Here is a 57,671-nt window from a genome sequence, read left to right as displayed (position 1 = left end):
GAACACCTCGGCACCGGTGCGACGGATCAGATTGGCGGCCGCCAGCAGGGTACCGCCGGTGGCGATCAGGTCGTCGAAGATCAGTACCGAATCCCCCTCGCAGAGACTGTCGGCATGCACTTCGAGAAACGCTTCGCCGTACTCGGTCTGGTAAGCCTCCGATAGCACGTCGGCCGGCAGCTTGCCTTGCTTGCGGAACAGGATCAGTGGCTTGTTCAGCTGGTGGGCAATGATCGAGCCGATCAGAAAACCCCGGGCATCCATGGCACCAATGTGACTGAACTCGGCTTCGACATAACGCTCGATGAACTGGTCGGCCACATAGCGCAGCCCGCGCGGCGACTGGAACAGAGGGGTAATGTCGCGGAAGATCACGCCCGGCTTGGGAAAGTCCGGGACCGGGCGGATCAGGGCTTTGAGGTCGAAGGTATCGCTGTGCATGTGGCTTTCCTGGAAAACGGATGCGCCAGTATACCTTGCCGGTGCGGCTTCAGGCTTCTATCGCGCCGCCGGCCAGCGCGCACAGCTGGATCGGGTCGAGGATATGAACTTCCTTGCCCTCGGCCTTGATCAGGCCGTTCTGCTGGAAGCGGGTAAACACCCGGGACACGGTTTCCACCGCCAGGCCCAGATAGTTGCCGATTTCGTTGCGCGACATGCTTAGGCGGAACTGGTTGGCCGAATAGCCCCGGGCGCGGAAGCGGGCGGACAGGTTGACCAGGAAGGTGGCGATGCGTTCGTCAGCGGTCTTTTTCGACAGCAGCAGCATCATCTGCTGGTCATCGCGAATCTCCCGGCTCATGACCCGCATCAACTGGCGACGCAACTGGGGCAGCTGGACCGACAGCTCATCCAGCCGCTCGAAGGGGATCTCGCAGACCGAGGTGGTTTCCTGGGCTTGGGCCGACACCGGGTAGGTCTCGGTGTCCATCCCCGACAGCCCGACCAGTTCGCTCGGCAGATGGAAGCCGGTGATTTGCTCTTCGCCACCATCACTGAGGCTGAACGTTTTCAGGGCGCCGGAACGTACGGCGTAGACCGAGCCGAAATTGTCACCCTGGCGGAACAGGAACTCACCCTTTTTCAGGGGACGGCCACGCTTGACGATTTCATCCAGTGCATCCATGTCCTCCAGATTGAGTGACAGGGGCAGGCACAGGGGGGCCAGGCTGCAGTCCTTGCAATGGGCCTGGTTGTGTGGGCGCAGTTTGACTGGCTCGGACATTTCTATCGATCCTTGTGGGAAAGCACACATAAGCTGTAAGGGTAACTCACAGCATAGGCAGTAGGCCAGCGTGCGCTATTTTGGTGCGACCTGGCCGGGGCTTTGGCGGGAGTATGCCAAGGCCTGTTAACTGTCCATAGTGTGCCTGACAAGGCGTTCTGTCCATGCGGTTGATCGACTCGGTTTGTTTATATCACCCGAGAGAAGCGTTGCTGGTTGTGCATGGCCAAATAGGCGTCGAACACCATGCACACCGAACGTACCAGCAGTCGCCCGGCAGGCAGTACCCGAATACCCTTTGCATCCAGGCTGATCAGACCATCACGCTGCATGGCCTGCAATTGTGGCCATTGGTCCTTGAAGTAACCTCGAAAGTCGATGGTGAAAGCTTGCTCGATGCTGTCGAAGTCCAGCTCGAAATGGCAGATCAATTGCTGGATCACCGCGCGTCGCAGGCGGTCATCCGGGTTGCACAGCAGCCCGCGCTGGGTGGCCAGCTGGGCGCTGGAAAGGGTGTCTTGGTAGGTGGCCAGGTCGCTGCTGTTCTGGCAGTAGAGATCGCCGATCTGGCTGATGGCCGATACGCCCAGGCCAATCAGGTCGCAGTGGCCGTGGGTGGTATAGCCCTGGAAGTTGCGTTGCAGGGTGCCCTCTTCTTGGGCGATCGCCAGCTCGTCATCGGGCAAGGCGAAGTGGTCCATGCCGATGTAACGATAGCCGGCGCACGTCAATTGCTCGATGGTGCCCTGGAGCATTTCCAGCTTGGCCGAAGGCGTTGGCAGCTCAGCGCTGTCGATGCGTCGCTGGGGCATGAAGCGCTCGGGCAGGTGGGCATAGTTGAATACCGAAAGGCGGTCCGGCTGCAGGCGGATCACTTCCTCGACGGTGCGGGCGAAGCCTTCCGGGGTCTGGCGGGGCAGGCCATAGATCAGATCGAGGTTGACCGAGCGGAACTGCAAGGTGCGTGCGGCCTCGATCAAGGTGCGGGTCTGCTCCAGACTTTGCAGGCGGTTGATCGCGCGCTGCACGGCCGGGTCGAGATCCTGCACGCCCAGGCTGACGCGGTTGAAGCCCAGCTCGCGCAAAAGGCCCATGGTCGACCAGTCGGCTTCGCGTGGGTCGATCTCGATACCGTAGTCGCCGGAGTCGTCGTCCAGTAGGTGGAAGTGCTGGCGCAGGGTGGCCATCAATTGGCGCAGTTCGACATGGCTGAGGAAGGTGGGTGTGCCTCCACCGAAATGCAATTGCTCGACCCGCTGCTTGGCATCCAGATGGCAGGCGATCAGCTGGATCTCTTGCTCCAGGCGTTGCAAGTAAGGCTGGGCTCTGGCGCGATCCTTGGTGATGACCTTGTTGCAGGCGCAGTAGTAGCAGATGTTGGCGCAGAACGGCACGTGTACGTACAGCGACAGTGGGCGGACCGCGCGACGGCTCTCGCGCAGGGCGTGGAGCAGGTCGAACGAACCCACTTCGCCGTGCAGTTGCATGGCGGTCGGATAAGAGGTGTAGCGTGGGCCGGCCAGATCGTAGCGGCGGATCAGGTCGCAGTCCCAGCGTAGGTCGTCGAGCATGGTGGTCCCCGGAGAGAGCGGCAGTGTCCGGAGTCTAGGGCGGCCCGCTGGGGCTCGTCTTGATTTGCATCAACGGGGTCTGGATGGGAGCGCGTAGCTGGGGCTGAGGCGCTGTCAGTGTCCCATCAACCAGTGCTGGTGCGGCCCTGGCAGGGTCCACAGGCCGAACAGGACCACCAGCAGTCCCCCGGCCATGCGTACGCCGCGCCGCCGCAGCACCGCGCCGATGCGTTCGGCAGCCAGCCCCGTAGCCACCAGCACCGGCCAGGTCCCGATGCCGAACGCCAGCATCAAGGCCGCGCTATGAGCGGCATTGCCCTGGCTGGCAGCCCATAGCAGTGTGCTGTACACCAAGCCGCACGGCAGCCAGCCCCACAGGGCTCCGAGCAGCAGCGCCCGGGGCAGGCTGGAGACTGGCAGCAGGCGAGTGGCCAGGGGCTGGATGTGGCGCCACAAGCCGCGGCCCAGTGCTTCGATGCGGGTCAGGCCGCTCCACCACCCCGCCAGGTACAGGCCCATGGCGATCAACAGCAGTGCAGCGACCACGCGCAGGCCTTGGGCCAGTGGGCTGCTGGCCAGTGCCACGCCGGCCAGGCCGAGCAACAGGCCTGCGGTGGCATAGCTCAGTACGCGCCCTAAGTTATAGGCCAGCAGCAGGTGCAGGCGACGGCTGCGTTGCTCAGGAGGGATGGCCAGCGTCAGGGCGCCCATCAGGCCGCCGCACATGCCCAGGCAGTGCCCACCGCCGAGCAAGCCTAGGACCAGTGCCGAGCCGAGCAGGGGAAGCAGGTCAGGCACGGGTGGGCGGATCCTTGTCGTCTGGCTGGTTTTCGTCGGGTTTGACAGCGGCCTGGTGGCGTGGGTCCTGATCGTCGAACAGGATGCTGTGGGCAGGGCTGTCGAGGTCGTCGTATTGGCCGCTGTCCACTGCCCAGAAAAAGATGTAGACGGCCACGCCGACGATCAGCAGAGCCGCGGGGATCATGACGTAGAGGGCGGGCATAGCGGTTTCCTTTCGGTCGCGGGCGTCTGGCTCGCAAGCAGGCTCGCGCCTGTCGGCCGGGTCAGGCGCAGGGCATTGAGCACCACGATCAGCGAACTGACCGACATGCCGATGGCTGCCCAGACCGGGGTGATCCAGCCGAGGGCGGCGAACGGCAACATGAGGCCATTATACAAGGTCGCCCAAAGCAGGTTCTCGATGATATTGCGGCGAGTGCGTCGGGCCAGGTCGAAGGCTTGCACCAGAGCGTCCAGACGGTTGGACAACAGCACTGCGTCGGCGCAGGTCTTGGCAAGATCAGTGGCCGAACCCATGGCGATGCTTATGTCGGCGGCGGCCAGCACCGGCACGTCGTTGACCCCGTCTCCCAGCATCAGCACCTTGCGACCCTCGGCCTGCAGCGCCTTGAGGCGTTCCAGTTTGTCGTCCGGGCGCAGGCCGCCAATGGCCTGGTCAATGCCCAGTTGTGTGGCGACTTCAGCGACCATTGGCGAGTTGTCGCCCGATAGCAGCAGGGTGTGCCAGCCACGGGCTTTGCAGGCGGCCAGCAGGGCAGGTGCGTCATCACGCAGCCGATCATCCAGGCCGAACCAGGCCAGCGGACCTTGGCGATCACCCAGCAGCAACCATTGGCCACGCGCCTCTGGTACTGGCGGGATCTGGGCGCCACTCAACGCGCAAACGAACGTGGCCTGGCCGATGCGCAGTTGCTGCCCGTCGAAGCGCCCCTCCAGCCCCAGCCCGGGCACGGTCTGCACATCTTCTGCTGGCTCGGCGGTACGACCGAAGGCGCGAGCGATGGGGTGCTCGGAGCGGTTCTCCAAGGCGGCGGCCAGCGCCAGGCAACGATCGGCAGGCAGCGCCCCCAAGGGGAGGATACTGCGTAGCGCCAAGCGACCCTCGGTGAGGGTGCCGGTCTTGTCGAAGATTACCGTATCGACCTGGTTCAGCCCTTCCAACACATGGCCTCGCGTCACCAGCAGGCCCAGTTTATGCAGGGTGCCGGTGGCGGCGGTGAGGGCGGTCGGAGTGGCCAGGGACAGCGCGCAGGGACAGGTCGCTACCAACATGGCCAGGACGATCCAGAAGGCTCGCGTCGCATCGAGTTGCCACCACAGCAGGCCAATGGCTACGCTGGCCACCAGCGTGAACAGCAGGAACCATTGAGAGGCGCGGTCGGCAATCTCGGCCAGGCGCGGTTTTTCCGACTGGGCTCGCTCCAGCAGGCGCACGATGGCTGAGAGGCGCGAGTCCTGGCCAGTGGCTTCGACCGCCACGGTCAACGTGCTCTCGACGTTCAAGGTGCCGCCGGTGACCCGGTCACCGACCTGCCGTGCCAGAGGCAGGTATTCACCGGTGAGCAGCGATTCGTCCACGCTGGAGCGGCCATCGACAATACGCCCGTCGGCGGGGATCACCGAGCCAGGCAGCACCTGGACCCGATCACCCTGGTTGAGCTCGCCGAGCAGGATGCGCTCAGCGTTTCCGACGCTGTCCAGGCGCAGGCAGGAGGCGGGGAGCAGGTTGACCAGTTGGGCGGTGGCCGCTGCTGTGCGCTCCCGCGCACGGCGTTCCAGATAACGGCCGGTGAGCAGGAACAGCGCGAACATACCGACGGTGTCGAAGTACAGCTCGCCGCTGCCGGTGATGGCAGTCCAGATGCCGGCGCCATAAGCCAGGGCAATGGCCAGAGACACCGAGACGTCCATGGTCAGGTGGCGTGTGCGCACGTCGCGGGCGGCACCTTTGAAGAACGGTGCGCAGCTGTAGAACACGATTGGGGTAGTCAGAAACAGCGCGACCCAACGCAGGATAGTGTGCAGTTCCGGGCTCAGGTCGATGTTGAATTCCGGCCAGGTGGCCATGGTCGCCATCATCGCCTGGAACCACAGCAGGCCTGCCACGCCCAGGCGGCGCAGCGCACTGCGGTTCTCCTGGGCCAGGCGTTCGGCGGCTTGGTCCGGTTGATAGGGGTGGGCCGCGTAACCGATCTGGCGCAGTTCGGCCAGCAGCTGGGAAAGGGGCAATTGGCGGTCGTCCCAGGTCACCAGCAAGCGGTGATTGGACAGGTTCAGTCGTGCTTCGGCGACGCCGGCCACGTTACGCAGATGCTTTTCGATCAGCCAGCCGCAGGCGGCGCAACTGATGCCTTCGATCATCAGTGTGGCTTCGGACAGCTCGTCTTGGTGACGTACGAACGCCTGCTGCACATCGGCGCGATCGTAGAGCGCCAGTTCGTCCTGCAATTGCCGAGGCAGGGCTTCGGGGTTAGCGCTGGTGTCGCTGCGATGCTGATAGTAGTGCTCCAGGCCACCTGCGACGATGGACGCAGCCACTGCCTGGCAGCCCGGGCAGCAGAACTGACGCGGCTCGCCAAGGACTACCGCGGTGAAACGACTGCCGGCGGGGATGGGGAGGGCGCAGTGGTAGCAGGGGGTGGGTTGGGTCATGTGATGTCTTCTGGCTGCAGCGCAACCCTGTGGGGCGGGTTCACCGCGTAATGGCGCCGGACTGCCTGTCTCATCGCCAGGTCGGGCGCCATCGTGCGGTAAACCTGCTCTAACGGGGAATCGTTTACTCTTGGTGCTCGGCGCCCTGCAGGGCCTCGTCGCCCAGCGCCAGGGTCACGCCATGGGCAACTTTCTCCTCCTCGAACAGACGCCAGACGTGACCGTCTTCGCTGCCCAGCAGTTCGACGAAGCGCCGGCCTTCGACCCGGTCGTCGAGCTGGCCGAGGTAACGACCGGGTTCGCTGCGGGCTAGCTGTACCTTGCGGTCCTTGTCTGGCTGGGTGGGCGAGATCAGATTCAGCTCCAGCGTCTGAGGGGCGCTGTTGCCGGTCAGGCGTACATCGACTTCGCCGGTCAGTTCGTCCAGGTGCACACTGGCCTTGAGGTTGAGGGTCTGGGCCAGCAGTTCACGATCCAGGGAGCGATTGATGCCTTTGCCGGCCTCGTAGTAGTTGTCGTTCACCAAGTTGTCGGGGTTGTGCACGGCGATGCTGACCATGGTCAGGCTCAGGCATACCGAGGTGGCCAGGATACCGATGATGATCCACGGCCAAAGGTGTTTGTACCAGGGGCTGTCGGCGGTTGCGGCAGGCATTGTCGAATTCTCTCTCAGCGTATTTGCGGGCCGATGAAGCGGCTCTTGGCTTCAACCTGGGTGGCGCTTTGATCAGCGTCCTTGAGGATGAAGGTGATTTCGTTGGTGGTCGAGGGCAATTGCTCGGGCGCGACCGACAACTGCACTGGCAGGCTGACGATATCGCCGGCAGCGACGCGGATCTCGCGATGGCCTTCGAGCTGCAGGCCCGGCAGGCCGGTGGCGTCGAGCACGTAGACGTGGTCGCGCTGGTCCTTGTTCATGACCTTGAGGCTGTATACGTTCTCGATCCGTCCTTGGGCGTTTTCGCGATACAGCACTCGGTCCTTGCTGACATCGAAGCCCACCAGCGAGCGGGTGGCGAAGGCGGTGGCAAGCAGACCGATCATCACCAGTAGCACCACGGCGTAGCCGATCAGGCGTGGACGCAGCATGTGGGTCTTCTGCCCGGACAGGTTGTGCTCGGTGGTGTAGCTGATCAGTCCTTTGGGATAGTCCATTTTCTCCATGATGTTGTCGCAGGCGTCGATGCAGGCCGCGCAGCCGATGCACTCGATCTGCAGACCGTCGCGGATGTCGATGCCGGTGGGGCAGACCTGCACGCACATGGTGCAGTCGATGCAGTCGCCCAGGCCTTTGGCCTTGTAGTCGATGTCTTTCTTGCGCGGGCCTCGGGTCTCGCCGCGGCGTGGGTCATAGGAGACGATCAGGGTGTCTTTGTCGAACATTACGCTCTGGAAGCGGGCGTAAGGGCACATGTACACGCACACCTGCTCACGCAGCCAGCCGGCATTGCCGTAGGTGGCGAGGGTGAAGAACGCGACCCAGAAATAGGCCCAGCCATCGGCTTGGCCGGTAAAGAACTCGGTGACCAGTTCGCGAATGGGCGAGAAGTAGCCGACGAAGGTCATGCCAGTGACGAAGCCGATCAGCAGCCACAGACTGTGCTTGGCGGCCTTGCGCAAAAACTTGTTGGTGCTCATTGGCGCCTTGTCGAGTTTCATGCGCTGGTTGCGGTCACCCTCGGTGACCTTCTCGCACCACATGAAAATCCAGGTCCAGACGCTCTGCGGACAGGTATAACCGCACCACACACGCCCGGCGAACACCGTGATGAAGAACAAGCCGAAGGCCGCCACGATCAGCAGGCCCGAGAGCAGGATGAAGTCCTGCGGCCAGATGGTGGCGCCGAAGATGTAGAACTTACGCTCGGGCAGGTTCCACCACACAGCCTGATGCTCGCCCCAGTTCAGCCACACCGTGCCGAAGTAGAGCAGGAACAGGATGGCCCCGCCGACCATGCGCAGCCTGCGGAACACGCCGGTGAAGGCACGGGTGTAGATTTTTTCCCGTGAGGCGTAGAGGTCGACGGATTCCTTGCCTTTCTTGGCGGGCGGGGTGACGTCATGTACCGGAATTTGCTTGCTCATCATCATGTCCCACGGCAGTGGAAAAACGCTGCGGCCAGTGCATGCCGACCGCGTTTGTGACCCATCAGGTGTCCGTGCATGATACGCCCGTCATGGCACCTGGAGTGTGGCTGCGGCGTTAAGTCGCATTGGGTTGCATTTGATTATCGTGTATTGGGGCTCGCCTTGACGCAGGTCAATTGACAAGGCGTGCCCGCCGCAGGCAAGTGTCTATGCCCGATACAGCCTCAGGTGCCTCAGTGTTTCGGCCTGGGTCCAGTCATTGTTCCTCACGCGTTTGATGGCCAACCCTTGGGCATCGTCGTCCAGTTCGGCCAGCAGGTAGGTGCGCTGGGAGGCCGAACCACTCAGGAAGACCGGGACCGCGCCATATTGCCGGTTGGAGCGATACCAGCCTCCGGCTTCGGTGTGATAGTGGCCACCGAACACCGCGTTGACCTGGAAGTGGTTGATCATGTCCCTGAAATGCATCAGGTCCTCCTCGGTGCCGTCCCAATCGTCTGGCTGATGCAGGTTGAGCAGGACGATCTGGCCGTTCTCATAGGCTTCTTTCAATTGCCCCTCCAGCCAGCCCAGTGCGTCATTGATCCTGAACTTATCGCGGGGCTCGAAAGGCCATGCCCAGCCACTGTCGAAATCCACACGGTAGGTGGGCTCGTTGTTCAGCTGGATCAGACGAACCCTGCCGAAACTGATGCTGTATGCCAGGCTGCCGCTGTAGCTGGTCAGCCTGTAGCTGCTCGACGTCGCGACATCCATCGTGTCCACCACATCTCGGTGGTGATTGAGCAGATCCATCACGCTGTCCCGGGGCCCGCCGTTGTTGAATGAGCCTCCGAATTCATCGGTGATGTTGTTCTTGTAATCATGATTGCCCAGGCCAAAGTAGTAGTTCTTGTGCAGGTGGCGCTCGATGATCGGGTAGAGAACTTTGCGTTGCCAGCCGTGCCCGTATGCTCTCATGTCGCCATTGATCATCACCGGGACGCCCGTGCCACCCAAGCTGTTGCGGTAGCTCGCAATGCTGGCGTACTGCTCGTTGATCAGGGCTTTCGATTCTTTGTTGCGTTCAGCGTCGCTTTCATATTCGCCATAGTCGGAAGCGGGCGTCCATGGGTACTGTGGATCGGATGCGAACACGAACGCTCTGGGTGTCGGGCGGTTGCCATAGCGGCCAGGCTGTTTTGGGGGTAGGGCTACGGGATAGGTGGGGTAGGCCATTTCTTAAATCCTCTGGGTAAGTCAGGCTCGATGCCTGTCCACCAGAGAATTTCCTAGTGTCCTGTCCTTCGGAATCCGGTAGCGATTCCTCCTATCAATCCTGCCAGCCCAGAAAAAACGGCCCCGGTGGTGATCGCCGGGGCCGCTTGCTGTGGTTACTCTGCTTTCTGCTGCGCAGCGTCTTGATGCGACAGGCTGTAGACATAGGCCGCCAGCAGGTGGACCTTGTCGTTGCCCTGCATCTGCGCCTGAGCCGGCATCTGGCCTTGACGACCGTAGCGGATGGTCTGTTGCAGCTGAGCGAAGCTCGAGCCGTAGATGAACGCCTGCGGGTGGGTCAGGTTAGGCGCGCCCATCGCTGGAGTGCCTTTGCCTTCGGGGCCATGACAGGCCACGCAGTTAGCGGCGAAGAGCTTCTGGCCATTGGCCGGATCGGCTTTGGCGCCTTCGGGCAGTGTGCGGCCGTCAAGATTGGTCAGGACGAAGGCTGCGACATCGGCCACGCCTTGCTCGCCCAGCACTTCGGCCCAGGCCGGCATGACGCCGTGGCGACCATTCATGATGGTGGTCTTGATGGTCTCCGGCTCGCCGCCCCAACGCCAGTCGTTGTCGGTCAGGTTGGGGAAGCCGTAGGCGCCCTTGGCATCGGAGCCGTGGCACACTGAGCAGTTGGAGGCGAACAGGCGACCTCCCATCTTCAGCGCCTGCGGATCCTTGGCGACTTCCTCGACCGGCATGGCGGCGAATTTGGCGAAGATCGGCCCGAAGCGGGCATCGGCCTTGGCCATTTCCTTTTCCCATTCGTGCACGCCGGTCCAGCCGGCCTGGCCGTTGGAGAACTCGGTCTGCTTTTCGGTATCCAGGTACTGGTAGCCAGGCAGGACGCCTTTCCAGTTACCCAGGCCTGGGTACAGCACCAGATAGCCCAAGGCGAACACGATGGTGCCGACGAACAGCCAGAACCACCACTTGGGCAGCGGGTTGTCGTATTCCTCGATACCGTCAAAGGCATGGCCGACGGTCTCGTCGGTGATTTCCTCGCGCTGGCCCTTGCGGGTGGAGAGCAACAGCCAGGTCAGGGAAAAGATGGTGCCCAGGGTCAGGACGGTGACGTACAGACTCCAGAAGGTTGTCATTGTTCTTTGCTCCTAGAAGCTTTCGCTTGCGCTTGCTCGACGTGCCGGCTGGCTTCGGGATCATCGGCGAACGGCAACTGGGTTGCCTCGTCGAACTCTTTCTTGCGCCGTGGGTTGAACACCCACAGCGCCAGGCCTACGAAGGCGACCATCACCACGACGGTGCCCAGGCCACGAATCATCCCGATGTCCATCAGTGTCACCGCTTGCTCTTGATGATGGTGCCGAGGCCTTGCAGGTACGCCACGAGGGCGTCCATCTCGGTCTTGCCCTTGACCGCGTCGCGGGCGCCGGCAATGTCCTCGTCGGTGTAGGGCACGCCCAGGGTGCGCAGGACTTCCATTTTCTTCGGCGTGTCCTTGCCATCGAGCTTGTTTTCCACCAGCCAGGGGTAGGAGGGCATCTTCGACTCGGGCACGACGTTGCGCGGGTTGTACAGGTGCGCGCGGTGCCAGTCATCGGAGTAGCGACCGCCCACACGCGCCAGGTCCGGGCCGGTGCGCTTGGAGCCCCACAGGAACGGATGATCCCAGACACTCTCGCCGGCCACCGAGTAATGGCCGTAGCGCTCGGTCTCGGCGCGGAACGGACGGATCATCTGCGAGTGGCAGCCGACGCAGCCTTCGCGGATGTAGATGTCGCGACCCTCAAGCTCCAGCGCGGTACGCGGCTTCATGCCTTCGACGGGCTTGTTGGTGACGTCCTGGAAGAACAGCGGGACGATCTGGGTCAGGCCGCCGATGCTGACGGCGATGACCATGAAGAAGGCCAATAGGCCGATATTCTTCTCGACTGCTTCGTGCTTCATCAGTGAGCTCCCACGACGACGATCTTGGCGGCTTCCTCAGCCTCGGCCGGCTTCGCGGCGCGGACAGTGCGGTAGACGTTGTAGGCCATCAGCAGCATGCCGGAGGCGAAGAACGCACCGCCCAGGGCGCGGACGATATAACCCGGATGGCTGGCCTGGAGGGCTTCGACGAAGGAATAGGTGAGGGTGCCGTCGTCGTTGATGGCGCGCCACATCAGGCCCTGGGTGATGCCGTTGACCCACATCGAGGCGATGTACAGCACGGTACCGATGGTCGCCAGCCAGAAGTGGGCGTTGATCAGGCCGACACTGTGCATCTGCTGGCGACCGTAGAGGCGCGGGATCATGTGATACACGGCACCGATGGAGATCATCGCGACCCAACCGAGGGCGCCGGCGTGGACGTGGCCGATGGTCCAGTCGGTGTAGTGCGACAGCGAGTTGACGGTCTTGATGGCCATCATCGGGCCTTCGAAGGTGGACATGCCATAGAAGGCCAGCGAGACCACCAGGAACCGCAAGATCGGGTCGGTGCGCAGTTTGTGCCACGCACCGGAGAGGGTCATCATGCCGTTGATCATGCCGCCCCAGCTCGGGGCCAGGAGGATGATCGACATCACCATGCCCAGCGACTGCGCCCAGTCAGGCAGCGCGGTGTAGTGCAGATGGTGCGGGCCTGCCCAGATGTACAGGGTGATCAGTGCCCAGAAGTGGACGATCGACAGGCGATAGGAGTAGATCGGACGCTCGGCCTGCTTGGGCACGAAGTAGTACATCATCCCCAGGAAGCCCGTGGTCAGGAAGAAGCCCACAGCGTTGTGCCCGTACCACCACTGGATCATTGCATCGGTGGCGCCGGAGTAGGCCGAGTACGACTTGAACAGGCTGACCGGCAAGGACATGTGGTTGACGATGTGCAGCATCGCCGTGACAACGATGAACGCACCGTAGAACCAGTTGCCGACATAGATGTGCTTGGTCTTGCGCTTGACGATGGTGCCGAAGAACACCAGGCCGTAGGTGACCCAGACGATGGCCAGCAGAATCGCCAGCGGCCACTCGAGCTCGGCGTATTCCTTGGTGGTGGTGTAGCCCATCGGCAGGGTGACCAGCGCGCCGACGATCACTGCCTGCCAACCCCAGAAGGTGAACGCGGCCATGCTGTCGGAGATCAGCCGAGTCTGGCAGGTGCGCTGCACGACGTAGTAGGAAGTGGCGAACAGCGCGCAACCTCCGAAGGCGAAGATCACCAGGTTGGTGTGCAGCGGGCGAAGGCGGCCGAAGCTCGTCCATGGCAGGTCCAGGTTGAGCTGGGGCCATACCAGTTGCGAGGCAATGAAGACGCCGAGGCCCATGCCAAGGATCCCCCAGACCACCGTCATGATGGCGAACTGGCGGACGACCTTATAGTTATAAGCAGTCGGACTGATTGCAGTGCTCATTCTAAGGTTCCACGGTTTTGGGTGTTCTTGTTGGTCGAAAATCGGCGCCAGTATCGATAACCACCAGGGTTATGGCAACGCAAGGATCATGACGCCGACCCGTGTCCAGGCCCTTTCCACCACCGTCCCGCGGTTTAGGGGCTGGGTGATTGTACACAAATAAATGTTTGTAATGTGTACCGTTTTTCGCCTTTTTCTGATCGATCGGTCAAGCTTTTTCTGCAGGGCTCCGGTAAGAAGGGACGTCTACCGAAATCTGTTCGATCGACCCGCAAAAGCCGGTGCGCGGAGTCAGGCCATGCGCCGCGCCATGTGGGTTCGCTATAAGCGAGGCCACTGTGGCAACAAGCTTAGTTCTGTTCAGAGGGGGTGCAAGGAGGGATGAGGCGGGGAGGGCGGAGCGCAGCCCTTGGCGGACGTCGCTTGTCCTGGTGCTTGGGCGGGATATTCGCGGGTGAACCCGCTCCCACAAGGATCGGCGCTGTTCCTGTGGGGGCGGGTTTACCCGCGAAGGGTGTTACTTGGCAGTCACGGTTTCGGACGCGTCATCCTGCGACAGGCTGTACACATAGGCTGCCAGCAGATGCACCTTGTCGTTGCCCTGGATTTCGCGCTGGGCCGGCATCTGGCCCTGACGGCCGTAGCGGATGGTCTGCTGCAGCTGGGCGAAACTCGAGCCGTAGATGAACGCCTGCGGGTGGGTCAGGTTGGGCGCGCCCATCGCCGGGGTGCCCTTGCCCTCAGGACCGTGGCAGGCCACGCAGTTGGCCGCGAAGATCTCCTGACCTTTGACCGGGTCGGCCTTGGCGCCTTCAGGGAGGGTACGGCCATCGAGGTTAGTGAGCACGAAGGCAGCCACGTCGGCCACGCCCTGTTCACCGATCACTTCGGACCAGCCTGGCATCACGCCATGGCGACCGTCCATGATCGACGCCTTGATGGTTTCAGGCTCCCCGCCCCAGCGCCAGTCCTTGTCGGTCAGGTTGGGGAAGCCGTAGGCGCCCTTGGCGTCGGAGCCGTGGCACACCGAGCAGTTGGAGGCGAACAGGCGGCCACCCATTTTCAGTGCCTGCGGGTCCTTGGCCACTTCTTCGACCGGCATGGCGGCGAACTTGGCGAAGATCGGCCCGAACTTGGCGTCGGCCTTGTCCATTTCCTTTTGCCATTCATTGACCTGGGTCCAACCATTCTCGTAGCCCGGCAGGATGCCTTTCCAGTTACCCAGACCCGGATAGAGGATGAGGTAGCCCACCGCGAACACCAGGGTGCCGACGAACAGCCAGAACCACCACTTGGGCAGCGGGTTGTCATACTCCTCGATGCCATCGAAGCTGTGGCCCATGGTCTGGTCGGTGGTGTTGTTGCTCTGGCCCTTGCGGGTGCCGAGCAGCAGCCAGGTCAGGCCAATCAGGCTGCCGATGGTCAGTACACTGATGTAGGTACTCCAGAAGGTGGTCATTACCGATTATTCCTCATGGCAGGTTCCTGCCCGGCAGGGGGCAGGCGGTCATCGACGAAGGGCAGCAGGCGCGCTTCGGCGAAATCACGGTCGCGGCGGCGGTTGAAGACCCACAGGCTCAGGCCGATGAAGGCGATCATCACCACCAAGGTGCCCAGGCCGCGGATCATGCCGATATCCAGTGACAGTTCCATCGTTACCTCTTGTTCTTGATCGCGGTGCCCAGCACCTGCAGGTAGGCCACCAGGGCATCCATCTCGGTCTTGCCCTTGACCGCGTCGCGGGCACCGGCGATGTCTTCGTCGGTGTAGGGCACGCCCAGGGTGCGTAGGGTGCGCATCTTGGTGTCGGTGTGACTGTTGTCGACCTTTTGCGCGACGAGCCACGGGTAGGACGGCATCTTCGATTCGGGCACCACGTTGCGCGGGTTGTACAGGTGCGCGCGGTGCCAGTCGTCGGAGTAGCGGCCACCGACGCGGGCCAGGTCCGGACCGGTGCGCTTGGAGCCCCACAGGAACGGGTGGTCCCAGACGCTCTCGCCAGCCACCGAGTAGTGGCCGTAGCGCTCGGTCTCGGCGCGGAACGGACGGATCATCTGCGAGTGGCAGCCAACGCAGCCTTCACGGATGTAGATGTCGCGGCCTTCGAGCTGCAGGGCGGTGTAGGGCTTCATGCCTTCGACCGGCTTGTTGGTGACGTCCTGGAAGAACAGCGGGACGATCTGGGTCAGGCCGCCGATGCTGACGGCAAAGACCATCAGCAAAGCCAGCAGGCCTACGTTCTTTTCGATGACTTCATGTTTCATCAGGCGTGTCTCCTCAGGCCAGCTGGGCGTTCGCAGGGGCGGCGTCGGTGGCCGGTGCGCGCACGGTGCGCCAGGTGTTCCAGGCCATCAGCAACATTCCGCTGAGGAAGATCGCGCCGCCGACGAAGCGGACGATGAAGCCAGGATGGCTGGCCACCAGCGTCTCGACGAAGGAGTAGGTGAGCGTGCCGTCGGCGTTGACCGCGCGCCACATCAGGCCCTGGGCGATGCCGTTGACCCACATCGAGGCGATGTACAGCACGGTGCCGATGGTCGCCAGCCAGAAGTGGGCGTTGATCAGGCCAATGCTGTACATGCGCTCCTTGCCGAACACCTTGGGAATGGTGTGGTACAGCGCGCCGATGGAGATCATCGCGACCCAGCCGAGGGCGCCGGCGTGGACGTGGCCGATAGTCCAGTCGGTGTAGTGGGAGAGGGCATTGACGGTCTTGATGGCCATCATCGGGCCTTCGAAGGTGGACATGCCGTAGAAGGCCAGCGAGACCACCAGGAAGCGCAAGATCGGGTCGCTGCGCAGTTTGTGCCAGGCGCCGGAGAGGGTCATCATGCCGTTGATCATCCCGCCCCAGCTCGGCGCCAGCAGGATCAGCGACATGATCATGCCCAGCGACTGCGCCCAGTCGGGCAAGGCGGTGTAGTGCAGATGGTGCGGGCCTGCCCAGATGTACAGGGTGATCAGCGCCCAGAAGTGGACGATCGACAGCCGATAGGAATACACCGGGCGCTCGGCCTGCTTGGGCACGTAGTAGTACATCATCCCCAGGAAGCCTGCGGTCAGGAAGAAGCCCACGGCGTTGTGGCCATACCACCACTGGACCATTGCATCGGTGGCGCCGGCATAGATCGAGTAGGACTTGGTCAGGCTGACGGGCATTTCCAGGTTGTTGACGATATGCAGCATCGCCACGGTCAGGATGAAGCCGCCATAGAACCAGTTACCGACGTAGATGTGTTTGGTGTTGCGCTTGATCAGCGTACCGAAGAACACCACGGCGTAGGCGACCCAGACGATGGTGATCAGGATGTCGATGGGCCATTCCAGTTCGGCGTATTCCTTGGAACTGGTGAAGCCCAGCGGCAGGGTGATGGCCGCCAGCAGGATCACCAGCTGCCAGCCCCAGAAGGTGAACGCCGCCAGGGCGGGGGCGAACAGCGTGGTCTGGCAGGTGCGTTGCACCGAATAATAGGAAGTGGCGAACAAGGCACAGCCGCCGAAGGCGAAGATCACCGCATTGGTGTGCAGCGGTCGCAGGCGGCCGAAGCTGGTCCAGGGAAGGTCGAAGTTCAGGGAGGGCCAGACGAGTTGCGCGGCAATGAAAACGCCGAGCCCCATCCCGACGATTCCCCACACCACCGTCATGATGGCGAATTGGCGGACCACCTTGTAGTTATAGGCGGTACTGCTGGTTGTGTTCATGTATGGGTTCCCATCCACGGTTATAGGCAGGCTAGATAGCGAGGCAAGCATGAGTAATGGGCACATTGCCGGTATTGACGGGGATCAATGGGCGCAGGTGGGAAATATCCCAGGCTTGCGCTGCGATCCTCCGAGAATTCGGGGGGATCAGGACTACAAGGGCTGCCTGATCCTGGCCCACGGCGCGGGGGCGCCGATGGACAGCGACTTTCTGGAGGACATGGCGCAAAGGCTGGCAGCGCAAGGGGTAGGCGTGATCCGCTTCGAGTTCCCCTACATGGCCCAACGTCGTGAGGGCGGCGGCAAGCGGCCGCCCAACCCACAGAAGGTGCTGCTCGACTGCTGGCGCGACGTGTATCGGCAGGTGCGACTATTGGTCGCGGGGCCGTTGGCCATTGGCGGCAAGTCCATGGGCGGGCGCATGGCGAGCCTGCTGGCCGATGAGCTGGGGGCCGATGCCTTGGTTTGCTTGGGGTATCCGTTCTATGCGGTGGGCAAGCCGGAAAAACCCCGGGTCGAGCATCTGGCGGGATTGCGCACGCCTACGCTCATCGTCCAGGGCGAGCGCGATGCCCTGGGGAACCGGGAGGCGGTGGCGGGGTATGTGTTGTCGCCTGCGATCGAGTTGTGTTGGTTGGCGGCAGCGGATCATGACTTGAAGCCGCTGAAGGCGTCGGGTTTGACGCATGAGGGGCATCTGCAAGTGGCGGCTGAGCGGGTTGCTGCGTTTCTGATGAGGTAGTGGTGTTGGTTTGAGGTTTGTGGCTGATCCGTCTGATGTGCCGCCGCTTGGTCACCTTTGCGCCATTGCGGCGACCTACTTTTGCCCAACAGCAACAGTAGTCGCCGCAAAGGCGAAAAGCGTCGGTGGCGTCACCACCAGAAACGGATAATCACACTATCCAAGAAGAGCTCAGTCGCGATACTCACACAGGTAAGCTGTATCCACCGCCACCTTCAGCTGGAACTTGCTGTCCGCAGGTACATTGAACTGGCTCCCCGCCTTGAAGACTTCCCAGTTATCGCTCCCCGGCAGCTTCACGGTCAGCGCGCCGGACACCACGTGCATGATTTCCCGCTTGGCCGTGCCGAACTCGTATTCGCCCGGCGCCATGACACCCACGGTAGCTGGACCTTCCTCGCCCGTGAAGGCGATCGACTTGACGGTGCCATCGAAGTACTCATTGACCTTGAACATGGAGCGACTCCTGAAAAAAGGGAGGAAAAAAGGCTGGCCAGTATGCCCAAGCCCCAACACCTCGTCATCTGAATTCAGGTGCCGCTGGCCGGCAGGCTCAACGGAAGTAACCGCGCAGTGTTGCGGGCGTCTTCCAGGGCGCGATGCTGCTGGCCGGCGAACTGCAGGCCGGCCAGTTGCAGGGCGCTGTTCAGCCCCATCGGGCGCTGCAGTTGGCGGGCCTTGGCAAAGCGCTGTTTGAGGTTGATGTGGGGCAGGGCCTGCAGCAGGCTGGTGAGCTGGTGCTGTTTCCATTCCTGTTGCAGCTGCTGGCGGTCGTAGTCGCCCCAGCTGACCCAGGCCTGCAACTGCCCCTGATGATGGCCGAGCCAGCGCTCGAACTGCGCCCAGACCTCGGTAAAGGAGGCTGCGCCGTCGACACTGGCCTGGGTGATATGGGTCAACTCACGGCAGAAGGGGGTCAGCTGTGGTCGCCGCCTGGGCCGCACGAAGCGCTGGAAGTGATCGATCTCGCGACCTTCGCGTGTCACCAGGCTCGCCCCGATTTCAATGATTTCCATCTCCGTGACGGGCCAGCCACCGTCATCGGTGGTCGCTTCCAGGTCAATCACCAGCCAATGCCCCATACCGGGCTCCCGTGCAAGACGCAGTCCCCTGCGTGGTCGCTAGAGCGTAGCCAATCTGAGGCCCAAGGGCATCCCCTGGCACAATGCTGCTGTTTTGACATCGCAGAAGGTTGTGCCCTGGCGGGAAAGCGCCTAGCTTAGTTGAATCCATCCACAAACCGTGATGAGTGTCTGCTTTTGACTTCCGTGACCGGCTCGAAGGCCTTGTCTTCCTTGTTGATACTCGCCGCAGTGTGGATGGCGCTGCCTGCGTCGGCGCAAGCGGTTGTCGAGGTGAGGGTCGGGGCGGCGCATTTTCCGCCCTATACCGTGCGTCCCGAGCAGGGCGCTGACAACGGCCTGTTGCCGCAATTGCTCAAAGCCCTCAACCAGCAACAGCACAGCTACCACTTCGTGCAGGTTCCCACGTCGATTCCTCGGCGTTTTGGCGATTTCCAGCAAGGGCGCACGGACATCGCGATATTCGAGAATCCCAAATGGGGCTGGGAACAGGTTCCCCACGAAAGCGTGGACATGGGCCTGGAAGATGCCGAAGTGTTCGTCGCACGCCAACAGGCCGGGCGAGACCAGCACTATTTCAGCAGCCTGCAAGGCAAACGCCTGGCATTGTTCCACGGCTATCACTACGCCTTTGCCGACTTCAATTCCGACCCCCGCTATCTGAGCCAGAACTTCAGCGCCACGCTGACCTACTCCCACGACAGCAACTTGCTGATGGTGCAGCGTGGACGTGTCGACATTGCCCTGGCGACGCGATCGTTTCTAGCTGACTTCATGGCGCGAAACCCGGACAGCCGGGCGCAGCTGATGGCCTCCGAGCGGGTCGATCAGGTCTATCACCACTATGCGATGGTGCGACCAGGCGCGCCGATCGATGCCCGGACATTCGCCGCCTTGCTCGATCGGCTGCGCGCGAGCGGCGAATTGCTGCGCATCTTCCAGCCCTATCGGATCAACGTCGTGGCGCCGAGCGGCCACTAAATTCCCTAATGCCCGTCACGTCTACCGGATTGAGCCTTCATTTCAATGCCGTGAGCCATGACCATGCCGTTCGATGCCGATTCGCAGCCCCTTTCCCTGCCGCGTTGGCGCAGTCTCAGCGCCGATGAAAACGATTGCCGGTTGAGCCTGACCCTTGAGGGGCAAGCGTTGATCCGGGTTCGCCTGACCCCAGGCGAGCCGCTGCACATCCACCTCGAGCAGGTGTGCCAAGCGCGCCCCGCGCAAGCGCTGTGGGCAGCCTGCTACTGGCTGCTCTCGCGGGATCCAGCGCGCCAGCGCCTGGTCTGGCATTGCCCGCATCCAGTGGATTCGGCCTTGGCCAGCGGCCTGCTGGTGCCCGGTGACCAGCCAGGGCTGTACCTGTGCGAGCGAGCGATGTTCTGGCAACTGCCGCAGCCCTGGCTGGGCGATGCGCAAGCCGGCGCTTATCCGCAGCAAATGCAGATCAGCGATGGCAAGCGCCATCCTCGTCGTGCACCCAAGCCCCGAGGTGAGGTGTACCGGCGATTCGATGCGCGCCTGGGGGCCTGGGTGTCGCTGCGCACGCTTGAAATCGAACAGGACCTGGAACGCTTCAATCGCTGGCAGAACGATGCACGTGTGCTGCAGTTCTGGCAGGAAGGCGGCACGCTCGAACAGCATCGCCAATACCTGACCAAGCTTCAGGCCGACCCGCATACCCTTACCTTGATCGGCTGCTTCGATGACCAGCCCTTTGCCTACTTCGAGGCCTACTGGGCCAAGGAGGACCGCATCGCGCCGTTCTATCCGGCGGACGACTACGACCGGGGTATCCATATGCTGGTGGGCGAGCAGGCCCATCGCGGTCCGCACAAGGTAGCCAGTTGGCTGTCGGCGCTGGTGCACTATTTGTTCTTGGACGATCCGCGGACCCAGCGGGTGGTCGCCGAGCCGCGTGCCGACAACGGCAAGATGATCGGCTACATGCACGATCAGTGCTTCCATTGCGAAAAAGAGTTCGATTTTCCGCACAAACGGGCGGCGTTGATGATCTTGGGGCGGGAGCGGTTCTTCGACCGCTGCTCACTGTCCTGAGCCGATGGGGCCGCACAGCGGCCCCATCGGGTTCAGGCCTGGCGGGTGTGCTTGCGGCAATGGATCAGGGCATCGCGGATCATGAAATTGACCAGCGTCGGCGACACCCCAAGTTCCTTGGCGATGTCTTTCTGCGGCACGCCATGCAGGCGATACATCTCGAAGGCGTAACGGGTGCGCTGGGGCAACTCGCCGAGGGCCTCGGCGATGTGCTCGAGGGTGGCGAGGTTGATGTGGGTGGTTTCGGGCGAGGCGTTCTGCAGGACGACGTTCAGGCCTTCTTCTTCACTGCCGGAATACTTCTGCTCCATGGCCTGCTTGCGATAGTGATCGATGGCCAGGTTGCGCACGATCTGGAACAGGTAGCTGAGCTGGGCCTTGAACGACGAGGTGATCTGCGGCGCGGCGCTGAGTCGGAAGAAGGCATCCTGCACCACATCTTCGGCGCGTGAACGGCAGCCGGTGATGCGGGCCGCGATCTTGACCAGGATGCTGCGGTTGTCGACGAATGCCTGGAGCAGTGGTGAATCGCACTTACTTGTGGATAGTTGTTCCGCCATGGAAATCACCTGGACGCTGAAGGGAAGGGGAAGGCGTCTGCGTAGGACGCTTCCTACGACGAGCGACAAATTATTCACAATGATAATGATTGTCAAATGCGAAAAGTAATTAGTAGCGTGACGGTTGCGTTCTAAGCCTCGACCGTTGAAATCGGCCCCTTTCGCCTCTCGTCTGCTTTGTCTGCCGCTGCCAAGCGGTTTAATTATTTGCCCCGCCCATCCGTTCCCCTGTGTACATCCGGCTGTCGAACGCTTTGCGCCTGTCTCGCGGCGCAGCGTCGGCACGACTTATCCAGACACTGGCAGGAACTCCCCATGATGGACGCCTTCGAACTCCCGCTCTCGTTGGTCCACGCCCTGGCGCAGCGCGCCACGCGGACCCCCGACCGGATCGCCTTGCGCTTTCTGGCCGATGATCCCAGCGAGCAGGCCGTGCTCAGCTATCAGGAGCTGGATCTGCGAGCGAGGGCCATTGCCGCGGCGCTGCAGGCGCGTACCGATTTTGGCGACCGGGCGGTACTGCTGTTTCCCAGTGGCCCGGACTACGTGGCGGCGTTCTTCGGGTGCCTGTACGCCGGGGTCATTGCCGTGCCGGCGTATCCGCCGGAATCTTCGCGGCGCCATCACCAGGAGCGTCTGCTATCGATCATCGACGATGCCCAGCCGCGCCTGCTGCTCACCGTCGACGCCTTGCGCGACAGCTTGCAGGGCCTCGATGCCCTGGCGCAGCAGGGCGCCCCTGGCCTGCTGGCCGTGGACTGTCTGGACCCGGCGCTGGCGGCCGACTGGCGCGAGCCGGTGCTGACCGGTGAGCACATTGCCTTCTTGCAATACACCTCCGGCTCGACTGCCTTGCCCAAGGGCGTGCAGGTCAGCCATGGCAACCTGGTGGCCAACGAGCAACTGATCCGTCAGGGCTTTGGCATCGACCTGAACCCGGACGACGTGATCGTCAGCTGGTTGCCGCTGTACCACGACATGGGCCTGATCGGCGGGCTCTTGCAACCGATCTTCAGCGGCGTGCCCTGCGTGCTGATGTCGCCGGGCTATTTCCTTGCCCGGCCACAGCGCTGGCTGCAGGCGATCAGCGACTACGGCGGCACCATCAGCGGTGGTCCGGATTTCGCCTACCGCCTGTGTAGCGAGCGGGTCAGCGAGGCGGCCCTGGCTGGCCTGGACCTGAGCCGTTGGCGGGTGGCGTATTCAGGGTCCGAGCCGATTCGCCAGGACAGCCTGCAGACCTTCGCGGACAAGTTCAGTGCATGTGGATTCGAGGCGAGCAGCTTCTTTGCCAGCTACGGCCTGGCCGAGGCGACGCTGTTCGTCAGCGGTAGCCGCCGGGGCCAGGGCATCGCTGCCATGGCCCTGGACGCCGAGGCGCTCGCCGCCAATCGCGCCGAACCTGGCCAGGGCAGTGTACTGATGAGCTGTGGCTATCCGCAGCCCGGCCACGCCGTGCGCATCGTCGACCCGCAGCGCCTGGCGGTGTTGGGCGATAACCGCATCGGCGAAGTGTGGGCTGCAGGGCCGAGCATCGCGCAGGGCTATTGGCGCAACCCAGAGGCCACCGCACGCACCTTTGTCGAGCAGGACGGCCAGACCTGGCTGCGCACCGGGGACCTGGGCTTCATGCGTGATGGCGAGGTGTTCGTCACTGGGCGCCTGAAAGACATGCTCATCGTTCGGGGCCAGAACCTCTACCCACAGGACCTGGAAAAGACCCTTGAACGCGAGGTCGAAGGGCTGCGTAAAGGCCGTGTCGCGGTATTCGCCGTGGACGACCAGGGGGAAGAGGGTATCGGCGTGGCGGTGGAGATCAGCCGCAACGTGCAGAAGGTCATCAAACCTCAGGACCTGATCCGTACTGTGCGCCAGGTCATTGCCGATGCCTGCCGCCAGGCACCTGCGGTGGTACTGCTGCTCAACCCCGGCGCCTTGCCCAAGACCTCCAGTGGCAAGCTCCAGCGCTCGGCCTGCCGCCTGCGCATGGCCGATGGCAGCCTGGACTGCTATGCACGTTTTCCGACTGTCGAAGCGCCTGTGGCTGCGCAGGCGATAGGTGGTGAGCTGCAGGAGCGTATTGCGGCCATCTGGCGCGAAGTGCTCAAGGTCGAAACGGTGGCACCGGACGATCATTTCCTGCTGCTGGGCGGCAACTCCATCGCCGCCACCCAGGCGACCGCTCGCCTGGCGGACGCACTGGGTGTCGGCCTGAGCCTGAGCACGCTGTTCGAGTCGCCGACCCTGGCCGATTACAGCGCTGCGGTGGCAGCGAACCTGGCCGAAGGTGGCACCGCGTCCGCGGCCATCGATGCTCTGGGGCGTGGCAAGGCTCTGCCGCAATCGCTGGCGCAGAACCGTCTGTGGCTACTGTGGCAGCTGGCGCCGGAGTCGGCGGCCTATAACATCCCTGCCGGTTTGCACCTGCGGGGTGAGTTGGACGAGTCGGCGCTGCAGGCGAGCTTCCAGGCGCTGGTGGCACGTCACGAGTCCTTGCGTACGCATTTTTGCGAGGTCGACGGCCAGGCCATGCAGCAGGTCTTGCCCGAGGCGACCTTCGAGCTGCACCGCACGGATCTGCAAGGGGCGGACGCCGAGCAGGTCCTGGCCTGTCGCGAGGCCGAGGCGCGGCAGCCGTTCGACCTCACCCAAGGACCGCTGCTGCGCGTCACGCTGGCGCGCCTGGGCGATGAGGACCACCAGCTCTGGGTAACCCTGCACCACATCGTTGCCGATGGCTGGTCGTTGAACATCCTGCTCGACGAATTCGCCAAGCTGTACGCCGCCCATTGCCAAGGCCTTCAGGCCAACCTGGCGCCCCTGCCGCTGGGCTACGCCGACTATGGTCATTGGCAGCGCCAATGGTTGGCCGGCGGCGAAGGTGAGCGGCAGTTGAACCACTGGAAGGCGCAACTGGGCGATGAATTGCCGGTGCTCGACCTGTACACCGACCATCCGCGCGCCACTGAGCGCACCCATCGCGCCGCGCGTCTGAGCGTGAAGGTGCCCGCCACGCTGGCCACTGCCCTGGACACGTTGGCCCGCGAGCAGCAGGCTAGCCTGTTCATGGTCCTGCTGGCCGCCTGGCAAGGCCTGTTGCACCGGTACACCGGTCAGGGCGATATCCGCGTCGGTGTGCCCAACGCCAACCGCCCGCGCCTGGAAACCCAGGGCATGGTGGGCTTTTTCATCAACACCCAAGTGCTGCGCGCCGAACTCCATGGCCGCCTGCCGTTCAATCAGTTACTGGCCCAGGTGCGCCAGGCCACACTGCTGGCCCAGGCCAACCAGGACTTGCCGTTCGAGCAATTGCTCGAGGCGCTGCCAGATGCCCGCGAGCAGGGGCTGTTCCAGGTGATGTTCAATCATCAGCAGCGTGATCTTTCGGCGCTGCGCCGCCTGCCTGGTCTGCTCGCCGAAGAATTGCCCTGGCATAGCCGCGAGGCCAAGTTCGACCTGCAATTGCACAGCGAGCAGGATCACCAGGGGCGTTTGAGTCTGGCGTTCGACTATGCCGCCGAGCTGTTCGAGGCCGATACCATCGAACGTCTGGCCAGGCACCTGCTGACCCTGCTCGAGCAAGTCTGCGCCTGCCCGCAGCGCGTGCTGGGCGAGGTGCGCTTGCTCGACGACGCAGGCCATGCGCAACTGCTGGCTTGGGGGCAGGCGCCTGGGCCGAGCGCCCAGCGCCTGGTGGTCGAGCAACTGACCGACCAGGGCCAACGCACACCGGAGCGTACGGCGCTGGTGTGGGAAGGTGGCAGTCTCGACTACGCCAGCCTGCACCAGCAGGCCAATCGCCTGGCCCACTACCTGCGTGACAAGGGCGTCGGCCCGGACACCCGCGTGGCCATCGCCCTGGAACGCTCGCCACAGTTGATGATCGGTCTGTTGGCCATCCTCAAGGCCGGTGGCGCCTATGTGCCGCTGGATGTCGACTACCCAGCCGAGCGCCTGGCTTACATGCTCAGCGACTGTGGCGCCGCACTGCTGCTCAGCCACAGCGCCACGCTCGAACGCCTGCCGCAGGTCCAGGGCGTCAGTGCCATCGCTTTGGACCAGCTGCATTTGGACAGCTGGCCGAGCCATGCCCCAGGCCTGCACCTGGACGGCGACAACCTGGCCTATGTGATCTACACCTCAGGCTCCACCGGCCAGCCCAAGGGCGTGGGCAACACCCATGCCGCGTTGGCTGAGCGCTTGCAATGGATGCAGGGCACCTACGCGCTGGACGACAGCGACGTGCTGATGCAGAAGGCACCGATCAGCTTCGACGTATCGGTGTGGGAGTGCTTCTGGCCGTTGATCCAGGGGTGCACGCTGGTACTGGCCGGCCCTGGCGAGCACCGCGACCCGCGGCGTATCGCCGAGCTGGTGCAGGCCCATGGCGTGACCACGCTGCATTTCGTCCCGCCGTTGCTGCAGGTGTTTGTCCAGGAGCCGCTGGCGGCGAGCTGTACCAGCCTGCGCCGGGTGTTCTCCGGCGGCGAGGCGCTGTCGGCGCACCTGCGTGACCGCGTGCTGCAAGTCTTGCCGCAGGTGCAGTTGCACAACCGCTATGGCCCGACCGAGACCGCCATCAACGTCACCCACTGGCATTGCCAGACGCAGGATGGCGAACGCTCGCCGATCGGCCGGCCGCTGGGCAACGTGCTGTGCCGAGTGCTGGATGACGAGCTGGAACTGACCGCGCCGGGCGTACCGGGCGAGTTGTGCCTGGGCGGCGCGGGACTGGCCCGTGGTTACCTGGGCCGTCCTGGGCTGACCGCCGAACGCTTCGTGCCCCAGCCCGATGGCAACGGCGAGCGCCTGTACCGCAGCGGCGACCGTGCCCGCTGGCTGGTGCCGCAGCAAGCCTTGGAATACCTCGGCCGCCTCGATCAACAGGTCAAGGTGCGAGGATTTCGTGTCGAGCCCCAGGAGGTCCAGGCCTGCCTGTTGGCCGAGCCGGGCGTCGACCAGGCCTTGGTGCTGGTCCACCCCGATGCCGTCGGTGCGCAGCTGGTCGGCTACTACAGCGGTGTCGAACAGTCCGAGGCGCTGCTCGCAGCCTTGGGCGAGCGCCTGCCGACCTACATGGTGCCGGCGCAACTGATTCACCTGGCACAGATGCCCCTGGGGCCGAGCGGCAAGGTTGATCGCAAGGCACTGCCGGCACCGGTCTGGCAGCAACGCGGTCATGTCGAGCCGCAAAGCGCTGTGCAGAAACAGGTGGCGGCGATCTGGCGTGAGGTGCTGAATCTGCCGCGGGTCGGTCTTCTGGATGACTTCTTCGCCCTCGGTGGCCACTCGCTGCTCGCCACCCAGATCGTCTCGCGTACCCGCCAGGCGCTCGACGTCGAGCTGCCGCTCAAGGCCTTGTTCGAGGCCAGCGAACTGGGCGCCTTCTGCGCCGAGATCGAGCGCATTCAGGCCGACGGCGGGCACAACCGGCAAGGCGTCATCGAGCGGGTCGATCGGCGCCAGGCAGTGCCGCTGTCGTATTCGCAGCAGCGCATGTGGGTGTTGTGGCAGATGGCGCCGGAGAGCCCGGCCTACAACGTCGGCGGTATGGCGCGCCTGCGCGGCGTGTTGCATGTGGATGCCTTCGAACGGGCCTTGCAGGCCCTGGTCGTGCGCCATGAGACCCTGCGCACGACCTTCCCTGAGATCGACGGCGTGCCATATCAGTGCGTGGCCGAAGACAGCCCGCTGCGTGTGCAGTGGCATGATTTTTCCGCGCTCCAGGGCGAAGATCGCCAGCAGCGCTTGCAGCTACTGGCCGATGAGCAGGCGCACCTGCCGTTCGACCTGGCGCGCGGCCCGTTGCTGCGCGCCTGCCTGGTCAAGACCGGTGAGCGCGAACACTACTTCGTGCTGACCCTGCACCACATTGTCACCGAAGGCTGGGCCATGGACATCTTCGCCCGTGAGCTGGGCGAGCTGTACGAGGCCTTCGTCGATGAGCGCGAGTCGCCCCTGGCGCCGCTGCCGGTGCAGTACCTCGATTACAGCGTCTGGCAGCGCCAGTGGCTCGAAAGCGGAGAAGCAGCCCGCCAACTGGCCTACTGGAAAGCCCGCCTGGGTCACGAGCATCCGGTGCTGGCGCTGCCTTCGGACCGTCCGCGTCCGGCCGTACAGAGCCATCGTGGCGAGCTGTACCGCTTCGACCTCGACCCCGCGCTGGTCGAACGTGTGCATGCCTTCAACAGCCAGCATGGCTTGACCTTGTTCATGACCATGACCGCCACCCTGGCCGCCTTGCTGCACCGCCATAGCGGTCAGCGCGACCTGCGCATCGGCGCGCCGATGGCCAACCGTATCCGCCCGGAAAGCGAAGGGCTGATTGGCGCCTTCCTCAACACCCAGGTGCTGCGTTGCGAGCTCGATGGGCAAATGACCGGCAGCCAATTGCTCGAACAGGTCCGTCGCACCGTGATCGATGGCCAGTCGCACCAGGACCTGCCGTTCGACCAGCTGGTGGAGGCCTTGCAGCCCCCGCGCAGTAGCGCCTACAACCCGTTGTTCCAGGTGATGTGCAATGTCCAGCGCTGGGCCTTCCAGCAAAGCCGCGAACTGGCGGGCATGAGCGTGGATTACCTGGTCAACGACGCCAGTGCGACCAAATTCGACCTTTACCTGGAGGTGACTGACCTGGACGGTCGCCTGGGCTGCTGCCTGACCTACAGCCGTGACCTGTTCGACGAGCCGCGCATCGCCCGCATGGCTGAGCACTGGCAGCAATTGTTGGTCGGCCTGATCGATGCCCCGGGCTCGCGCCTGTGCGAGCTGCCGATGCTCAGCAACGCTGAGCAGCACGCGCTGGTCGGCCAGTTGCAGGGTGAGCAAGGCCTCGAGCTCGACCAGACCCTGCATGGCCTGTTCGCCTTGCAGGCTTCGCGCAGCCCTCAGGCCCGGGCGCTGACCTTCGCCGGCCAGCACCTGACCTACGCTGAACTGGACCAGCAGGCCAACCGCCTGGCCCGCGCCCTGCGTGAACGTGGCGTCGGGCCGCAGGTGCGGGTGGGCCTTGCCCTGGAGCGTTCGCTGGAAATGGTCGTGGGCTTGCTTGCCATCCTCAAGGCCGGCGGTGCCTATGTGCCGCTGGACCCGGAGTATCCCCTCGACCGCTTGCGCTACATGATCGAGGACAGCCGACTCGGCCTGCTGCTCGGGCAGCGTGCTCTGTTCGATGCCATAGGGGGGCTGCCTGAAGGCGTGGCCCAATGGTGCCTGGAAGACGATGCCGCGTCGCTTGCGCATTACAGCGATGCGCCACTGGACAACCTCAACCTGCCGCAGCATCAGGCCTACCTGATCTACACCTCAGGCTCCACCGGCCAGCCAAAGGGTGTGGTGGTCAGTCATGGCGAAATCGCCATGCATTGCCAGGCGGTGATCGCGGCCTTCGGCATGCGCAGCGACGACTGCGAGTTGCACTTCTATTCGATCAACTTCGACGCCGCCACTGAGCGCCTGCTGGCGCCGCTGTTGTGCGGCGCTCGGGTGGTGCTGCGTGGCCAGGGCCAGTGGGGTGCCGAAGAGATCTGCCAGCTGGTGCGCGCGCAGCAGGTGAGCATCCTGGGCTTTACCCCCAGTTACGGTAGCCAGTTGGCCCAGTACCTGCTCGGGCAGCACGAGCAGTTGCCGGTGCGCCTGGTGATCACCGGGGGCGAAGCATTGACCGGGGAGCATCTGCAGCGAATCCGCCAGGCATTCCTGCCACAGCAGTTCTTCAACGCCTACGGGCCGACTGAAACCGTGGTCATGCCGCTGGCCTGCCTTGCGCCGCAGCAGTTGCCGGCGGATGCGGGCAGCGTGCCGATCGGCCGGGTGATCGGGGCGCGCACGGCTTACGTTCTGGATGATGACCTGGCGTTACTGCCTCAGGGCGGCATCGGTGAGCTGTACATTGGGGGCGCCGGTCTTGCCCAGGGGTATCACGATCGTCCGGGGCTGTCGGCTGAGCGCTTCGTCGCCGACCCGTTCAGTCAGGAGGGCGGTCGTCTGTACCGCACAGGGGATTTGGTACGCCTGCGCGCCGATGGTCTGGTCGAGTATGTGGGGCGTGCCGATCAGCAGGTGAAAATCCGTGGTTTCCGTATCGAACTGGGCGAGATCGAAAGCCAGCTGCAGGCCCATGCCGCTGTCGATGAAGCCGTGGTCGTCGCCCTGGACCTGCCGGGGGGCAAGCAATTGGTGGGCTATCTGGTCTGCCCACAGGCCAGTGCTGACGCCGACACCCAGGCGGCCCTGCGCGAGGCGGTCAAGGCCCATGCCCGGCAGCACCTGCCGGATTACATGGTGCCTGCGCACCTGGTGCTGCTGAGCAGCCTGCCGCTGATGGGCAACGGCAAGCTCGATCGCCGCGCCTTGCCGGCGCCGGACATCGAGCAGGCACGCCAGCACTATCAGGCGCCGGCCAACGAACTGGAGCAGCAACTGGCGCAGGTCTGGCAAGAGGTGCTCAACGTTGCCCGCATCGGTGTGCAGGACAACTTCTTCGAATTGGGGGGCGACTCGATTTTGTCGATTCAGGTGGTCAGTCGCGCTCGCCAGCTGGGCTTGCAGTTCACCCCGCGCGATCTGTTCCAACACCAGACTGTCCAGGCGCTCGCCGCCGTGGTCAGCCGTAGCGAGGCGCAAAGCGGCATCGAGCAGGGCGCTCGGCAGGGCAGCAGCGCCCTGACGCCAATCCAGCGATGGTTCTTCGACAGCGAGATCGTTCACCCTCAACACTGGAATCAGGCCGTGCTGCTGGAGGTCCGTCAGCCGTTGCAGACTCAGGCGCTGGAGCATGCCCTGGCGGCGCTGGTGGCGCATCACGACAGCCTGCGCCTGCGCTTTACCCAGGCCAACGGGCATTGGCAGGCCGAGTACGTCCAATCGCCTGGCCAGCAATTACTGTGGGTCGCCACCGTGGCGGATTTCGAGAATTGCCAGGCACTGTACACCGATGTACAGCGCAGCCTGGACCTTGCCGAAGGCCCATTGCTGCGTGCGCTGCTGGTGACCGACGGGCAGGGCGCCCAGCGCTTGCTGCTGGCGATCCATCACCTGGTGGTGGACGGTGTGTCCTGGCGCGTGTTGCTCGAGGACCTGCAGGCGCTCTACCGCGGCCAGCCACTGGCGGCCAAGACCCACGCCATGGCTGACTGGGCCGCGCGCCTGGTCAGCTATGCCGGCAGCGACTCGCTGCGTGACGAGCTTGGCTGGTGGCAGGATCAGCTCGGTACTGCCCATCGCGAACTGCCCTGCGATCATCCCCAGGGCGGCAACCTGCACCGCCATGCCCGTACCTTGGCCATCGGCCTGGACGAGGAGCAGACCCGCCAGTTGCTGCAACAGGCACCTGCGGCCTACCGGACCCAGGTCAATGACTTGCTGCTCACCGCCCTGGCGCGCACCCTGTGCCGCTGGAGCGGTGACAGCCAGGTACTGGTGCAACTGGAAGGCCATGGTCGTGACGGCCTGTTCGAGGACATGGACCTGACCCGCAGCGTCGGCTGGTTCACCAATGCCTATCCGCTGTGCCTGACGCCGCAACTGGGCGACACCGAACAGGACGTCGCCGCGGCCATCAAGGGCATCAAGGAACAACTGCGCCAGGTGCCGCACAAGGGGCTGGGATATGGTGTGCTGCGCTACCTGGCCGACACCACCGGGCGCGAAGCCATGGCCGCCTTGCCCCAGGCGCGCATCACCTTCAATTACCTGGGTCAATTCGACCAGCAGTTCGACAGTGCCGCGCTGTTCCAGCCGCTGGATGCGCCGGCAGGCCTGGCCCATGACCTGGATGCGCCGCTGCCCAATTGGCTCAGCGTCGATGGCCAGGTGTATGGCGGTGCCCTGCAACTGCGTTGGACCTTCAGCACCGAGCGCTATGACGAGGCGACCATCGCCGCGTTGGCCGAGGCCTATCGCCAGGAGCTGCTGGCCCTGGTCGGCCATTGCCTGGCCGACGGCACCGGCAGTTTCACGCCTTCGGATTTCCCGCTGGCTCGCCTGACCCAGGCGCAGATCGACGCTTTGCCGGTACCGGCAGCGCAGATCGAGGATGTCTACCCGCTCACGCCCATGCAGGAAGGCCTGCTGCTGCACACCTTGCTGGAACCGGGCACAGGCATCTATTACATGCAAGACCGCTACCGCATCCACAGCGCCCTGGATCACGAGCGCTTCGCCCAGGCCTGGCAGGCCGTGGTGGCGCGCCACGAGGCCCTGCGAGCATCGTTCAGTTGGAACGCCGGCGAAGCGATGCTGCAGATCATCCACAAACCAGGCAAGACGCCGCTGGACTACCAAGACTGGCGCGGTCTTGACGACGCGGCCCAGGAGGCGCGCCTGCAAGCGCTGCACAAGCAGGAGCGCGAAGCCGGCTTCGACCTGCTGCGCGAGGCTCCTTTCCACCTGCGGCTGGTACAGGTTGCTGACGACCGCTACTGGTTCATGATGAGCAACCACCACATCCTCATCGATGCCTGGTGCCGTTCGTTGCTGATGAACGATTTCTTCGCGCTCTACCAGGCCCTGGGCGAGGGGCGCGCCGCTCAGTTGCCGGTGCCGCCGCGCTACCGCGACTACATCGGCTGGCTGCAACGCCAGGACCTGGGTGAGGCGCGCCAGTGGTGGCAGCGCAACCTGGCAGGCTTCGAGCGCGCCACGGCCATCCCTAGCGACCGGCCGCTGCGCCATGACCATGCGGGCAACGGCATGATCGTCGGCGACTGCTACACCCGCCTGGACGTGCGCGACGGCGTGCGACTGCGCGAGCTGGCCCAGGCCCATCAGTTGACCATCAACACCTTCGCCCAGGCGGCCTGGGCGCTGGTGCTGGCCCGCTACAGCGGCGAGCGCGACGTGGTCTTCGGCGTCACCGTGGCCGGCCGCCCGGTCAGCCTGCCGCAGATGCAGCGCACTGTCGGCCTGTTCATCAACAGTATTGCCCTGCGTGTGCGACTGCCCGAGCCGGGCCAGCGTCAGCGCGTGGGGCAATGGTTGCAAAGCCTGCTTGAGCGCAATATGGAACTGCGCGAGTACGAGTACCTGCCGCTGGTAGCGATCCAGGAGTGCAGCGAACTGCCCAAGGGCCAGCCACTGTTCGACAGCCTGTTCGTGTTCGAGAACGCCCCGGTGGAAACCGCCGTGCTGGACCATGCCCAGCAATTGAACGCCAGCTCCGATTCGGGCCGTACCCACACCAACTTCCCGCTCACGGCGGTGTGCTACCCGGGCGACGACTTGGGCCTGCACCTGTCGTTCGACCAGCGTTACTTCGACTTCGCCACCGTCGAGCGCTTGTTGGCCGAGTTCAAGCGCCTGCTGCTGGCGCTTGTAGACGGCTTTGACGGTGATGTGGCCGAACTGCCGTTGCTTGGCGAAGCCGAGCAACGCTTCCTGCTGGAAGACTGCAACCGCACCGAACACGCCTATGCGCTGGAGCAGAGCTATGTCGAGCTGTTCGAGGCGCGGGTCGCCGCGCACCCTGAGCGCACGGTCGCTCGCTGCCTGGACGCGTCCTGCGATTACGCCGGGCTGAACCTTGTGGCCAACCGCCTGGGCCATGCCTTGATCGCCGCGGGCGTGGCCGTCGATCAGCCGGTGGCGCTGCTCGCCGAGCGTGGTCTGCCGCTGCTGGGCATGATCGTCGGTTGCTTCAAGGCCGGCGGTGGTTATCTGCCGCTGGACCCGGGCCTGCCGCCTGCGCGCCTGCAGCGCATCGTCGAACTCAGCCGCACGCCGGTGCTGGTGTGCACGGCGGCCTGCGCCGAGCAGGCGCGTCAGTTGCTCGACGAGATCTCCGGGGTCGCCAGGCCGACGCTGCTGGTATGGGAGCAGGTGCAAGCCAGTGCCATGGCCAGTCACAACCCAGGCATCTACAGCGCGCCCAACAACCTGGCCTACGTGATCTATACCTCCGGCTCCACCGGCCTGCCCAAGGGGGTGATGGTCGAGCAACGCGGCATGCTCAACAACCAGTTGAGCAAGGTGCCGTACCTGGAGTTGGACGAGCACGACGTGATCGCCCAGACCGCGTCCCAGAGCTTCGATATTTCGGTGTGGCAGTTCCTCGCAGCGCCCTTGTTCGGCGCCCGGGTGCAGATCGTGCCGAACGCCATCGCCCACGACCCACAAGGCCTGCTGGCGCACGTGCAGGCCACTGGCATCACGGTGCTCGAGAGTGTGCCTTCGCTGATCCAGGGCATGCTCGCCAGCGAGCAGCGGGCACTCGAGGGCCTGCGCTGGATGCTGCCAACCGGTGAGGCCATGCCTCCGGAGCTGGCCGCCCAATGGTTGCAACGCTATCCGCACATCGGGCTGGTCAACGCCTATGGCCCGGCGGAGTGCTCGGACGATGTGGCGTTCTTCCGGGTCGATGCTGCATCTACCCGCGGCAGCTACCTGCCGATTGGCACGCCGACCGATAACAACCGACTGTACTTGCTCGACGAGACCGAGGCGCTGGTGCCCTTGGGAGCGGTGGGCGAGTTGTGCGTGGCCGGTACCGGCGTGGGGCGTGGCTATGTGGGGGACCCGCTGCGCACTGCGCTGGCTTTCATCCCTCACCCCTACGGTGCCCCAGGCGAGCGTCTGTACCGCACGGGCGACTTGGCACGGCGCCGGGTCGATGGTGTGCTCGAGTACGTGGGCCGGATCGACCACCAGGTGAAGATCCGCGGCTACCGCATCGAGCTGGGTGAGATCGAAGCCCGTCTGCATGAGCAGGTCGAGATTCGCGATGCGGCGGTGGGCGTACAGGAAGGCATCAACGGCAAGCACTTGGTCGGCTATCTGGTGGCGCATCAGGGCGTGGCGGCCGATGCCGTGCTGTTGGAGCAGCTCAAGTCGCGTCTGCGCGCCGAGTTGCCGGAATACATGGTGCCGCTGCACTGGGCCTGGCTGGCGAACCTGCCCCACAACGCCAACGGCAAGCTCGACCGCAAGGCCCTGCCTGCGATCGACATCGGCGCGCAGCACAGCCAGGACTACCTGGCGCCCCGCGACGAGCTGGAGCACAAGCTAGCGGGGATCTGGGCCGATGTGCTCAAGGTCGAGCGCGTGGGGGTGCACGACAACTTCTTCGAGTTGGGCGGGCATTCATTGTTGGCAACCCAGATCGCCTCGCGTGTGCAACAACAGTTGCAACTGAATGTGCCGCTGCGGGCGATGTTCGAGTGCAACACGGTGGAGGCATTGGCCGAATACGTGCGAGCGCTGGAGGGCAGCGCGCTGGATGAGGGCAAGGTCGACCGGCTCAGTGACCTGATGGCGGAGTTGGAGGCGCTTTGAGGTGTAGGGGCCGCGTTGCGCCCCTTCGCGGGAAGCCCGCTCTGGCAGACACTGCGGTGTTCTCACAACCACGGTGCCTGCGGGGGCGGTTTTACCCGCGCATCAGGGGGCTGGGCAGGCTACTGTTCAGCGCTTGCCCAGAATCTGCCCGAGCATCTCGGGCCGCGGCGCGCCTTGCTGGCTCTGTAACTGGCCTTTGTCATTCTGGTAGAAGATCGCCGGGGTCGCTGCCAAGCCCATCTCTTCCATCAAGGCCATGTTGGCCTCCAGCTTTTGACGCACCGCCTCGGGGATGGTCTCCAGCGGCTTGAGGGTGCTCGCCTTGCCGGCTTTCTCATGCTGTTGCAGCGCTTTGGCCGGGTCCTTGGCAGCCAACAGCGCCGCTGACTTGCCCGGGCTGTCCTCGCGGATGATGCCGACCATGATGTGGCGCAGTTGCACCTTGCCCGATTCCACCCAAGGCCGCGCCTGCTCCCAGAACATGTTGCAGTACGGGCAGTTGGGATCGCTGAACAGGTACACCTTGCGCGGTGCGTCGTCCCTGCCGTCAGCGATCCAGGCGGTTTTTTCCATCTTCGCCCAGATCGCTTTGCTCATCGGGGCATACACGAGTTTTTCCAGCGGCTCGGCGCTGAGGTCCTTGCCTTGTTCGTCGAACAGGCTGCCCACCAGCACGTGCTTGCCATCGGGGGTGAGGTACAGGGCGATGCCGTTGTTCTGGTAGGCAGCGGCATAGCCTTTGAGGCCATTAGGCGCATCGAAGGTGCCTTTGATTTCGGCGCCCTTGGCTTGCAGTTGCTCGATGGCCTTGGGCAACTCTTCAGCCTGCAGTGCGGGGGCCGTGAAAGCCATGAGGGCAAGGGGCAGGAGGGCATTCAATCGCATGTCAATTTCCTTGTGCGGCGGAGGCGGGCAGGTTGGCCTGCTCGAAAGGTTCCAGGGCGCGGTGCAGACTGGCCCGGGACAACTCGCCCAGGTGACTGCCGATCAAGCGCCCTTCGGCGGTGTAGAACAAGGTGGTGGGCAGGGCCATGGAGCCCACCTGCTGGGCCAGCTGACCGCTACCGTCGAACAGCACGTGGGTCAGGCTCAAGCCGGTAGTGGCCAGGAAGGTGCTGACGTTCTCCGGCGTCTCGCCTTGGTTCACGAACAGGAACGTCACGTGCGGGTACTCGTCCTGGGCCTGTTGCAGCACAGGCATTTCCCGACGGCACGGTGGGCACCAGGTGGCCCAGAGGTTGATCACCAGCGGCTTGCCTCGGTAATCGTGCAGTGCCACCGATTGGCCGCCGGCATTGCGCAGGCTCAATGTCGGCAACTCGGTGCCTTTGCTGTAGAGATGGCTGCCGAGGCTGGCAAGGATCCAGAACACCGCACCGCTCAGCAGCGCCCAGCCCAGTGGCCGACGCAGGCCCGGATGTCGCCGGCCCTGCCACAGCGCGCCGATGACGATGCCGATCAGGCCGGCCCACAGCAGGAAACCGCCGTCGCGAATGTCGATCGCCTGCAGCGGATCGTCGCGGAACATCGGCCAGTACGCCAGGACGAAACCTGCGCGGGCACACAGCAGCCCCAGCAGGAACAGGTTGAACAGCGCCGACTCGGGGCTTTCACCGCCGCGCCGGGCCACCCACCAGCCCACGACACTGGCCACGGCCAGGGCCGCGAGCAGTAGCAGGTGGTTGAGGGCCATGGTCAGTGGCCCCAGGGTCACAGTCAGCATCAGCCTTGGCTCCTGGTCTGTGCCCAGTGTTGCTTGAAGGCTGCGGCATCCACTTCACCGGTGATGCGCCGGGCTCGGCGCTCGTCGCCTTCCGGACCGATCCAGATCAGGCTGGGCGGGCCTGGCACCTGGTAGCGTTGCAGCAACTCGCGGCTGGCGGGCGTGTCGGCGGTGACGTCCAGGCGCACCAGGTGCACGCTGGCGAGGTCGGCAAGCACATCGGGCCGGGCGAATACCTGTTTCTCCATCACCTTGCACGACACGCACCAGTCGGCATAGTAGTCCAGCATGACCCACTGGCCACGCGCCTTGGCAGCGTCCAGTTCGCGTTGCAGATCCTGGGGCTGGCTGACAGTGACGAAGGCGTCCTCGGCCTTGGCCGCGCTTTGCACGCCGCTGCCGGCAAAGGGCTGCAAGGGTTGCCACAGATCGTCGCCGCCAGCGGCCGCGCCGACCAGCAACAGCCCGCCCCAGAGCGCACCCAGCAAGGGGATCGCGCGCAGGGCCGGCAAACGGTGCAGGGCCGGCCAGGCGGCCCAGGCCAGGGCGATCAACCAGGCGCCACCCAGGGCCAGCAGCAACGGGGCCGGCAGCAGGCTGCGCAAGGTGTACAGGGCCATGGCCAGGAAGACGAAACCGAACAGCCCCTTGACCAGGTTCATCCAGGCGCCGGGGCGGGGCAGGTAGCGGTTACCGAGGGTGACCAGCAACAGCAGAGGGACGCCCATGCCCAGCCCGAGGCTGAACAGCACCAACGCCCCTTGCAGCACGTCGCCGCTCTGGGCGATGTACAGCAATGCGCCGGCCAGCGGTGCGGTCATGCAGGGCCCCATGAGCAGACCGGAGAGCGCGCCGAGCAGGGCTGCGCCATACACATTGCCACCACGGGTGCCTTGGCCGGCCCGGTCCAGGCGATCGCGCAGGGCGGCAGGCAGTTGCAGTTCGAAGGCGCCGAACATCGGCAGGGCGAGCATCACGAACAACGCTGCCAGGCTGCCCAGCAACCAGGGTTGTTGCAGCCACGCCTGCAGGCTGGCGCCGAGCAGGGCGGCCACCACGCCGAGGCCGGCATAGACCAGCGCCATGCTCAGTACATAGACCCCCGCCAGCAGCCAGCCACGGCGGGCGCTGGCGCCATTGCCCAGGACCAGCCCGGCGAGGATCGGCAGCATCGGCAGCGAACAGGGCGTGAAGGCCAGCAGCAGGCCAAGGCCGAAGAACGCCAGCAGGCTCCACGCCAGGCTGGCCTGTTGCAGGTCGCTGGCCAGGGCCTGGTCAGTGGCTTGATCCGAAGCCGGCACCGCCTGGCCACCCAGGTCGATGGCGGTGGTTTGAGGCGGGTAGCACAAGCCTGCATCGGCGCAGCCTTGCCAGCCCAGGCGCAATTGGCCCTGGGCATTGGCGGGTATCAGCAATTGGAGTTGGTGGCGGTAGACCGCGCTGTCACCGAAGAACTCATCATGGTGGTTTTCGGCGGGAGGGAGCTGTGGCTGTTGTTCAGGCGCGAGGCCGTCGAACTTCAGACGCTTTTGGTAAAGGTAATAGCCGTCCTTGATCTGGAAGTTCAGGCGCATCTGGCCGTCTGCCTGGCGGTCATGGGTCAGGACGAAAGCCTGGTTGACCGGCAGGAAGTCAGGCTTGGTCTCGAACGGGTTGGCCTGCAGCGGGCCGGCCAGCAGAAATGTCAGGAAGAGCAGGAGAACGCGCATGTCTTCGCCTTGGCAGTACTGTGAATCTGGCCATGCTGGCCTTGGCTGATTAACCCAAAGTTAACCGGTGTCGTTTTGCTGCCATTCTGCAAGTGCCGCCCGAGGTTCGACTGGCAATGGGCGGGTACAGCCGTCTCGTTAATCATTCATAATCGGTTCTTAATCCGCCAAGCGTGCAATACAAGCTTCCCCATCGGAGACCCCTCATGCACGTACTGCTTTGCGAGGACGACGACCTGATCGCCAGCGGCATCTGCGCCGGCCTCGCCGCCCAAGGCTTGACCGTGGACAGGGTGGCCACCGCTTCGGCCGCGCAGGCCTTGCTTCAGGCTGCGCAGTTCGATGTGATGATCCTCGATCTGGGCCTGCCCGACGAAGATGGCCTCAAACTGCTGCGCCGCCTGCGCCAACAAGGCGTGACCCTGCCCGTGCTGGTGCTCACCGCCCGCGATGCGGTCACCGACCGGGTCGATGGCCTGCAGGCCGGGGCCGACGACTACCTGCTCAAACCCTTCGACCTGCGCGAACTGGCGGCCCGTCTGCACACTCTGTTGCGGCGCGTAGCGGGTCGTGCGGTGAATGTCATCGAGCATGGCCCCCTACGTTACGACCCCAGCAGTTGCGAGGCCACCCTGGCCGGCCGGGCGGTGGACCTGTCCCGCCGCGAGCAGGCGCTGCTGCAGGCCTTGCTGCAAAATCCCGGACGGGTGCTCTCCAGCGAGCAGCTCAAGGACTGCGTCTATGGCTTCAGCGACGAGGTCGAAAGCAATGCCTTGAACGTCCATATCCATCACCTGCGCCGCAAGCTCGGCAACAGCATCGTCGAGACCGTGCGCGGCCTGGGTTATCGCCTAGGCCCGGCGCAGGCGCCGCAGGAGCCAGCACCATGAGCCTGCGCGCGCGCCTGACGCTGATCCTTGGCAGCGCCTTCGTGATCATCTGGGCATTGGCCGCCGCCTGGATGCTGCGCGACCTGCGCCAACAGATGATGTTTTCCCTCGACCAACGGCTGGTCGCATCGGCGCGTATGGTCGCCGGGCTGATCGAACAACTGCCGCAGCCGCTGGCGGCCAAGGGCGAGGATGCGCATTTCTCCGCCGACCAGCTCAGCGTGCCGGATGGCATGGCCTGCCAGGTCAGCTCCCTGCGCGGCGAGATCCTGGCCAGCAACCACAAGCACGACGGTGCCATGGATGATCAGCGCAGTGGCTTCCGTGACCAGACCATCGACGGTGCGCTGTGGCGCACTTTCACCTACAACCATGGCGATGTGCGCATCACCACCGCCGACCGTCACCAGGAACGCGAGGCGCTCAATCGCTCGATCTTGCTGGCAGCCTCAGCGCCGGTATTGATGGCCCTGCTTGGCAGCCTAGGGTTGTTGTGGATCGGCGTCGGCAAAGGGCTGGAGCCGCTCAACCGCATGCGCGATGCGCTGCGCAGACGCCGCGCCGACAGCGTCGAGCCGCTGCAGGTAGCGGGCATGCCCAGTGAGCTGCAGCCATTGCTCGAGACCCAGAATCAACTGTTCTTGCGCATCGCCCAGACCATCGAGCGCGAACGGCGCCTGACCGACGATGCCGCCCATGAGCTGCGTAGCCCGCTGACGGCGATCAAGACCCACCTGCAGGTCGCGCGCATGACTGACGGCGCGGTCCGCGAGCAGGCCCTTGAGCATGCCGAGCAAGGCACTGACCGCATGCACCGGACTCTCGAACAACTGCTGATGCTGGCCCGGGTTGAGGGCAGCCTGTCGTTCGACGACGGCGTGCAGTGCAGCGCCGAGCAGGTGGCACGCCAGGCGGTGCAAGACGCCGGCGGCGGCGACAACCGCCGCATCGTGGTACGCCTGCCGGAGGAGGCCAGCCGGATCTACCTGGGCATGCCCGCGCCGCTGGCGGTGGCGGCATTGCGCAACCTGCTGGACAACGCGCTGCGCCACGGCGGCGAAAACGCGGTGGAACTGGAGGTGCAGATGGCCGACGGGCAGGTGGGTTTCATGGTTCGGGACCACGGGCCGGGGATCGCCGAAGAGGACATCGAGCACCTGACCGAACGCTTCTGGCGTCATGACCAGAGCGGTGGCTGCGGGTTGGGGCTGGCGATTGTCCAGGCCATCGTGCAGCGCTGCGCCGGCAGCCTGCGCTTCGAAAGCCACAACGATGGGCTGCGGGTGTGGCTGCAGGTGCCGGCGCGCCAGGAGGCTTGATCCTCGATGTGGCGCAAACCTCATGACGGTTAAACCCGTTCCCATTCGGCCCACCTGGGCCCTGCGGGAGCGGGTTTACCCACGAAGAGTGCGCCTGCGGAAAAACCTGCCTGACAGCTAAATCCTTGCCTCGCTGAAGCGTTTTCCAAGCGATAACCACCCGACACCCATCCGCTTACCGGGGCGTGGCGGGGCTCATTCGCTTGTTCGCGAGGATTTTTCCGATGTCGATCGCTTCCAGCCTTGCCCAGGTCCTGCCGAGCAGCGCGCCACAGACGCTGTACGAGTTCGAGGATTCCCCCCTGCTGTTGCGCCAGCAGCAACAGGAGTCCAACGCCCGCAGTTACCCGCGGCGTATTCCCTTGGCACTCAAGCGTGCCCGTGGCATCCATGTCGAGGACGTCGAAGGCCGTCAGTTCATCGATTGTCTGGCAGGTGCCGGCACCCTGGCCCTGGGCCACAACCACCCGGTGGTGATCGAGGCCATCCAGCGCGTGCTGGCCGAAGAGCTGCCCCTGCACACCCTGGACTTGACCACGCCGGTCAAGGACCGCTTCGTCCAGGACCTGTTCGGCATCATGCCCGAAGCCTTGCGCCGGGAGGCAAAGGTCCAGTTCTGTGGACCGACCGGCACCGATGCGGTAGAGGCGGCGCTGAAACTGGTACGCACCGCCACGGGGCGCAGCACGGTGCTGGCCTTTCAGGGGGCTTACCATGGCATGTCCCAGGGGGCGTTGAGCCTGATGGGCAGCCTGGGGCCGAAACAGCCGCTGGGTGCGCTGCTGGCCAATGGCGTGCAGTTCCTGCCGTATCCCTATGACTATCGATGCCCCTTCGGCCTGGGTGGCGAGGCGGGCGTGCGTGCCAACCTGCATTACCTGGAGAACCTGCTGTGCGATCCGGAAGCCGGTGTCGCGTTGCCGGCGGCGGTGATCGTCGAAGTGGTGCAGGGCGAAGGCGGAGTGATCCCTGCGGATATCCAGTGGTTACGTGGCCTGCGCCGTATCACCGAGCAGGCCGGCGTCGCGTTGATCGTCGACGAGATTCAAAGTGGCTTTGCCCGCACCGGGCGCATGTTCGCCTTCGAGCACGCCGGCATCGTGCCGGACGTGGTCACCCTGTCCAAGGCCATCGGCGGCAGCCTGCCCCTGGCGGTGGTGGTCTATCGCGACTGGCTGGACACCTGGAAGCCTGGAGCCCATGCCGGTACCTTCCGCGGTAACCAAATGGCCATGGCGGCAGGTTCCGCGGTGATGGGCTACTTGGTCGAGCATCGCCTGGCCGAGCACGCCGAGGCCATGGGCCAACGCTTGCGCGGCCACTTGCTGCATGTGCAGCAGGATTATCCGCAGCTTGGAGATGTTCGGGGTCGTGGGCTGATGCTTGGGGTCGAACTGGTGGACCCGGATGGCGCCGTCGATGCGCTGGGCCGGGCTCCGGCCAACGGCACCCTGACACCGAAAATTCAGCGCGAATGCCTCAGGCGCGGCTTGATCCTGGAGCTCGGCGGGCGCCACGGTGCGGTGGTGCGCTTCCTGCCACCGCTGATCATCAGTGCCGAACAAATCGACGACGTGGCCGACCGCTTTGCTCAGGCCGTGCAGGCAGCGGTGTCCGCCGGTTGAACGAACGGAACCTGCCAAGGCTCGGGGGCTTCTGCCAGCAGTAAATTTCCCGATCCAGGTTACGTCCTAGCTTGGACAGAACCCGCAGTGTGGCTGGAACGGATAGAGGCGCAATGGGCATTTCCCGACGAGGATTCATCGCAGGCCTGGCAGTGGCGGGGGCAACCGGTACGGCTGCCTATCACGCACACAAGGCGCTGACCCACGATCCTGAGGACGACATCGTCACGCCAGGGGAGGCCAGCGTCGAGTTGGCCGACTACGCAGGACAAGTACTGGCCGATCACCTGCGTGGCATCTGGGACCTGCGCTTCGAAGGCACAGAAGCGGGCCTTGAAGGGTTGCCCGTGGTCGGTGTCGAGCTGTTTCTCGACGTTGCCACCAAGGGGCGCGGCTTGCGCGGCTTTGTCGATACCGGTGAGCGCTTGCGTAGTGACGGGGTGGCCCGCTATCGAGTGTTGGGCGATCTGGTCGAGGCATCGTCTGCGCAGGTGCGTTGGCGCTTGCTGAACCAGCAGGGAGGGGCCAGCTACGAATGCATTGCCAGTCTCGACGAGGTCTGGGGCGATTTCGCCAATGCTGGCACCGGTACCCTGAGCGGACGTCTGCAGCGGTTGGACCGACCGCTCATGCTGCCGGTGGCCGACAGCCGCTTCGTCGCGGTCAAGCGGCGCTTCCCCGAAGCCCGCGAGCGCATCGGCTATACGCCACAGATGCACGCCTGGGTGCTCAGTGCCGAGCATCGGTTGTTCCACCAGCTTTGGCATGCCACCCGGGACAAATGGCACGACCTGTCCGAACAGCAGCGCGGCGCCCTGCGTGGCCTGGGCTGGCAGCCAGGCCCACGGGAGCGTGAGCGCGATGCCCGCGGCCCGCGCAAGCACCGCAATGGCTCGGGGATCGATTTTCTGTTCATGCACAGGCATATGCTGCAGACCGCTCGTCAGCTGCAGGACTTACCATCCTGGACGCACTTCCCATTGCCCGCGCCAAATGTCGAGCTCGACCGGGCAGGCTTTGCCCGCTATCACGAGAATCACGATGGTTGCTGTGTGCCACCGAGCTGGCAGGCGCCGGGTGATGAGCCCTATGGGCAGTGGGTGTCGGCGATCAAGGCCAGCGAGACGTTTTGCAGTAACTTCCAGGTCTGGGAGTCGCAGTACCAGGACCCTCGGTACCTCGCGAAGCTGAGCCTGGGCGCTCTGGGATCGGAGATGGAGATGACCCTGCACGACTGGCTGCACATGTGCTGGGCTTCGGTGCCGCGTGATCCGCTCAATGGTGCGCCGGTGCCTTTCGCCCGCGATCCGGCTGACTTCGCCCTGCGTTGGTTCGGGCCGGAGAACGACTTTCTCGGTGACCCGTTCTCTTCCCATGTGAACCCTGTGTTCTGGGGCTTCCATGGTTGGATCGACGACCGGATCGAGGACTGGTACCGCGCCCAGGAGCGCTACCACCCAGGCCAGGTGCGGCGTATGCAGGTCAACGGTGTGGACTGGTTCGCGCCAGGGCGCTGGGTAGAGGTCGATGACCCCTGGCTGGGGCCGGACACCCATGGTTGCAGCACGGTTCCTGGCACGCGTCCCGGCAAGTCGGTGGAGATGGATGTCGAGATCATGAAACTGGCGCTGCGCATCACCTTTGGCGAGGATGATGCGATCGGCGATCTGGTGCGGCGGGTGCCTCGCCGGCCCTGGTATGCGCGGCATCTTTCGCTGAAGAACATCGTGTCCTGATCGATGTCCAGGGGCCGCATTGCGGCCCCGATGCCCTTCAGCGCGAAGGCACCTGCCAGCCACCCCCCAACGCCTTGTACAACGCCACGCTGCCCTGTAGCCGGGCCAGGCGCAATTGCGCCTGCTGGTCCTGCGCGTCATATAGGGTGCGCTGGGTCTGCAGCACGCTGAGCAGGGTCTCTGCGCCGGCGGCATAGCGTTGCTGGGCAAGATCGAAGGCGATGCGCGCCTGGCGCACTTCCTCGTCCTGCCACTGGCGCTGGTGGTCCACACCCTGGATGGCATTGAGCGCCTTCTCCACGTCGGCAAAGCTCGCCAGAATGCTCGTCCGGTAGTTTTCCAGCAGTTCTTGCTGCTCGGCAGTGGCCAGGTCGCGGGCGGCACGCAGACGGCCGTTGTTGAAGACCGGCGCGATCAGCCCGCTGGTGAGGGTGTAATAGGGGCTGTCCAGGATCTGGGCGAAGGTGCGCGCGCCGCTGCCCAGGTCGGCGCCCAGAGTCAGCTTGGGCAACAGCGCGGCCCGGGCGACCTGAACGTTGGCGCTGGCTGCCGCCAGGCGTGCCTCGGCAGCGGCGATATCGGGGCGGCGGCCGAGCAGATCGCTGGGGACGCCGCTGCCGATGCGCGGCCATTGCAAGGCGCCGATCGTGCCACGGTTGGCGGGCAGGTGCTGGACCGGCTCGCCCAGCAGAGTGGCCAAGGTGACGCGGCTGTCTTGCCATCGCTGCTCAAGCAGCGGCACCTGGCGTTCCTGGGCGGCCACCAGGCTGCGCTGCTGGGCCAACTCCAGGCGTGTGGCCGAACCTGAGCGTTCCCGCGCTTGTACGAGCGCCAGCACGTCACGCGCATTGTCCAGGTTCAGACGGGCAATACGCAGTTGTTCCTCCAGTGCCAAGCCTTGCAGGTAACTGTCGGCCACCGCGCAGGTCAGCGTCAGCTCGACCGTCTGGCGGTCGAAGCGACTGGCGTCCAGGCCATGCAAGGCGCTGTCGCGTGCAGCGCGCAGGCCTCCCCAGAAATCGATCTCGTAGCTGGCGCTCAGGCGGGTGCCGAAGGAGGTGCTGGTACGCTCGCTGCTGCTGGCATCGAGTTGGTCGTTGCCGTCGCCGCGCAACAGGCGCTGGCGGCTGGCATCCAGGCCGAACTGCAGCTCTGGCAACAAAGGTGCGCCGGCGATCACTGCGCGGGCCTGGGCCTGGCGCACCCGTGCGGTGGCGGCGGCGAGGTCATGGCTGTTGCGCAGGGCTCGCTCGATCAATTGGTCCAGCTGGGGGCTGGCGAATGCCTTCCACCAGATGGCATCGGGCAGGGGGCGGGTGGCGTCTTCGCGCTGCGCCTGCCAGGTCGCCGGCGCGGTGATATCGGCCTCTGGACTGGGCGGTGTGCTGCACGCGGCAAGGGCGAGGCTCAGGGTCAACAGGCTGATGCGGCTGGGCAATGTCATGAGTTATACGCTGGTGAGGGCTTTGACCGGATCGAGGCGAGCGGCCTTGCGGGCTGGCATGAAGCCGAACACCACGCCGGTGACGACGGCGCAGGCGAATGCACCGAGCATGGCGGGTAGAGCGAAGGCCACGGCGATGTCGGCCAGCATCAGGCCTGCGCCGATGCACAGGGCCAGTACGATGCCGGTGACCCCGCCGACCATCGACAGCATCACCGCTTCGCTGAGGAATTGACGCAGGATGTCGCGCTGACGGGCCCCAGTGGCCATGCGGATGCCGATCTCACGGGTGCGCTCGCGCACGGTCATGAGCATGATGTTCATCACGCCGATGCCGCCAACCAGCAAGGAGATGGCGGCAATCGCGCCGAGCATCAGCGACAGGCTGTTCTGGGTGCGGGCTTCGGCTTGGATCAAGGCTGCATCGTTGGTCAGTTCGAAATCGCGCTTGCCTTGGTGGCGCTGGCGCAGCAGGTGGTCGATGGCCGCCTCGGTGGCGTGGACCTGGGATGAGTCGAGAGCGGCAATGGCGATGTACTCGGGCTCATAGCGCCCGAACAAGCGGATGGCGGCGGCGGAGTAGGGCACCACGATGCGCTCGTCGCTGTCCTGGTCCCCCGAGCTTGCACCCTTGCCGGCCAGAATGCCCACGACCTGGAACGGCACGTTGCCGATCAACAGGTACTGGCCCAGCGGGTCGCGCCGGTTGCCGAGCATCTTCTCCTTCACTTTCTGCCCGATCACCGCCACGGCAGCACCACTGGCCTCGTCAGACTCACTGAAAAAGGCCCCTTCGACCACTGGCCAGTTGAAGACTTCCGGGAACCAGGTGTTGTTGCCACCGACATAGAACTGCTGGCTGTTGTTGCCGTAGCGCACCATCAGCTCTTCGCCGATGACCGGCATGACGCGTTTGACCTGTGGCAGTTCGGCGATCGCGTCGACATCATCGAGGGTGATGAGGCCTGCAGGTTCGCGCAGTGTCGCCGCTTTGCCGGACAGGTAGAGGATGTTCGAGCCGAACGCGGCCATTTGTGCCATGACCTGGCGCTTGCTGCCTTCGCCGACGGCCAGCATCACCACCACCGAGGCGACGCCGATGACGATGCCGAGCAAGGTCAAGGCAGTGCGGAAGCGGTTGATCCACATGACCCGCCAGGCCGCCTGCAGGGCTTCGAGCAGCTCGCCTTTCCAGGCGCCGCGCAGGGTGGCGCCGCGGTCCAGACGCTGGCGCAGCTCGTCGGCTTGCAGGCCTGGGTACGTAGCGGTTGCAGGTTGCTCGTCGGCGGAGTCGCTGAGCATCAGGCCATCACGGATCTCGATGACCCGATGAGCTCGTGCCGCCACTTCGCGGTCGTGGGTGATCAAAATGATCACGTGGCCTTGGTGGGCGAGCTCATCCAGCAGGGCCATGACTTCGGCGCCGCTGTGACTGTCCAGCGCGCCGGTGGGCTCGTCGGCGAGGATGATGTGTCCGCCGTTCATCAGTGCCCGGGCGATCGATACCCGCTGTTGCTGGCCGCCGGAGAGTTGGTGCGGGCGGTTGGTGGTGCGGCTGGCCAGCCCCAGGCGTTCGAGCAGCGCACGAGCTCTGGCGTGGCGTTCGGCGGCGGGCGTTCCGGCATAGATGGCCGGCATCTCGACGTTTTCCTGGGCGGAGCCCGAGGGGATCAGGTGATAGCCCTGGAACACGAAGCCAAAGGCCTCGCGACGCAGCCACGCCAGCTCATCGCTGTCCAGGTCGGCGACGTCCTTGCCGGCGAAGCGATAACTGCCGGCGCTGGGGCGATCAAGGCAGCCGAGAATGTTCATCAGCGTCGACTTGCCTGAGCCCGAGGCACCGACGATGGCGACGAACTCGCCGGGGTGGATGGTCAGGCTGATGCCGCGCAACACCTCGACTTTCGGTGTGTCGATGCCGCCATAGGCCTTGCGGATGTCGGTGAGTTCGATCAGAGGGACAGGCATTCAACCTCCGCTGGCGGCCGGGGCGCCGATAACCAGTTGTTCGCCTTCGCTCAGGCCTTCGAGGATCTGCACGCGCAGACGATCGCTCAGGCCCGTTCGCACTTGGCGCTGCTCGATCTTGCCCTCGCGATTGAGCACTTGGGCCAAGTACAGGCCGTCGTCATCGGCGTCCTCCAGAGCGGCCAGGGGGGCTGTGAGCACCTGCTTGGCCTGGCCGGCAACGAAGAACACCTGGGTGGTCATTTCGGCCATCAGGGCGCCATCGGGGTTGTCGACATCCAGCAGCACGGTGTACTGCACCACCTTGTTGCCGGTGGTGCCGGCGCTGGCGCTGGCCGGGCTGCCGCCGCCCTGGCTGGCCTGGTCCAACGGCTTGGGCGGGATCGGCAGGATCTGCCGCACGCGGCTGCTCCAGCGGCGCTTGCCGCCGGCCAGGGTGGTGAAGTAGGCGCTCATGCCGGGCTGGACCTTGCCGATGTCGGCCTCCGATACCTGGGCCCAGACGGTCATCGGCGAGAGTTTGGCGATACGCAGGATCAACGGCGTCTGTTGCTGGGCGTTGAGGGTCTGGCCCTCCCGGGCATCCACAGCGACCACGGTGCCGCTCATGGGGGCATAGATGCGCGTGTAACCCAACTCGGCCTCGTCGCTGCGCAGGCTGGCTTGAGCCTGGCGGATCTGCGCCTGGTACATGTCGATGCGCGCCTGGGTCACTTTGAGTTGGGCTTGGGCTGTTTGCAGGTCTTCCTCGCGGGTGGCGCCTGCGGCGGCTAGATCACGTTGGCGTTGGTACTGTTGCGTCGCCAGCTGGTACTGGGCGCGTTGCTCGGCCAGTTGGGCCTTGAGGTTTTCGATGGAGTAGCGACCGGCATCGAGCTTGGCTTGCTGGGTGGACGGGTCGATCTCGACCAGCAACTGACCCTGGCGCACCACATCGCCCACCTCCACGTGCAACGTGCGGATCTGCCCGGAGGCCTGGGCGCCCACATCGACATAACGCCTGGGCTGTAAGGTGCCCAAGGCCGTGACGCTGCTTTCGATATCGCCTCGCACGACCTGGACGGTGCTAACCGGCAGGGTGCCGAAGGGCAGGGTCTTCCAGGCCAGGATGGCGCCCAGGCCAAGCAGGCCCAGGCCACCGAGCAGGATCCGACGGCGGGTGTGGATTAAGCGTCTCATGCGGGCTTCCGGCCAGGGGTGAAAGTCACACGCGGCCAATCGTGGCACGCAGGGCGGTCTCAGGTAGACGAAGCCACAACGGGGAGATTTAGTCGATTCGAGAAGTGGGGGTGGGTTGTTGCTGAGAATAATTATAATTTGTAATATGTCGCGCTGATATCACTTCGTCCCGTGTTCCGATTGCAAGTGTCGAGCAAGGAAATGCCAGGTACCGTCGTGGAACATTACTATCGTGAGCTGGTGAGTTTCCTTTCCGCGCGCCTGGGCAACCGTCAGGCGGCGGAGGACGTCGCCCACGATGCCTACCTGAGAGTGCTGGAGCGCACTGACGCTCAGCGCATCGAACACCCGCGCGCTTTTTTGTACCGCACTGCGCTGAACCTGGTGGTCGATCGCCACCGACGTCATCAGGTGCGCCAAGCCGAGCCGCTGGAAGTGCTGGACACCGACGAGCGCTGGCACGGGCCTGGGTTGTCCCACAGCATGCAGATGGACCAGCGCCTGGAATTGATGCAGCGCGCCCTTGATGAGCTGAGCAAACCCTGCCGGGACAGCTTCCTGCTGCGCAAACTCGAAGGGCTGTCTCACCCGCAGATCGCCGAGCGCCTGGGGATTTCTCGCAGCCTGGTGGAAAAGCATATTGTCAATGCCATGAAACACTGCCGCGTACGCATGCGCGAGTGGGAATCCTGACGTTGCCGACACATCCCTGAAACACCCGTATCAGCCGTGTTACACCCTTGATGGGAAATGAAAATTCCCCATGCTGGCGACTTGATTTCTCCTGCTTTCCCGACAACTATCAAGGAAAGACCCCGGCCGGGCCCCCGTCGTGGTGGTTGCCTGTACTGGCGCAGTAGGGGCAGGGCATATTCCCTCAACGCCTCGTTGCCCAGGTGCAGACAATGGCAAACAAGACCATGCGCATCCTCATTGCCGACGAGCATCCGTGCCAACGTTTGCAGCTGGAAAAAATGCTCAATGGCCTGGGCTACTACCGCATCGCCCCGGTGGAAAGTTTCGAAGACCTCCAGCGTTTGGTGCAGAGCGCGCTGCAGCCATTCAATCTATTGATCGGCAACATCGAGCTGGCCAGCCACGCCGGCGTCGACCTGGCGCGCTTTTGCCGGGTCAGCACCCAGATCCAGCATGCCTTGCTCTACCATTCTCAGCACCTGAAGGTGCCCGCAGTGCCTCAGGCCCAGCGCCAGGCGGTGAACATCAGCCTGCCGCGCGTACCGGATGACGAGGCGCTGCAATCGTTCATGGCGATCATCGACCTGCCTTTGGTGGTAGGGCAGTTGCCGCTGCCGGCGAGCCTGGCGGGCAAGGGCAATCCGATCCGGCACCGAAACTTCGGCCACACAGTGTTCAGCCGCTCGAGCTGAGTCAGGTGGGGCAAGGGGGTGGCATTTGCTATCCTCTTGCCCTTTGCCGATTTGCGGAACCATGCCATGACTGTCATCGATACCGCCCGTGCACCCCGGTTCAGCCGCGGCGATCACCGGACCCTGGGCCTGGCGGCGTTGGGCGGCGCGTTGGAAATCTACGATTTCATTATCTTCGTGTTCTTCGCCCTGACCCTCAGCCAGCTGTTTTTCCCGCCTGAAATGCCTGAGTGGTTGCGGCTGCTGCAGAGTTTCGGAATTTTCGTCACCGGGTACCTGGCCAGGCCCCTGGGCGGCATCCTGATGGCGCACTTCGCCGACCACCTGGGGCGCAAGCGGGTGTTCAGCCTGAGCATCCTGATGATGGCCCTGCCGTGCTTGCTGATCGGCCTGATGCCGACCTATGCCGATATCGGCTATGCCGCGCCGCTGATCCTGCTGGCGTTGCGTATCCTCCAAGGCGCTGCGGTGGGTGGCGAGGTGCCGAGCGCCTGGACCTTCGTTGCCGAACATGCCCCTGTGGGCCGGCGCGGCTATGCCCTGGGCTTTCTGCAGGCCGGACTGACCTTCGGCTACCTGCTGGGCGCCTTGACCGCGACCTTGTTGGCGAAGCTTTACAGTCCGCAGGAGATTCTCGACTACGCCTGGCGTTATCCCTTCCTGTTGGGCGGTGTGTTTGGTGTCGTCGGCGTCTGGTTGCGCCGCTGGTTGAGTGAAACGCCGGTGTTCCTGGCCCTGCGCGAACGCCAGGAACAGCCAGTGGCCTTCCCGCTGCGTAGCGTGCTGGGCACGCATCGTCATGCACTGATTCCGGCGGCCTTGCTGACTTGCGTGCTGACGTCGGCAGTGGTGGTGCTGGTGGTGATCACCCCTACCGTGATGCAGCAGCGCTTCGGCATCGCAGCGGGCCACACCTTCGCCCTGAGCAGCGTGGGAATTGTCTTTCTCAACATGGGTTGCGTGCTGGCCGGCTTGCTGGTCGACCGCATCGGTGCCTGGCGCGCCTTGATGATCTACAGCCTGCTGTTGCCTGTGGGCATCGGAGCGTTGTACGCAAGTCTGGTGGGGCAGTTTGGCTGGACGTGGCTGGCCTATGCCTTGGCAGGGTTGTCCTGCGGTGTGGTAGGGGTGGTGCCATCAGTGATGGTCGGGTTGTTCCCGGCGCAGATCCGAGTGTCGGGTATTTCCTTCACCTACAACATCGCCTATGCCTTATGGGCCAGCACCACGCCGCTGGCGTTGATTGCATTGATGCCATGGAGCCCCTGGGTGTGCGTCGGGTTCTGCCTGATCATGGGGCTTGTCGGTTTCATGACGGCGGCCTACTTCCGCGGTCGTGGAGTAGCGTGCGCGACGTCGTGCTCGGCTACCTCGCCCCTCTGAAGGTGCAGTGCGTGTCCTACGGTGCGCGAGCTTGGGTTCACGCAAGGTAAGGGGAACGGCACTGACTGTCGGTGGTGGAGCCTCTGCGTAGATTGCTCGGTGCTTGATTCAAGCACCCGCATCTACCGGATTTGGAGGCTGCCGATGTATGGCTTTAACGTGAAGTGGCAGACGCGCGAGCAACTGCCGGAAATCCCCCAGGACATGTTGTTCTCCGGTGTGGCGCGCGACACGCCAGAGGCTGATCCCGGTCATGCCCCTGTGATGAGTACGCCCGTCATACGCTGGGGAAACAGCAAAGCCTGCGTCTTTGATGACCGGGTACACCATGAGCAGGCCTGGCTGGTGGTCTATGGGGATGGCCAGCGGCTCACGGGGGGCCGACCTCTGCAAGGGTTCCGGCATATCGCTGATATCCAGGAGGCGGCCAGTGGCGTTGCACTGCGTCTGATCGATGCCAATGGCCATGAGGTGGAAATCTCGCACCTGGAACTTGATTCGCTGGATGGCAAGGACGGCCGCGAGTCCGAAATCGAGGGATTGCCAGTGGGTATCCCTTTTTGCCTGGGCCATGACCATGCTTTGCTGATGGCCGATGAAAAGGGCGTGCGCATTGATTCGGGGCCGGAGACCCTGGCCATGCAATGGATGTTCAAGGACGGAAAACTGAGCAGCGTCGCCACCGGTCAAGTCCTTGGCCTGGGAGTACGTTGTCTGCCGCCCGCCCAAGGGCTTGAAAAATGGCATCTTTCTCCCGAAGGGGTGCTTGCGTTTGGCCCTCAGGCGCAGGCGCTGTGCGCAGACCCGGCGCATGGCGAGGTCTGGCTTCAGCCTCAGGACCCGGGGTTGCCATCTGTGCGTTGGCAGGTGAAACGACCGCGTAACAAGGCGTCGGGCATGCAGGTCGAGAAGCTGGTCCTGCATGTGCAGGTCTGCGACGACTACAGCGCCGGGACTTCGGACAGCGTCTACTTCTCGATCAATGGCAGCCGTCATCAGCAGCTTCTGGCCAGGAATTTCGAACGAGGCTCGGCGCTGGCTGCCGAGGTGGATCTGGCCAGTATGTTCCAAGGGCGCGCCATCTTTGCCGACGAACTCGTCAGCGTGGAGCTGTATCAGGTAAGCGGCGACGGCTACGGTCCAGCATGGCGTATGAACGCGCTGGATCTGGTGGTCAATGACCACATGAGCAACCGTGTGCTCGGGTCCGACAGTCCATGGCTGTTGCCAACGTCAGGCGCAAACTGGACGGGTACGATCAATTGGCTGGACTGGCGTGAGGAGGGCGGTCAGACGCCGTTGGACTTTGCCGGGTACACCTATCCGGTCAATTGGGGGCCACTGCTGTCCGATTGGCTGAACTGGCGTTCGTATGAACCGGAAACGCTCACGGGGGTGTGCCAGTTGATTGGCGAGTATCAGGGCAGGCTTCTGGCCTACGATCTCAAAGACAAGAAACCGGTCTATCTTGAGCCCAATACCGCAATCGATTCTTACACGTGGGTCTACACCCCACAGGGAAGCATCATCATCCGGCGTTGGGACAAGACCGCGTCCCGCAGCAGCTATATCCGTCATAGCCAACTCGGCTCCGGCAATCCAGTGGTGTGCGCCGGAGAGCTCACCATCACTCGTGTTGCGACCCACATGGCTGTGCAGGATCTTTTGGGGATGATCAACGACGCGTCCGGGCATTACCTGCCCGATGGCGGCACATGTCTGGCACATGTGCGCGAACGGCTGGCCCAACTTGGGCTGGATACGAGCAGTACGCAGATCCGATACAGGACGCAAACCCCGGCGATGTGATGGCCTGCAACCCAAACGAAAAAGCCCCCAAGGCCTGGCCTTGGGGGCTTTTTTCATGCGGGGCGATGTTACATGTTCGGGTAATTCGGCCCGCCTGCGCCTTCTGGAGTGACCCAGGTGATGTTCTGGGCCGGGTCCTTGATGTCGCAGGTCTTGCAATGCACACAGTTCTGCGCGTTGATCTGGAAGCGCTTGCTGCCGTCTTCCTGGGTAACCACTTCGTACACGCCGGCCGGGCAGTAGCGCTGGGCAGGTTCGTCATACAGCGGCAGGTTGCTGGCGATCGGTACGCTGGCATCGGCCAGTTTCAGGTGGCAGGGCTGTTCCTCTTCATGGTTGGTGCTGGAGAGGAACACCGAACTCAGCTTGTCGAAGCTGAGCTTGCCGTCGGGTTTGGGGTAGTCGATCTTCTGCGAATCGGCTGCCAGCTTGAGGCAGGCGTAGTCCGGCTTGGTGTCGTGCAGGGTGAACGGCAGCTTGCCGCCGAACCAGTTCTGGTCGATGTAGTTGAACGCACCACCGAGCAAGGGGCCGAACTTGTGCAGCGCAGGGCCGAAGTTGCGGCTGGCGAACAGCTCCTCATACAGCCAGCTGGCTTTGAAGGCGCTGACGTAGTTGTCGAGGGTGTCGCCACCTTCGCGACCGGCGAACAGAGCTTCGGCCACGGCGTCGGCGGCGAGCATGCCGGACTTCATGGCGGTGTGGCTGCCTTTGATCTTGGAGAAGTTCAGGGTGCCCAGGTCGCAACCGATCAGTGCGCCGCCGTTGAAGACCATCTTCGGCAGCGAGTTCAGGCCGCCCTTGCAGATGGCGCGGGCACCGTAGCTGATGCGCTTGCCGCCTTCGAGGTACTGGCTCATCACCGGGTGGTGCTTCAGCCGCTGGAACTCATCGAATGGCGACAGGTAGGGGTTGGCATAGGAGAGGTCGACGATCAGGCCGACCACCACCTGATTGTTCTCCAGATGATAAAGGAAGGAGCCGCCGGTGTTCTCGGCGCTCACTACGTCCAGCGGCCAGCCGGCGGTGTGCACCACCAGGCCTTGCTCGTGCTTGGCCGGATCGATTTCCCAGATTTCCTTGAGGCCAATGCCGTAGTGCTGGACGTCGGACTCGCTGTCGAGGTTGAAGCGCTTGATCAACTGTTTGCCGATATGACCACGGCAGCCTTCGGCGAACAACGTGTACTTGGCGCGCAGTTCCATGCCTGGCGTGTACAGGCCGTCTTTAGGGTTGCCTTCGCGGTCGACCCCCAGGTCGCCCGTGATGATCCCGCGGACCACGCCGTTCTCATCGAACAGCGCTTCCTGGGCGGCGAAGCCTGGGTAAATTTCCACGCCCAGGTTCTCGGCTTGTTGGGCCAGCCAGCGGCACAGATTGCCCAGGGAGATAATGTAGTTACCCTGGTTATGCATGGTCTTTGGCACGAACAGGTCAGGGACCTTGGTCGAGCTGCTCGCATCCTTGAGTACATAGATGTCGTCGCGCTTGACTTCGGTGTTCAGCGGAGCACCGAGTTCTTTCCAGTCGGGGAACAGTTCGTTCAGAGCACGTGGCTCGAACACCGCGCCGGAGAGGATGTGGGCACCGACTTCCGAGCCTTTCTCGACCACGCAGACGCTGATCTCGTTACCGGCTTCGGCGGCCTTCTGCTTCAGGCGGCAGGCGGCGGACAGGCCCGCCGGGCCTGCGCCGACGATGACCACGTCGAATTCCATGTATTCGCGTTCCACTGGTTCTCTCCTACTCAAGGCTCATCGCTGTTGCTTGTCTTGTCTTTTTGGGTGATGGAGGGCCATGCACGACTGTGTAAGCTGTAGCTTCGTGGATGACGGACTACACCGCTTTGTCTTGGCCGCGCATTATATCTACACCACTTGGCGGGTCCAATACAAACGTTTGTTTGAATTTGCCGGAGCCCAGTAAAATCACTGGAACGCGGCTGGAGGCTGGCCGATTTGCCGTATTGACCGGATTAGGTGTTACGGTCAAGATACGAGCGGTTTTACGCTCGCCGTAGGCTGACCGCCGGGCGCAGGTGTACCCCTAAAGACCAGGCATGGAGCAGGGTTTTCGGGCCGAATCCGGTTTTGTAGTGGAGTCTACACGCCACGACAGAAAATGACCCGTCGGTTTTGCCGGCGAAGTCGAAACAGGACTGTTCGGTCACAGGAAATTCCCCGCAGCCAGGAACGTTTTTAGAGGTGCCCTTGTACCCACGCGCAATCGCCGGGCATGCCCCAGGCGACATTCTTTTCACCGGAGAGTAACGAGGAATCCATGAAGGTTCTTGTAGCTGTCAAACGAGTGGTCGACTACAACGTCAAGGTTCGCGTCAAGGCGGACAACTCCGGCGTCGACCTTGCAAACGTCAAGATGTCCATGAACCCCTTCTGCGAAATCGCCGTGGAAGAAGCCGTACGCCTGAAGGAAAAGGGCGTTGCGACCGAGATCGTCGCCGTTGCCGTCGGTCCGACCGCTGCTCAGGAGCAGCTGCGTACCGCCCTGGCGCTGGGTGCCGATCGCGCCATCCTGGTCGAGACCGCCGAAGAGCTCAACTCCCTGGCCGTGGCCAAGGCGCTCAAGGCCATTGTCGATAAAGAGCAGCCACAGTTGGTCATCCTTGGCAAGCAAGCCATCGACAGTGACAACAACCAGACCGGCCAGATGCTGGCTGCGCTGACCGGCTACGCCCAAGGCACCTTCGCCTCCAAGGTCGAAGTGGCTGGCGACAAGCTCAACGTCACCCGTGAAATCGATGGCGGCCTGCAGACCGTCGCGCTGAACCTGCCGGCGATCGTCACCACCGACCTGCGTCTGAACGAGCCACGCTATGCGTCGCTGCCGAACATCATGAAAGCCAAGAAGAAGCCGCTGGAGACTGTCACTCCAGACGCGCTGGGCGTCTCCACCGCTTCCACCACCAAGACCCTGAAAGTCGAAGCCCCGGCTGCTCGCAGCGCGGGTATCAAGGTCAAGTCGGTGGCTGAACTGGTCGAGAAACTGAAGAACGAGGCGAAGGTAATCTAAATGACTATCCTGGTTGTCGCTGAACACGAAAACGGTGCCGTTGCCCCGGCTACCCTGAACACTGTTGCCGCTGCCGCCAAGATCGGTGGGGATATCCATGTGCTGGTCGCAGGCCAGAACGTCGGTGGTGTCGCTGAAGCTGCCGCCAAGATCGCTGGCGTTGCCAAGGTACTGGTCGCTGACAATGCCGCCTACGCTCACGCGCTGCCGGAAAACGTAGCGCCGCTGATCGCCGAGTTGGGCAAGAGCTACAGCCACGTGCTGGCTCCGGCCACCACCAATGGCAAGAACATCCTGCCACGCGTCGCCGCGCTGCTGGACGTCGACCAGATCTCCGAGATCATCTCGGTCGAGTCTGCCGACACCTTCAAGCGCCCGATCTATGCCGGTAACGCCATTGCTACCGTGCAGTCCAGCGCTGCGGTCAAGGTCATCACCGTGCGTACCACCGGCTTCGACGCCGTGGCCGCCGAGGGTGGTTCGGCTGCTGTCGAGGCCGTTGGTGCCGTGCACGACGCTGGCAAGTCTGCTTTCGTTGGTGAAGAGCTGGCCAAGTCCGACCGTCCTGAGCTGACCGCTGCCAAGATCGTCGTTTCCGGCGGTCGCGGCATGGGCAACGGTGACAACTTCAAGCATCTGTACGCCCTGGCCGACAAGCTCGGCGCTGCTGTCGGTGCCTCGCGTGCCGCGGTCGACGCAGGCTTCGTGCCCAACGACATGCAGGTCGGCCAGACCGGCAAGATCGTTGCGCCGCAGCTGTACATCGCCGTCGGTATCTCGGGCGCGATCCAGCACCTGGCGGGCATGAAGGACTCCAAGGTGATCGTTGCGATCAACAAGGACGAAGAAGCACCGATCTTCCAGGTCGCCGACTACGGCCTGGTCGCCGACCTGTTCGAGGCGGTTCCAGAGCTGGAAAAGCTGGTCTGATCCGGCGGCTTCACTTATAAAGAAGCCCGGCCCTCCGAAACGAGGGCCGGGCTTTTTTCTGGCTGCAAGGAGTAGGGCATGGAGTTTCGCAAAGCGGGCAGGGTGCTGGCCTGCATGGCGGCGTTGTCGGCGCCATGGACAATGGCAGCAGGCAAGTGCGAACGCCTGGTGGCGACTGGCAGCCCGGATGCTCCGCCGTATTCCTGGCAGGATCCGAAAGATCCTCGGCATCTGATCGGTGCCAATGTCGACCTGCTGCGTCAGGTCGCCGCCGAGCTTGGGGTGTCGGTCGAAGTGCTGCACGCCGGCAAGCGCGACCAGGCGCTGGAGGAAGTGCGCAGCGGGCGTATGGACCTGTTGATCGATACGCCCATGCAGGTCGAACAGTTGACCGCCCTGGACTACATCCATCCGCCGTTGCAGCTCAACGAGTACCTTGTCTGGACTCGTCATGACGCCACGTTGGTCTTCGACGGGCCGGCGGACCTTGCCCAGTACCAAGGCAGTATTTCCGAGCGGGCTCGCCTGACTCCGGCTTTCGAAGCCTTCGCCAAGGCCCAGCTCAAGCTGGCCCCTGCGCAGAACCTGACTCAGGCCTTCCAGAAACTGGTACTGGGCCAGGTCGATTATGTGCTGGCCGGGCGCTATTCGGGCATGGGCATGGTCCAGAGTCTGGGGATGGGCAATGACTTGATCGCCCGCGGCTTGCCGGTGGACCGCCCAGGCCTGTACCTCGCTGTGTCGCACAACTCGGCCTGCAATGACGCCTGGCTGCGCGGACAACTGGCAAAAAAACTGACAGAATTGCCGATCTCCGGGGTGTCCCAGGCTGTGCTGCAGCGCAATGTCGAGCGCTGGAAGGCGCAGATGCAGGCGCCTCTGGATGCCCCTAAACAGTAGGAATGCAATGAGAACCCAACCACTGATCCTTGCCTTGGCCATGCTCGGCCTGGCTGGCTGTGCCAACGATCCTGCGCCCAACGAGCAGATGCGTCTGTCCGAGCAGGCCCTGGAGCAGGCCAAGGCCGTCGGTGCCACCGAGCAGGTGGCGGAATTGAAACTGGCCGAAGACAAACTGGCGAGAGCCAAGACCAACATGGCCACCGAGGATTACCGTGACGCGCGCATGCGCGCCGAGCAGGCCGAGCTGGATGCGCGCCTGGCCGAGGCTCGGGTGTTGACCC

Annotated in this window: 43 protein-coding genes (2 of these 43 running past the window's edge); 16 read left to right on the top strand and 27 right to left on the bottom strand. The window is 63.9% G+C overall.

Features of this window, described 5'->3' with window-relative positions:
* The 17 genes from BLS27_RS17385 to ccoN (BLS27_RS17300) all read right to left on the bottom strand — a co-directional run.
* Positions 1 to 441, bottom strand: partial view of an adenine phosphoribosyltransferase gene (locus BLS27_RS17385; protein ID WP_043212282.1) — the 5' portion only. It extends 108 nt beyond the left edge of the window; only the first 441 of its 549 coding nucleotides appear in the window; it begins with the start codon at positions 439 to 441; its stop codon lies beyond the left edge, outside the window.
* Between the two features lie 49 nt (positions 442 to 490).
* Complete coding sequence (fnrA, locus tag BLS27_RS17380) at positions 491 to 1,225, bottom strand: Crp/Fnr family transcriptional regulator FnrA (RefSeq protein WP_070574256.1); 735 nt, start codon at positions 1,223 to 1,225, stop codon at positions 491 to 493.
* Positions 1,226 to 1,413: 188 nt separating this feature from the next.
* The gene (hemN, locus tag BLS27_RS17375; protein WP_043212285.1) at positions 1,414 to 2,796 is read right to left on the bottom strand and encodes an oxygen-independent coproporphyrinogen III oxidase; all 1,383 of its coding nucleotides are present in this window, start codon (positions 2,794 to 2,796) and stop codon (positions 1,414 to 1,416) included.
* 114 nt (positions 2,797 to 2,910) lie between these two features.
* Positions 2,911 to 3,594, bottom strand: coding sequence for a sulfite exporter TauE/SafE family protein (locus tag BLS27_RS17370; RefSeq protein WP_043212288.1), 684 nt, complete (start codon positions 3,592 to 3,594; stop codon positions 2,911 to 2,913).
* Positions 3,587 to 3,799, bottom strand: coding sequence for a cbb3-type cytochrome oxidase assembly protein CcoS (gene ccoS / locus BLS27_RS17365; protein ID WP_043212290.1), 213 nt, complete (start codon positions 3,797 to 3,799; stop codon positions 3,587 to 3,589). Before ccoS ends, BLS27_RS17370 begins: the two co-directional genes overlap by 8 nt.
* Positions 3,778 to 6,249, bottom strand: coding sequence for a heavy metal translocating P-type ATPase (locus BLS27_RS17360; RefSeq protein WP_090345951.1), 2,472 nt, complete (start codon positions 6,247 to 6,249; stop codon positions 3,778 to 3,780). Before BLS27_RS17360 ends, ccoS begins: the two co-directional genes overlap by 22 nt.
* Positions 6,250 to 6,373: 124 nt before the next feature.
* On the bottom strand, positions 6,374 to 6,904 hold the full coding sequence (locus BLS27_RS17355) for a FixH family protein (protein ID WP_043212295.1): 531 nt from the start codon (positions 6,902 to 6,904) through the stop codon (positions 6,374 to 6,376).
* Positions 6,905 to 6,918: 14 nt separating this feature from the next.
* Positions 6,919 to 8,334: a cytochrome c oxidase accessory protein CcoG gene (gene ccoG, locus BLS27_RS17350; RefSeq protein ID WP_043212297.1), complete on the bottom strand. Its 1,416-nt coding sequence runs from the start codon at positions 8,332 to 8,334 to the stop codon at positions 6,919 to 6,921.
* Between the two features lie 210 nt (positions 8,335 to 8,544).
* A complete protein-coding gene (locus BLS27_RS17345) occupies positions 8,545 to 9,474 on the bottom strand; it encodes a metallophosphoesterase family protein (protein WP_167358112.1) in 930 nt (309 codons plus the stop codon).
* A gap of 236 nt (positions 9,475 to 9,710) precedes the next feature.
* Positions 9,711 to 10,691 (bottom strand): cytochrome-c oxidase, cbb3-type subunit III, encoded by a 981-nt coding sequence (ccoP, locus tag BLS27_RS17340; protein WP_043212299.1) that lies wholly within the window; start codon positions 10,689 to 10,691, stop codon positions 9,711 to 9,713.
* Entirely contained in the window at positions 10,688 to 10,885 is a 198-nt protein-coding gene (locus BLS27_RS17335) for a CcoQ/FixQ family Cbb3-type cytochrome c oxidase assembly chaperone (RefSeq protein ID WP_070092136.1), read from the bottom strand. Before BLS27_RS17335 ends, ccoP (BLS27_RS17340) begins: the two co-directional genes overlap by 4 nt.
* 5 nt (positions 10,886 to 10,890) lie before the next feature.
* Positions 10,891 to 11,499 carry a cytochrome-c oxidase, cbb3-type subunit II gene (gene ccoO, locus BLS27_RS17330; RefSeq protein ID WP_043212301.1) on the bottom strand — a complete coding sequence of 203 codons (609 nt, stop codon included), beginning with the start codon at positions 11,497 to 11,499 and terminating at the stop codon, positions 10,891 to 10,893.
* Positions 11,499 to 12,941 (bottom strand): cytochrome-c oxidase, cbb3-type subunit I, encoded by a 1,443-nt coding sequence (ccoN, locus tag BLS27_RS17325; protein WP_090345947.1) that lies wholly within the window; start codon positions 12,939 to 12,941, stop codon positions 11,499 to 11,501. The genes ccoO (BLS27_RS17330) and ccoN (BLS27_RS17325) overlap by 1 nt, the downstream gene beginning before the upstream one ends.
* A 517-nt stretch (positions 12,942 to 13,458) precedes the next feature.
* Positions 13,459 to 14,400 (bottom strand): cytochrome-c oxidase, cbb3-type subunit III, encoded by a 942-nt coding sequence (gene ccoP / locus BLS27_RS17315; RefSeq protein ID WP_043212306.1) that lies wholly within the window; start codon positions 14,398 to 14,400, stop codon positions 13,459 to 13,461.
* The gene (locus tag BLS27_RS17310) at positions 14,400 to 14,588 is read right to left on the bottom strand and encodes a cbb3-type cytochrome oxidase subunit 3 (protein ID WP_043212339.1); all 189 of its coding nucleotides are present in this window, start codon (positions 14,586 to 14,588) and stop codon (positions 14,400 to 14,402) included. Before BLS27_RS17310 ends, ccoP (BLS27_RS17315) begins: the two co-directional genes overlap by 1 nt.
* 8 nt (positions 14,589 to 14,596) lie before the next feature.
* The gene (gene ccoO, locus BLS27_RS17305; protein WP_043212308.1) at positions 14,597 to 15,205 is read right to left on the bottom strand and encodes a cytochrome-c oxidase, cbb3-type subunit II; all 609 of its coding nucleotides are present in this window, start codon (positions 15,203 to 15,205) and stop codon (positions 14,597 to 14,599) included.
* A 13-nt stretch (positions 15,206 to 15,218) separates the two neighbouring features.
* Complete coding sequence (ccoN, locus tag BLS27_RS17300) at positions 15,219 to 16,643, bottom strand: cytochrome-c oxidase, cbb3-type subunit I (protein ID WP_090345946.1); 1,425 nt, start codon at positions 16,641 to 16,643, stop codon at positions 15,219 to 15,221.
* A 49-nt stretch (positions 16,644 to 16,692) separates the two neighbouring features.
* Here ccoN (BLS27_RS17300) and BLS27_RS17295 point away from each other — a divergent pair, with 49 nt between their 5' ends.
* Positions 16,693 to 17,385 (top strand): alpha/beta family hydrolase, encoded by a 693-nt coding sequence (locus BLS27_RS17295; protein ID WP_090346006.1) that lies wholly within the window; start codon positions 16,693 to 16,695, stop codon positions 17,383 to 17,385.
* 171 nt (positions 17,386 to 17,556) lie between these two features.
* On the opposite strand, the gene ppnP is transcribed toward BLS27_RS17295, so the two are convergent.
* Positions 17,557 to 17,841, bottom strand: a complete 285-nt coding sequence (gene ppnP, locus BLS27_RS17290; RefSeq protein ID WP_043212311.1) for a pyrimidine/purine nucleoside phosphorylase — start codon at positions 17,839 to 17,841, stop codon at positions 17,557 to 17,559.
* 74 nt (positions 17,842 to 17,915) lie between these two features.
* Complete coding sequence (locus tag BLS27_RS17285) at positions 17,916 to 18,467, bottom strand: 3'-5' exonuclease (RefSeq protein ID WP_043212313.1); 552 nt, start codon at positions 18,465 to 18,467, stop codon at positions 17,916 to 17,918.
* Between the two features lie 237 nt (positions 18,468 to 18,704).
* On the opposite strand from BLS27_RS17285, the gene BLS27_RS17280 reads away from it, so the two are divergent.
* The gene (locus BLS27_RS17280) at positions 18,705 to 19,448 is read left to right on the top strand and encodes a substrate-binding periplasmic protein (RefSeq protein WP_377735421.1); all 744 of its coding nucleotides are present in this window, start codon (positions 18,705 to 18,707) and stop codon (positions 19,446 to 19,448) included.
* A 63-nt stretch (positions 19,449 to 19,511) separates the two neighbouring features.
* Positions 19,512 to 20,525 carry a GNAT family N-acetyltransferase gene (locus BLS27_RS17275; RefSeq protein ID WP_090346004.1) on the top strand — a complete coding sequence of 338 codons (1,014 nt, stop codon included), beginning with the start codon at positions 19,512 to 19,514 and terminating at the stop codon, positions 20,523 to 20,525.
* Positions 20,526 to 20,557: 32 nt separating this feature from the next.
* On the opposite strand, the gene BLS27_RS17270 is transcribed toward BLS27_RS17275, so the two are convergent.
* The gene (locus BLS27_RS17270; protein WP_043212316.1) at positions 20,558 to 21,085 is read right to left on the bottom strand and encodes an RNA polymerase factor sigma-70; all 528 of its coding nucleotides are present in this window, start codon (positions 21,083 to 21,085) and stop codon (positions 20,558 to 20,560) included.
* A gap of 315 nt (positions 21,086 to 21,400) precedes the next feature.
* On the opposite strand from BLS27_RS17270, the gene BLS27_RS17265 reads away from it, so the two are divergent.
* Positions 21,401 to 34,354 (top strand): non-ribosomal peptide synthetase, encoded by a 12,954-nt coding sequence (locus tag BLS27_RS17265; protein WP_090345944.1) that lies wholly within the window; start codon positions 21,401 to 21,403, stop codon positions 34,352 to 34,354.
* A gap of 126 nt (positions 34,355 to 34,480) precedes the next feature.
* On the opposite strand, the gene dsbG is transcribed toward BLS27_RS17265, so the two are convergent.
* Genes dsbG through dsbD form a run of 3 tightly spaced genes read right to left on the bottom strand, consistent with a single transcriptional unit; the run spans position 34,481 to position 37,786 of the window.
* Positions 34,481 to 35,239 carry a thiol:disulfide interchange protein DsbG gene (gene dsbG, locus BLS27_RS17260; RefSeq protein ID WP_090345943.1) on the bottom strand — a complete coding sequence of 253 codons (759 nt, stop codon included), beginning with the start codon at positions 35,237 to 35,239 and terminating at the stop codon, positions 34,481 to 34,483.
* Between the two features lies 1 nt (position 35,240).
* On the bottom strand, positions 35,241 to 36,077 hold the full coding sequence (locus tag BLS27_RS17255) for a TlpA disulfide reductase family protein (protein WP_043212321.1): 837 nt from the start codon (positions 36,075 to 36,077) through the stop codon (positions 35,241 to 35,243).
* Positions 36,077 to 37,786, bottom strand: coding sequence for a protein-disulfide reductase DsbD (dsbD, locus tag BLS27_RS17250; RefSeq protein WP_043212324.1), 1,710 nt, complete (start codon positions 37,784 to 37,786; stop codon positions 36,077 to 36,079). Before dsbD ends, BLS27_RS17255 begins: the two co-directional genes overlap by 1 nt.
* Positions 37,787 to 37,992: 206 nt before the next feature.
* On the opposite strand from dsbD, the gene BLS27_RS17245 reads away from it, so the two are divergent.
* The 4 genes from BLS27_RS17245 to pvdP all read left to right on the top strand — a co-directional run bounded on the left by BLS27_RS17245 (position 37,993) and on the right by pvdP (position 43,356).
* Positions 37,993 to 38,676: a response regulator gene (locus tag BLS27_RS17245; RefSeq protein ID WP_070574229.1), complete on the top strand. Its 684-nt coding sequence runs from the start codon at positions 37,993 to 37,995 to the stop codon at positions 38,674 to 38,676.
* Positions 38,673 to 39,995 (top strand): ATP-binding protein, encoded by a 1,323-nt coding sequence (locus tag BLS27_RS17240; RefSeq protein ID WP_090345942.1) that lies wholly within the window; start codon positions 38,673 to 38,675, stop codon positions 39,993 to 39,995. The genes BLS27_RS17245 and BLS27_RS17240 overlap by 4 nt, the downstream gene beginning before the upstream one ends.
* Before the next feature lie 224 nt (positions 39,996 to 40,219).
* Positions 40,220 to 41,620, top strand: a complete 1,401-nt coding sequence (locus BLS27_RS17235; RefSeq protein ID WP_090345940.1) for an aspartate aminotransferase family protein — start codon at positions 40,220 to 40,222, stop codon at positions 41,618 to 41,620.
* A 113-nt stretch (positions 41,621 to 41,733) separates the two neighbouring features.
* Complete coding sequence (gene pvdP, locus BLS27_RS17230) at positions 41,734 to 43,356, top strand: pyoverdine maturation tyrosinase PvdP (RefSeq protein WP_090345937.1); 1,623 nt, start codon at positions 41,734 to 41,736, stop codon at positions 43,354 to 43,356.
* A 37-nt stretch (positions 43,357 to 43,393) separates the two neighbouring features.
* On the opposite strand, the gene BLS27_RS17225 is transcribed toward pvdP, so the two are convergent.
* Genes BLS27_RS17225 through BLS27_RS17215 form a run of 3 tightly spaced genes read right to left on the bottom strand, consistent with a single transcriptional unit; the run spans position 43,394 to position 47,947 of the window.
* Entirely contained in the window at positions 43,394 to 44,800 is a 1,407-nt protein-coding gene (locus BLS27_RS17225; protein ID WP_090345934.1) for an efflux transporter outer membrane subunit, read from the bottom strand.
* 3 nt (positions 44,801 to 44,803) lie between these two features.
* The gene (locus BLS27_RS17220) at positions 44,804 to 46,768 is read right to left on the bottom strand and encodes a MacB family efflux pump subunit (protein WP_090345931.1); all 1,965 of its coding nucleotides are present in this window, start codon (positions 46,766 to 46,768) and stop codon (positions 44,804 to 44,806) included.
* Complete coding sequence (locus BLS27_RS17215; protein ID WP_090345928.1) at positions 46,769 to 47,947, bottom strand: efflux RND transporter periplasmic adaptor subunit; 1,179 nt, start codon at positions 47,945 to 47,947, stop codon at positions 46,769 to 46,771. It abuts the gene before it with no gap.
* Between the two features lie 216 nt (positions 47,948 to 48,163).
* On the opposite strand from BLS27_RS17215, the gene BLS27_RS17210 reads away from it, so the two are divergent.
* From BLS27_RS17210 to BLS27_RS17195, 4 genes are all read left to right on the top strand, one after another.
* A complete protein-coding gene (locus BLS27_RS17210) occupies positions 48,164 to 48,640 on the top strand; it encodes a sigma-70 family RNA polymerase sigma factor (RefSeq protein ID WP_070574319.1) in 477 nt (158 codons plus the stop codon).
* A 212-nt stretch (positions 48,641 to 48,852) separates the two neighbouring features.
* On the top strand, positions 48,853 to 49,335 hold the full coding sequence (locus tag BLS27_RS17205) for a response regulator (protein WP_043211443.1): 483 nt from the start codon (positions 48,853 to 48,855) through the stop codon (positions 49,333 to 49,335).
* Between the two features lie 66 nt (positions 49,336 to 49,401).
* Positions 49,402 to 50,718, top strand: a complete 1,317-nt coding sequence (locus BLS27_RS17200) for an MFS transporter (protein ID WP_052352466.1) — start codon at positions 49,402 to 49,404, stop codon at positions 50,716 to 50,718.
* 144 nt (positions 50,719 to 50,862) lie between these two features.
* Entirely contained in the window at positions 50,863 to 52,527 is a 1,665-nt protein-coding gene (locus BLS27_RS17195; protein ID WP_043211442.1) for a hypothetical protein, read from the top strand.
* A 68-nt stretch (positions 52,528 to 52,595) separates the two neighbouring features.
* Here BLS27_RS17195 and BLS27_RS17190 read toward each other — a convergent pair whose 3' ends face one another.
* Positions 52,596 to 54,260: an electron transfer flavoprotein-ubiquinone oxidoreductase gene (locus tag BLS27_RS17190; protein WP_043211441.1), complete on the bottom strand. Its 1,665-nt coding sequence runs from the start codon at positions 54,258 to 54,260 to the stop codon at positions 52,596 to 52,598.
* 547 nt (positions 54,261 to 54,807) lie between these two features.
* Here BLS27_RS17190 and BLS27_RS17185 point away from each other — a divergent pair.
* The 4 genes from BLS27_RS17185 to BLS27_RS17170 all read left to right on the top strand — a co-directional run.
* Entirely contained in the window at positions 54,808 to 55,557 is a 750-nt protein-coding gene (locus tag BLS27_RS17185; protein ID WP_043211439.1) for an electron transfer flavoprotein subunit beta/FixA family protein, read from the top strand.
* Positions 55,558 to 56,487 (top strand): electron transfer flavoprotein subunit alpha/FixB family protein, encoded by a 930-nt coding sequence (locus BLS27_RS17180; protein WP_090345925.1) that lies wholly within the window; start codon positions 55,558 to 55,560, stop codon positions 56,485 to 56,487.
* Between the two features lie 78 nt (positions 56,488 to 56,565).
* A complete protein-coding gene (locus BLS27_RS17175; protein WP_043211436.1) occupies positions 56,566 to 57,387 on the top strand; it encodes a substrate-binding periplasmic protein in 822 nt (273 codons plus the stop codon).
* A gap of 7 nt (positions 57,388 to 57,394) precedes the next feature.
* Positions 57,395 to 57,671 carry the 5' portion of a DUF4398 domain-containing protein gene (locus BLS27_RS17170; RefSeq protein ID WP_043211434.1) on the top strand. 77 nt of this gene lie beyond the right edge of the window, so the window shows 277 of its 354 coding nt (coding positions 1–277); it begins with the start codon at positions 57,395 to 57,397; its stop codon lies off the right edge, out of view.

The sequence above is a fragment of the Pseudomonas guariconensis genome (assembly GCF_900102675.1).
Classification (GTDB): Bacteria; Pseudomonadota; Gammaproteobacteria; order Pseudomonadales; family Pseudomonadaceae; genus Aquipseudomonas; species Aquipseudomonas guariconensis.
The sequence above is the reverse complement of the archived record's forward strand: the minus strand, read 5'-3'. Positions and strand labels throughout refer to the sequence as shown.

Bases quoted from the DNA above. Each gene is read 5' to 3' on its own strand.
- fnrA (WP_070574256.1), bottom strand. From the start codon at position 1,225: ATGTCCGAGCCAGTCAAACTGCGCCCACACAACCAGGCCCATTGCAAG.
- hemN (WP_043212285.1), bottom strand. From the start codon at position 2,796: ATGCTCGACGACCTACGCTGGGACTGCGACCTGATCCGCCGCTACGAT.
- ccoS (WP_043212290.1), bottom strand. From the start codon at position 3,799: ATGCCCGCCCTCTACGTCATGATCCCCGCGGCTCTGCTGATCGTCGGC.
- BLS27_RS17360 (WP_090345951.1), bottom strand. From the start codon at position 6,249: ATGACCCAACCCACCCCCTGCTACCACTGCGCCCTCCCCATCCCCGCC.
- BLS27_RS17355 (WP_043212295.1), bottom strand. From the start codon at position 6,904: ATGCCTGCCGCAACCGCCGACAGCCCCTGGTACAAACACCTTTGGCCG.
- ccoG (WP_043212297.1), bottom strand. From the start codon at position 8,334: ATGAGCAAGCAAATTCCGGTACATGACGTCACCCCGCCCGCCAAGAAA.
- ccoP (WP_043212299.1), bottom strand. From the start codon at position 10,691: ATGACAACCTTCTGGAGTCTGTACGTCACCGTCCTGACCCTGGGCACC.
- BLS27_RS17335 (WP_070092136.1), bottom strand. From the start codon at position 10,885: ATGGACATCGGGATGATTCGTGGCCTGGGCACCGTCGTGGTGATGGTC.
- ccoO (WP_043212301.1), bottom strand. From the start codon at position 11,499: ATGAAGCACGAAGCAGTCGAGAAGAATATCGGCCTATTGGCCTTCTTC.
- ccoN (WP_090345947.1), bottom strand. From the start codon at position 12,941: ATGAGCACTGCAATCAGTCCGACTGCTTATAACTATAAGGTCGTCCGC.
- ccoP (WP_043212306.1), bottom strand. From the start codon at position 14,400: ATGACCACCTTCTGGAGTACCTACATCAGTGTACTGACCATCGGCAGC.
- ccoO (WP_043212308.1), bottom strand. From the start codon at position 15,205: ATGAAACATGAAGTCATCGAAAAGAACGTAGGCCTGCTGGCTTTGCTG.
- ccoN (WP_090345946.1), bottom strand. From the start codon at position 16,643: ATGAACACAACCAGCAGTACCGCCTATAACTACAAGGTGGTCCGCCAA.
- BLS27_RS17295 (WP_090346006.1), top strand. From the start codon at position 16,693: ATGAGTAATGGGCACATTGCCGGTATTGACGGGGATCAATGGGCGCAG.
- ppnP (WP_043212311.1), bottom strand. From the start codon at position 17,841: ATGTTCAAGGTCAATGAGTACTTCGATGGCACCGTCAAGTCGATCGCC.
- BLS27_RS17285 (WP_043212313.1), bottom strand. From the start codon at position 18,467: ATGGGGCATTGGCTGGTGATTGACCTGGAAGCGACCACCGATGACGGT.
- BLS27_RS17280 (WP_377735421.1), top strand. From the start codon at position 18,705: ATGGCGCTGCCTGCGTCGGCGCAAGCGGTTGTCGAGGTGAGGGTCGGG.
- BLS27_RS17275 (WP_090346004.1), top strand. From the start codon at position 19,512: ATGCCGTTCGATGCCGATTCGCAGCCCCTTTCCCTGCCGCGTTGGCGC.
- BLS27_RS17270 (WP_043212316.1), bottom strand. From the start codon at position 21,085: ATGGCGGAACAACTATCCACAAGTAAGTGCGATTCACCACTGCTCCAG.
- BLS27_RS17265 (WP_090345944.1), top strand. From the start codon at position 21,401: ATGATGGACGCCTTCGAACTCCCGCTCTCGTTGGTCCACGCCCTGGCG.
- dsbG (WP_090345943.1), bottom strand. From the start codon at position 35,239: ATGCGATTGAATGCCCTCCTGCCCCTTGCCCTCATGGCTTTCACGGCC.
- BLS27_RS17255 (WP_043212321.1), bottom strand. From the start codon at position 36,077: ATGCTGACTGTGACCCTGGGGCCACTGACCATGGCCCTCAACCACCTG.
- dsbD (WP_043212324.1), bottom strand. From the start codon at position 37,786: ATGCGCGTTCTCCTGCTCTTCCTGACATTTCTGCTGGCCGGCCCGCTG.
- BLS27_RS17245 (WP_070574229.1), top strand. From the start codon at position 37,993: ATGCACGTACTGCTTTGCGAGGACGACGACCTGATCGCCAGCGGCATC.
- BLS27_RS17240 (WP_090345942.1), top strand. From the start codon at position 38,673: ATGAGCCTGCGCGCGCGCCTGACGCTGATCCTTGGCAGCGCCTTCGTG.
- BLS27_RS17235 (WP_090345940.1), top strand. From the start codon at position 40,220: ATGTCGATCGCTTCCAGCCTTGCCCAGGTCCTGCCGAGCAGCGCGCCA.
- pvdP (WP_090345937.1), top strand. From the start codon at position 41,734: ATGGGCATTTCCCGACGAGGATTCATCGCAGGCCTGGCAGTGGCGGGG.
- BLS27_RS17225 (WP_090345934.1), bottom strand. From the start codon at position 44,800: ATGACATTGCCCAGCCGCATCAGCCTGTTGACCCTGAGCCTCGCCCTT.
- BLS27_RS17220 (WP_090345931.1), bottom strand. From the start codon at position 46,768: ATGCCTGTCCCTCTGATCGAACTCACCGACATCCGCAAGGCCTATGGC.
- BLS27_RS17215 (WP_090345928.1), bottom strand. From the start codon at position 47,947: ATGAGACGCTTAATCCACACCCGCCGTCGGATCCTGCTCGGTGGCCTG.
- BLS27_RS17205 (WP_043211443.1), top strand. From the start codon at position 48,853: ATGGCAAACAAGACCATGCGCATCCTCATTGCCGACGAGCATCCGTGC.
- BLS27_RS17200 (WP_052352466.1), top strand. From the start codon at position 49,402: ATGACTGTCATCGATACCGCCCGTGCACCCCGGTTCAGCCGCGGCGAT.
- BLS27_RS17195 (WP_043211442.1), top strand. From the start codon at position 50,863: ATGTATGGCTTTAACGTGAAGTGGCAGACGCGCGAGCAACTGCCGGAA.
- BLS27_RS17185 (WP_043211439.1), top strand. From the start codon at position 54,808: ATGAAGGTTCTTGTAGCTGTCAAACGAGTGGTCGACTACAACGTCAAG.
- BLS27_RS17180 (WP_090345925.1), top strand. From the start codon at position 55,558: ATGACTATCCTGGTTGTCGCTGAACACGAAAACGGTGCCGTTGCCCCG.
- BLS27_RS17175 (WP_043211436.1), top strand. From the start codon at position 56,566: ATGGAGTTTCGCAAAGCGGGCAGGGTGCTGGCCTGCATGGCGGCGTTG.